The sequence below is a fragment of the Microvirga terrestris genome (assembly GCF_015694425.1).
Taxonomy (GTDB): Bacteria; Pseudomonadota; Alphaproteobacteria; order Rhizobiales; family Beijerinckiaceae; genus Microvirga; species Microvirga terrestris.
The window spans coordinates 1-56,471 of sequence record NZ_JADQDN010000014.1 but is presented as its reverse complement, the minus strand read 5'-3'; the positions used below and the strand labels follow the sequence as shown (position 1 = coordinate 56,471).

Annotated in this window: 53 protein-coding genes and 1 tRNA gene (1 of these 54 running past the window's edge); 25 read left to right on the top strand and 29 right to left on the bottom strand. The window is 61.7% G+C overall.

Features of this window, described 5'->3' with window-relative positions:
- A protein-coding gene (locus I2H36_RS18345; RefSeq protein ID WP_196265346.1) for an MFS transporter crosses the window boundary here: on the top strand, positions 1 to 708 show its 3' portion. Its footprint begins 555 nt before the window's first position; only the last 708 of its 1,263 coding nucleotides appear in the window; its start codon lies beyond the left edge, outside the window; its stop codon occupies positions 706 to 708.
- A gap of 5 nt (positions 709 to 713) precedes the next feature.
- The gene (fhuF, locus tag I2H36_RS18340) at positions 714 to 1,448 is read left to right on the top strand and encodes a siderophore-iron reductase FhuF (RefSeq protein WP_196265345.1); all 735 of its coding nucleotides are present in this window, start codon (positions 714 to 716) and stop codon (positions 1,446 to 1,448) included.
- 75 nt (positions 1,449 to 1,523) lie between these two features.
- Here fhuF and I2H36_RS18335 read toward each other — a convergent pair.
- A tRNA-Ser gene (locus I2H36_RS18335) sits at positions 1,524 to 1,613 on the bottom strand.
- Positions 1,614 to 2,099: 486 nt separating this feature from the next.
- Between I2H36_RS18335 and I2H36_RS18330 the strand changes: the two genes are divergently transcribed.
- The 9 genes from I2H36_RS18330 to I2H36_RS18290 all read left to right on the top strand — a co-directional run bounded on the left by I2H36_RS18330 (position 2,100) and on the right by I2H36_RS18290 (position 11,211).
- Complete coding sequence (locus I2H36_RS18330; protein ID WP_246718898.1) at positions 2,100 to 3,149, top strand: septal ring lytic transglycosylase RlpA family protein; 1,050 nt, start codon at positions 2,100 to 2,102, stop codon at positions 3,147 to 3,149.
- 127 nt (positions 3,150 to 3,276) lie between these two features.
- A complete protein-coding gene (locus I2H36_RS18325) occupies positions 3,277 to 4,485 on the top strand; it encodes a D-alanyl-D-alanine carboxypeptidase family protein (protein WP_196265344.1) in 1,209 nt (402 codons plus the stop codon).
- A complete protein-coding gene (gene tmk / locus I2H36_RS18320) occupies positions 4,485 to 5,174 on the top strand; it encodes a dTMP kinase (protein ID WP_196265343.1) in 690 nt (229 codons plus the stop codon). Before I2H36_RS18325 ends, tmk begins: the two co-directional genes overlap by 1 nt.
- A complete protein-coding gene (locus I2H36_RS18315; protein ID WP_196265342.1) occupies positions 5,164 to 6,228 on the top strand; it encodes a DNA polymerase III subunit delta' in 1,065 nt (354 codons plus the stop codon). The genes tmk and I2H36_RS18315 overlap by 11 nt, the downstream gene beginning before the upstream one ends.
- Positions 6,229 to 6,282: 54 nt before the next feature.
- Positions 6,283 to 7,833 carry a methionine--tRNA ligase gene (gene metG / locus I2H36_RS18310; RefSeq protein WP_196265341.1) on the top strand — a complete coding sequence of 517 codons (1,551 nt, stop codon included), beginning with the start codon at positions 6,283 to 6,285 and terminating at the stop codon, positions 7,831 to 7,833.
- A gap of 47 nt (positions 7,834 to 7,880) precedes the next feature.
- Positions 7,881 to 9,212 (top strand): family 1 glycosylhydrolase, encoded by a 1,332-nt coding sequence (locus tag I2H36_RS18305; protein WP_196265340.1) that lies wholly within the window; start codon positions 7,881 to 7,883, stop codon positions 9,210 to 9,212.
- Between the two features lie 63 nt (positions 9,213 to 9,275).
- The gene (locus I2H36_RS18300) at positions 9,276 to 10,085 is read left to right on the top strand and encodes a TatD family hydrolase (RefSeq protein WP_196265339.1); all 810 of its coding nucleotides are present in this window, start codon (positions 9,276 to 9,278) and stop codon (positions 10,083 to 10,085) included.
- Positions 10,082 to 10,882 (top strand): MBL fold metallo-hydrolase, encoded by an 801-nt coding sequence (locus I2H36_RS18295; RefSeq protein WP_196265338.1) that lies wholly within the window; start codon positions 10,082 to 10,084, stop codon positions 10,880 to 10,882. Before I2H36_RS18300 ends, I2H36_RS18295 begins: the two co-directional genes overlap by 4 nt.
- Positions 10,879 to 11,211 carry a hypothetical protein gene (locus I2H36_RS18290; RefSeq protein ID WP_196265337.1) on the top strand — a complete coding sequence of 111 codons (333 nt, stop codon included), beginning with the start codon at positions 10,879 to 10,881 and terminating at the stop codon, positions 11,209 to 11,211. Before I2H36_RS18295 ends, I2H36_RS18290 begins: the two co-directional genes overlap by 4 nt.
- Positions 11,212 to 11,430: 219 nt before the next feature.
- Here the strand turns inward: I2H36_RS18290 and I2H36_RS18285 are convergent, their stop codons facing one another.
- Positions 11,431 to 11,871: an OsmC family protein gene (locus I2H36_RS18285; RefSeq protein WP_196265336.1), complete on the bottom strand. Its 441-nt coding sequence runs from the start codon at positions 11,869 to 11,871 to the stop codon at positions 11,431 to 11,433.
- Positions 11,872 to 12,005: 134 nt separating this feature from the next.
- On the opposite strand from I2H36_RS18285, the gene mazG reads away from it, so the two are divergent.
- Positions 12,006 to 12,851, top strand: a complete 846-nt coding sequence (gene mazG / locus I2H36_RS18280; RefSeq protein WP_196265335.1) for a nucleoside triphosphate pyrophosphohydrolase — start codon at positions 12,006 to 12,008, stop codon at positions 12,849 to 12,851.
- On the opposite strand, the gene hflX is transcribed toward mazG, so the two are convergent.
- The 7 genes from hflX to dusB all read right to left on the bottom strand — a co-directional run bounded on the left by hflX (position 12,846) and on the right by dusB (position 22,047).
- Complete coding sequence (gene hflX / locus I2H36_RS18275) at positions 12,846 to 14,240, bottom strand: GTPase HflX (RefSeq protein WP_196265334.1); 1,395 nt, start codon at positions 14,238 to 14,240, stop codon at positions 12,846 to 12,848. The two genes, mazG and hflX, sit on opposite strands and share 6 nt — an antisense overlap.
- Before the next feature lies 1 nt (position 14,241).
- Positions 14,242 to 14,496, bottom strand: coding sequence for an RNA chaperone Hfq (hfq, locus tag I2H36_RS18270; protein WP_009491222.1), 255 nt, complete (start codon positions 14,494 to 14,496; stop codon positions 14,242 to 14,244).
- 235 nt (positions 14,497 to 14,731) lie between these two features.
- Positions 14,732 to 16,102, bottom strand: a complete 1,371-nt coding sequence (gene ntrX / locus I2H36_RS18265; RefSeq protein ID WP_196265333.1) for a nitrogen assimilation response regulator NtrX — start codon at positions 16,100 to 16,102, stop codon at positions 14,732 to 14,734.
- A complete protein-coding gene (locus I2H36_RS18260) occupies positions 16,099 to 18,351 on the bottom strand; it encodes a sensor histidine kinase NtrY-like (protein ID WP_196265332.1) in 2,253 nt (750 codons plus the stop codon). The genes ntrX and I2H36_RS18260 overlap by 4 nt, the downstream gene beginning before the upstream one ends.
- A 100-nt stretch (positions 18,352 to 18,451) precedes the next feature.
- Positions 18,452 to 19,918, bottom strand: coding sequence for a nitrogen regulation protein NR(I) (ntrC, locus tag I2H36_RS18255; RefSeq protein WP_196265331.1), 1,467 nt, complete (start codon positions 19,916 to 19,918; stop codon positions 18,452 to 18,454).
- A gap of 9 nt (positions 19,919 to 19,927) precedes the next feature.
- Positions 19,928 to 21,031: a two-component system sensor histidine kinase NtrB gene (locus tag I2H36_RS18250; RefSeq protein WP_196265330.1), complete on the bottom strand. Its 1,104-nt coding sequence runs from the start codon at positions 21,029 to 21,031 to the stop codon at positions 19,928 to 19,930.
- Complete coding sequence (gene dusB / locus I2H36_RS18245) at positions 21,028 to 22,047, bottom strand: tRNA dihydrouridine synthase DusB (RefSeq protein ID WP_196265329.1); 1,020 nt, start codon at positions 22,045 to 22,047, stop codon at positions 21,028 to 21,030. Before dusB ends, I2H36_RS18250 begins: the two co-directional genes overlap by 4 nt.
- A gap of 110 nt (positions 22,048 to 22,157) precedes the next feature.
- Here dusB and I2H36_RS18240 point away from each other — a divergent pair, with 110 nt between their 5' ends.
- Both I2H36_RS18240 and I2H36_RS18235 read left to right on the top strand, forming a co-directional pair.
- A complete protein-coding gene (locus I2H36_RS18240) occupies positions 22,158 to 23,351 on the top strand; it encodes a bifunctional 2-C-methyl-D-erythritol 4-phosphate cytidylyltransferase/2-C-methyl-D-erythritol 2,4-cyclodiphosphate synthase (protein WP_196265328.1) in 1,194 nt (397 codons plus the stop codon).
- On the top strand, positions 23,348 to 23,836 hold the full coding sequence (locus tag I2H36_RS18235) for a CinA family protein (RefSeq protein WP_196265327.1): 489 nt from the start codon (positions 23,348 to 23,350) through the stop codon (positions 23,834 to 23,836). The genes I2H36_RS18240 and I2H36_RS18235 overlap by 4 nt, the downstream gene beginning before the upstream one ends.
- Here I2H36_RS18235 and I2H36_RS18230 read toward each other — a convergent pair whose 3' ends face one another.
- Genes I2H36_RS18230 through lipA form a run of 3 tightly spaced genes read right to left on the bottom strand, consistent with a single transcriptional unit; the run spans position 23,837 to position 25,807 of the window.
- Positions 23,837 to 24,304 carry a type II toxin-antitoxin system RatA family toxin gene (locus I2H36_RS18230; protein ID WP_196265326.1) on the bottom strand — a complete coding sequence of 156 codons (468 nt, stop codon included), beginning with the start codon at positions 24,302 to 24,304 and terminating at the stop codon, positions 23,837 to 23,839.
- 3 nt (positions 24,305 to 24,307) lie between these two features.
- Positions 24,308 to 24,832, bottom strand: a complete 525-nt coding sequence (locus I2H36_RS18225; RefSeq protein ID WP_196265325.1) for a P-loop NTPase family protein — start codon at positions 24,830 to 24,832, stop codon at positions 24,308 to 24,310.
- Positions 24,833 to 24,847: 15 nt separating this feature from the next.
- Positions 24,848 to 25,807, bottom strand: a complete 960-nt coding sequence (lipA, locus tag I2H36_RS18220; RefSeq protein ID WP_196265324.1) for a lipoyl synthase — start codon at positions 25,805 to 25,807, stop codon at positions 24,848 to 24,850.
- Between the two features lie 250 nt (positions 25,808 to 26,057).
- Between lipA and I2H36_RS18215 the strand changes: the two genes are divergently transcribed.
- Positions 26,058 to 28,013: a PAS domain S-box protein gene (locus I2H36_RS18215; RefSeq protein WP_196265323.1), complete on the top strand. Its 1,956-nt coding sequence runs from the start codon at positions 26,058 to 26,060 to the stop codon at positions 28,011 to 28,013.
- A gap of 29 nt (positions 28,014 to 28,042) precedes the next feature.
- On the opposite strand, the gene I2H36_RS18210 is transcribed toward I2H36_RS18215, so the two are convergent.
- The 9 genes from I2H36_RS18210 to eno all read right to left on the bottom strand — a co-directional run bounded on the left by I2H36_RS18210 (position 28,043) and on the right by eno (position 36,866).
- On the bottom strand, positions 28,043 to 28,498 hold the full coding sequence (locus I2H36_RS18210; protein ID WP_196265322.1) for a GFA family protein: 456 nt from the start codon (positions 28,496 to 28,498) through the stop codon (positions 28,043 to 28,045).
- A 150-nt stretch (positions 28,499 to 28,648) separates the two neighbouring features.
- Entirely contained in the window at positions 28,649 to 30,085 is a 1,437-nt protein-coding gene (lpdA, locus tag I2H36_RS18205; protein ID WP_196265321.1) for a dihydrolipoyl dehydrogenase, read from the bottom strand.
- A gap of 4 nt (positions 30,086 to 30,089) precedes the next feature.
- Positions 30,090 to 30,479, bottom strand: a complete 390-nt coding sequence (locus tag I2H36_RS18200) for a tautomerase family protein (RefSeq protein ID WP_196265320.1) — start codon at positions 30,477 to 30,479, stop codon at positions 30,090 to 30,092.
- Between the two features lie 57 nt (positions 30,480 to 30,536).
- Positions 30,537 to 31,967 (bottom strand): pyruvate dehydrogenase complex dihydrolipoamide acetyltransferase, encoded by a 1,431-nt coding sequence (locus tag I2H36_RS18195; protein ID WP_196265319.1) that lies wholly within the window; start codon positions 31,965 to 31,967, stop codon positions 30,537 to 30,539.
- Between the two features lie 84 nt (positions 31,968 to 32,051).
- The gene (locus tag I2H36_RS18190) at positions 32,052 to 32,348 is read right to left on the bottom strand and encodes a DUF5076 domain-containing protein (RefSeq protein WP_036345636.1); all 297 of its coding nucleotides are present in this window, start codon (positions 32,346 to 32,348) and stop codon (positions 32,052 to 32,054) included.
- A 4-nt stretch (positions 32,349 to 32,352) separates the two neighbouring features.
- Positions 32,353 to 33,798 (bottom strand): pyruvate dehydrogenase complex E1 component subunit beta, encoded by a 1,446-nt coding sequence (locus I2H36_RS18185; RefSeq protein ID WP_196265318.1) that lies wholly within the window; start codon positions 33,796 to 33,798, stop codon positions 32,353 to 32,355.
- A gap of 63 nt (positions 33,799 to 33,861) precedes the next feature.
- The gene (pdhA, locus tag I2H36_RS18180) at positions 33,862 to 34,923 is read right to left on the bottom strand and encodes a pyruvate dehydrogenase (acetyl-transferring) E1 component subunit alpha (RefSeq protein WP_210331136.1); all 1,062 of its coding nucleotides are present in this window, start codon (positions 34,921 to 34,923) and stop codon (positions 33,862 to 33,864) included.
- A 172-nt stretch (positions 34,924 to 35,095) separates the two neighbouring features.
- Positions 35,096 to 35,410, bottom strand: coding sequence for an FtsB family cell division protein (locus I2H36_RS18175; RefSeq protein WP_036345630.1), 315 nt, complete (start codon positions 35,408 to 35,410; stop codon positions 35,096 to 35,098).
- A 172-nt stretch (positions 35,411 to 35,582) separates the two neighbouring features.
- Positions 35,583 to 36,866 carry a phosphopyruvate hydratase gene (gene eno / locus I2H36_RS18170; RefSeq protein ID WP_196265317.1) on the bottom strand — a complete coding sequence of 428 codons (1,284 nt, stop codon included), beginning with the start codon at positions 36,864 to 36,866 and terminating at the stop codon, positions 35,583 to 35,585.
- Between the two features lie 144 nt (positions 36,867 to 37,010).
- Here eno and queF point away from each other — a divergent pair, with 144 nt between their 5' ends.
- On the top strand, positions 37,011 to 37,460 hold the full coding sequence (gene queF, locus I2H36_RS18165) for a preQ(1) synthase (protein ID WP_196265316.1): 450 nt from the start codon (positions 37,011 to 37,013) through the stop codon (positions 37,458 to 37,460).
- On the opposite strand, the gene I2H36_RS18160 is transcribed toward queF, so the two are convergent.
- Positions 37,445 to 38,614 carry an MFS transporter gene (locus I2H36_RS18160; protein WP_196265315.1) on the bottom strand — a complete coding sequence of 390 codons (1,170 nt, stop codon included), beginning with the start codon at positions 38,612 to 38,614 and terminating at the stop codon, positions 37,445 to 37,447. The genes queF and I2H36_RS18160 overlap by 16 nt on opposite strands.
- A 116-nt stretch (positions 38,615 to 38,730) precedes the next feature.
- Positions 38,731 to 39,579: a 3-deoxy-8-phosphooctulonate synthase gene (gene kdsA, locus I2H36_RS18155; protein ID WP_196265314.1), complete on the bottom strand. Its 849-nt coding sequence runs from the start codon at positions 39,577 to 39,579 to the stop codon at positions 38,731 to 38,733.
- Positions 39,580 to 39,804: 225 nt separating this feature from the next.
- On the opposite strand from kdsA, the gene I2H36_RS18150 reads away from it, so the two are divergent.
- The gene (locus tag I2H36_RS18150; RefSeq protein WP_196265313.1) at positions 39,805 to 40,074 is read left to right on the top strand and encodes a helix-turn-helix domain-containing protein; all 270 of its coding nucleotides are present in this window, start codon (positions 39,805 to 39,807) and stop codon (positions 40,072 to 40,074) included.
- Between the two features lie 22 nt (positions 40,075 to 40,096).
- Here I2H36_RS18150 and I2H36_RS18145 read toward each other — a convergent pair whose 3' ends face one another.
- The 5 genes from I2H36_RS18145 to tpiA form a co-directional block, all read right to left on the bottom strand.
- Positions 40,097 to 40,498: a DUF350 domain-containing protein gene (locus I2H36_RS18145; RefSeq protein WP_190848289.1), complete on the bottom strand. Its 402-nt coding sequence runs from the start codon at positions 40,496 to 40,498 to the stop codon at positions 40,097 to 40,099.
- A 57-nt stretch (positions 40,499 to 40,555) separates the two neighbouring features.
- Entirely contained in the window at positions 40,556 to 41,419 is an 864-nt protein-coding gene (locus I2H36_RS18140) for a VOC family protein (RefSeq protein WP_196265312.1), read from the bottom strand.
- A 58-nt stretch (positions 41,420 to 41,477) separates the two neighbouring features.
- A complete protein-coding gene (pyrG, locus tag I2H36_RS18135) occupies positions 41,478 to 43,106 on the bottom strand; it encodes a CTP synthase (protein ID WP_196265311.1) in 1,629 nt (542 codons plus the stop codon).
- A 106-nt stretch (positions 43,107 to 43,212) separates the two neighbouring features.
- The gene (secG, locus tag I2H36_RS18130) at positions 43,213 to 43,623 is read right to left on the bottom strand and encodes a preprotein translocase subunit SecG (RefSeq protein ID WP_196265310.1); all 411 of its coding nucleotides are present in this window, start codon (positions 43,621 to 43,623) and stop codon (positions 43,213 to 43,215) included.
- Between the two features lie 120 nt (positions 43,624 to 43,743).
- On the bottom strand, positions 43,744 to 44,511 hold the full coding sequence (gene tpiA / locus I2H36_RS18125; RefSeq protein ID WP_196265309.1) for a triose-phosphate isomerase: 768 nt from the start codon (positions 44,509 to 44,511) through the stop codon (positions 43,744 to 43,746).
- A gap of 148 nt (positions 44,512 to 44,659) precedes the next feature.
- On the opposite strand from tpiA, the gene I2H36_RS18120 reads away from it, so the two are divergent.
- From I2H36_RS18120 to I2H36_RS18085, 8 genes are all read left to right on the top strand, one after another.
- Complete coding sequence (locus tag I2H36_RS18120) at positions 44,660 to 46,543, top strand: SurA N-terminal domain-containing protein (protein WP_246718897.1); 1,884 nt, start codon at positions 44,660 to 44,662, stop codon at positions 46,541 to 46,543.
- Between the two features lie 3 nt (positions 46,544 to 46,546).
- Positions 46,547 to 48,067: an anthranilate synthase component I gene (gene trpE, locus I2H36_RS18115; protein ID WP_196265307.1), complete on the top strand. Its 1,521-nt coding sequence runs from the start codon at positions 46,547 to 46,549 to the stop codon at positions 48,065 to 48,067.
- A gap of 58 nt (positions 48,068 to 48,125) precedes the next feature.
- Positions 48,126 to 48,743 (top strand): anthranilate synthase component II, encoded by a 618-nt coding sequence (locus I2H36_RS18110; RefSeq protein WP_196265358.1) that lies wholly within the window; start codon positions 48,126 to 48,128, stop codon positions 48,741 to 48,743.
- A gap of 5 nt (positions 48,744 to 48,748) precedes the next feature.
- Entirely contained in the window at positions 48,749 to 49,762 is a 1,014-nt protein-coding gene (trpD, locus tag I2H36_RS18105) for an anthranilate phosphoribosyltransferase (RefSeq protein ID WP_196265306.1), read from the top strand.
- Positions 49,763 to 49,773: 11 nt separating this feature from the next.
- A complete protein-coding gene (trpC, locus tag I2H36_RS18100) occupies positions 49,774 to 50,574 on the top strand; it encodes an indole-3-glycerol phosphate synthase TrpC (protein ID WP_196265305.1) in 801 nt (266 codons plus the stop codon).
- Entirely contained in the window at positions 50,571 to 51,047 is a 477-nt protein-coding gene (moaC, locus tag I2H36_RS18095; protein ID WP_196265304.1) for a cyclic pyranopterin monophosphate synthase MoaC, read from the top strand. Before trpC ends, moaC begins: the two co-directional genes overlap by 4 nt.
- Positions 51,044 to 52,300 (top strand): molybdopterin molybdotransferase MoeA, encoded by a 1,257-nt coding sequence (locus tag I2H36_RS18090; protein WP_196265303.1) that lies wholly within the window; start codon positions 51,044 to 51,046, stop codon positions 52,298 to 52,300. The genes moaC and I2H36_RS18090 overlap by 4 nt, the downstream gene beginning before the upstream one ends.
- A 178-nt stretch (positions 52,301 to 52,478) precedes the next feature.
- A complete protein-coding gene (locus tag I2H36_RS18085) occupies positions 52,479 to 54,146 on the top strand; it encodes a calcium-binding protein (RefSeq protein WP_196265302.1) in 1,668 nt (555 codons plus the stop codon).
- A 416-nt stretch (positions 54,147 to 54,562) separates the two neighbouring features.
- Here the strand turns inward: I2H36_RS18085 and I2H36_RS18080 are convergent.
- On the bottom strand, positions 54,563 to 56,471 hold a 1,909-nt coding region (locus tag I2H36_RS18080; protein ID WP_196265301.1), incomplete at its 5' end, for a cadherin domain-containing protein.

Sequence of the window (56,471 nt, the reverse complement as noted above, 5' to 3'; positions counted from 1 at the left end):
CTTCTCAGCATGCTCGGTCTGCCGTTCATGCTGGCGCCGGCACGGAAGCCGGAAGTGGTGCGTATGCACCGGCCTTCGATAGGGCAGGCCCTCAGGCGCATTGAAATGCGCAAAGGCCTCGTCCTTGCCGCTTTCTATGCCGCCTCCCAGAAATGGGGTCTCTTCATGCTGGGCCCCTTCCTCATTGATGCCGGTCTCGATCTGACATCGCTTGGAACGATCAATGGGGCAGGCGGGATGATCGTCGGCTTTGCTTGCGCGCTCCTGGGAGGTGCCTGTGTCAGAGCCTGGGGATCCCGGCCGATCATGATCCTGGCGTCGATCCTGCAAACCGCCGCGTTATCAGGCCTTGGCTTCGCCGCGTGGTCAGGCAATATGCCACAATTGCTGCTGATCACATTGGGACTGGCCAGCTCATCCGGGATTCTCGCGTTCGGTTTCGTGGCGTTATACGCCAAGTTCATGGAACTCTCCGACCTCCGCCAGGCCGGCATCGACTTTACGCTGCTTCAATGCATGGACTCCCTCGTCAGCATGATCGGTGGTATCGGATCGGGATGGATCACGCAGCATTTCGGCTATGGTGCCTGCTTCGGAACTGCTGCAGCTTTTACGATACTGACTCTTCCAGTTGTCGCTCTACTAGGCCGACGAACTCCTTCTGATGTGGAAACAGAGAACAGCCTCTCTCCAAGGGTAGCAGAGTAACAGCTATGATCCCTTCACTTGCCCCATGCTTCACGGGAATCTTCGTCCACTACAAGGATACCCTGGCACTCCCGGGAGAGCACGACTCCGTCATCTCCGGCCGTGATCTTCTCAACCGAGATGCTTCGGAAAACCTTATGGCCCGGTTTTCGGAGGTTCATGCCGGGGGCGACCGCCGGGCGATCGTATCCATGTGGACGCAATGGCATTTTGGCGCTCTCATCATTCCTACGACCGCCGCGATGCTGTTGCTTGGTCGCGATCTGCAAGTTGATCTGGAACGGATCAGCGTTGCGGTAGATGACCAGGGAAAGACGATGGCCATCGTGCTTCACAATGAAGAAATCCCTGGAGTTCCTGTTTCCGAACACAGCTTCTCACGCGTCTTTCAGAATCATGTGGAGCCCCTGATCCGGCACTTTGCCGCGCAGTTCAGGATTTCGACGCGCCTCCTGTGGAACAATGCCAGTGAGATCTTCGAGTGGGCTCTCGACCAGGCTGAAGCGATAGGAACGGCTCAATCCGACGCGCTGCACGCGGGCCGTTCGCTTCTTGGCACTCGCCTCGGCGGCAGCGGTCAGCCCAACCCGATGTACGGTTTGGCCCGGCACGTGATGCAGGGTGAAACGACAGTCAGGCAGCGAAAGCTCTGCTGCCTCCGCTACCTTTTGCCAGGCATTGAATGCTGTGGGAGCATATGTCCTTCGCCGCCGGCAAGTTCCGCGAACGCTGGGAGCTAGGGGGAACATCACTACGATCCCGAGATCTTAAAAGATCTGCAGGTCCAGTTCATCCAGCCCATGGATGGTAGAAAGTGGCGGAGAGGGTGGGATTCGAACCCACGGTGGGCTTGCACCCACGGCGGTTTTCAAGACCGCTGCCTTAAACCACTCGGCCACCTCTCCTAATCGCCCGAGGCCGGTTCGGAACTGTGCCCATCTCTAAGGCTGCGAACCCGAAGTCGTCAACTCGTATAGCTCCCTTTGTAGAATTGCTCGATTCGACAAAGCGACCGACAGAGCAACTGAATTCATTAACTACATCTGGTTATGCCGGCCGCAGGACACATGATTGGCGCGGCTAATCCGCTCTATAGGCAAAGGACAGCCGTCAGAAGCCCAGTCGCAGGCCAAACAATTGAAAGTGCTGATTTTTCCTAATGGGAACCTGTCCATTTCTTCGAAGGGAGGGGAAGTTCTCCAAAACGATGACATTCGCACAACCGAGCTTTGTGCGGATTGCAACCGAATGAAATAATTGTGCTTTCGCGTCTAAATGATACTTAGTACCAACTTCATGAGCTTTGCCATTGACAAGCGCGGCCGTTTAACTTTCCTTTAAGGGCTGAAAAGCACGTTGGCTTGATGTCCGGGGCACATATGGACTGAGCCATGCTCCGTACTGACAACAGGATGCGAGACGACATGCGTTGCAACTGCGCCGAAGCGAATACCGGGCTGAGGGAAAAGATTCCGTCCTTCACTCAACGGGCTGTGCTCCGCGTCGCAAGCGTCACGGCCATCGCCCTCCTGGCGGCAAACTGCTCCTCGAATGTCAGGGGCGGGATCGATCCCAAGTATGGCGTTGCTCCAAGCCCGAAGGTCGTCGCGGATGGGCAGCCTGTTCCCAAGGGCGGCGGGCGGGAGATGGTGGGCAAGCCTTATACGGTTGCCGGCCGCACCTACGTTCCCGATGCGACCCCGCGTCCGGCCGAAGGCTTGGCGTCTTGGTATGGGTCGAACTTCCACGGGCGGATGACCGCGAACGGTGAGGTGTTCGACCGCGCCTCGATCGCCGCTGCCCATACGACAATGCCGTTGCCGAGCTACGCCCGCGTCACGAATCTCCAGAACGGCCATTCCATGATCGTTCGCGTCAACGATCGCGGGCCCTTCCATGGCAACCGGGTGATCGACGTCTCCGAACGCGCCGCCATGGCTCTCGGCTTCAGGCAGCAGGGCACCGCCCGGGTGAGGGTGGAGTATGTGGGTCGAGCTTCTACCAACGGAAGCGACGACCGAATCCTGATGGCAAGCCTTAGGACGGATGGCCAGCCGGCCAACCTCACCAACACGCCTGCGACCATGATTGCCCAGGCCGCTCCGCAGCCGAACGCACCACGCCAAGCCATTGCTTTGCGCAGCTTCGAACCTGAAAATGAGGCTTACCAGGCTCCTGTCCGAGCCTCCCAGCCTTCAGTTATGCCTAGCGTGCTCGCCAGCAATGTCCCGTTGCCGCCTGAGCGTCCCTTCGACCTTGGGACGATTCCAGGCGCGGCGAGCCCGGTCGCCAGGATCAGCTCGGCCGCCCCCGGTCAGATACCCGCCTCCCGCCCGGTGATCGCCAGCCTGCATGAGACGCCGGCCAGTGCGACGCCATCCGGATTCCGGATAGATGGCTCATCAACGGGTCCCGCGGCTCAAAGATTCGTGCTCCGCTAGACCAAAGACACAGCTTTTCCTGGGCTGCGTGCCTCCGCACACAGCCCAGCATGGCTGAATGTTGATTTGTTATTGACGCGCCACAGATTCGGGATCTCCTAGGGGAAGAGCCTGGAGATTACTTATTATGCGTCAGCCTAAAGCCGCCCAAACCCTTGCGGCCTTTGCTTTTCTGGTCAGTGGTTTGTTTCTCGCGTTCGGAGCGCAGGAGGCACAGGCGCAGGATTTCCAGACGTCGGCTCCGACGGCTGTCCTGATGGATGCCGGAAGCCACGCGGTTCTCTTTGAGAAGAACGCAGACGAGCCGACGGCACCGGCCAGCATGACGAAGGTCATGACGGCGGAAGTGGTCTTCAATGAAATCAAGAACGGTCGCCTGAACTTCGACAGCGAGTTCGTGGTGTCGGAGAATGCATGGCGGAAGGGCGGCTCCGGATCCGGCGGCTCGTCCATGTTCGCCAAGGTGAATACCCCCGTCCGCCTTGAGGATCTGCTTCGTGGCCTGATCGTGCAGTCGGGCAACGATGCCGCAATCGCCCTTGCTGAAGGTATTGCCGGAACCGAGGACAACTTCGCCCGCATGATGAACGAGCGGGCTAAGCAGATCGGCCTGACGAAGTCCACCTTCCGCAACGCCACAGGCTACGGGCACCCGGAGCAGAAAGTCACGGTTCGGGATTTGGCCAAGCTGGCCCTCCACGTCATCGAGACTTATCCGGATCTCTACAAGATGTTCGGTGAGCGTGAATTCACCTGGAACAAGATCCGTCAGCAGAACCGTAACCCTCTGCTGTTCGCCGATATCGGGGCGGACGGGCTGAAAACCGGGAATATCGACGAGTCCGGCTTTGGCCTCATCGGCTCCGCGGTTCAAAACAACCAGCGCCTGATCGTGGTTGTGAACGGCCTGAAGACAGCCAAGGACCGGGCGGCGGAGTCCAGAAAGCTCCTGGACTGGGGCTTCCGGGCCTTCGAAACTCAACAGCTTTTCGCGGAAGGGCAGGTTGTTGGCGAGGCTCAGGTGTTCGGTGGGAACATGCGCTCGCTTCCCCTTGTGGCAAAGAAGCCTGTTCGTGTACTTGTGCCGCGGGGCGATGGTGAGCGGGTAACCGCACGCATCGTCTACACCGGCCCTCTGAAAGCCCCCATCCAGAAGGGAGCCGAGGTGGCCCGGATTCAGGTCAGCCGTGGGGACATGCAGGCTCTCGATATGCCGCTTTATGCCAATGAGGACGTCCAGCAGGGCACGCTGAGCCAGCGGGCTCTCGACGGCTTGCTGGAATTCAGCACTGGCTGGGTCCGCCGCGCTTTCTCGAGCCTCGTCGAAAGCATTTGATGGCAGGTTGCTTCATCACTTTTGAGGGCGGGGAGGGCGCAGGCAAGTCGACCCAGATCGAGCGGCTCAAGCAACGGTTGGGGGAGCTCGCCCAACCGACTGTCGTGACGCGCGAGCCCGGTGGGTCTCCTCACGCAGAGGAGATCCGCGCCTTCATTTTGGGAGGCCATGCCAAGCATCTCGGGCCCTTTGCGGAGGCCCTTCTGTTCGCCGCGGCCCGAATCGACCACCTGGACAAAACAATCGTGCCGGCCCTCAAACGGGGCACTCACGTCCTCTGCGATCGTTTCGCCGACTCGACCAGGGCTTATCAGGGCTCGGCCGGCAACATCGACAAGGCGCTTATCAATCAGCTCGAGCGGGTGACGCTTCGGGGCGTCAAGCCAAACCTGACCTTCATCCTCGACCTGCCGGCTGAGGCCGGGCTTGCCAGAGCCCGACAGCGCCAGGCGGGTAGGGGGGAGGGTGCGGACCGATTCGAGGGGGAGGACGTCTCCTTCCATCACTCCCTGCGCCAGTCGTTCCTGTCGATCGCGCGCAGTGAGCCGAAGCGGTGCGTGGTGATCAATGCCGACCAGGAGCCCGACGAGGTCGAGGCGGCCATATGGGCCGCCTTGCGCGAGAGGCTGCCTCAGCTCGCCCAGAACCGATTATCAGACAATGCCTTAAGGCCGCTCGATGTCGCGTGACGCTCAAGACGTGGTTGAGCCGGACGGGTTCGAGGGAGCCCTGCATCCGCGGGAGCAGTTTGCCTTCTTCGGCCACCGAGAAGGCGAGGACGCTTTTCTGGAGGGTCTCCGGTGCGGCCGCCTGCATCATGCCTGGCTGATCGGCGGAACGCAGGGTATCGGCAAGGCAACCCTCGCCTATCGAGTCGCCCGCGCCGTCCTCGATCCTCAGAAGGCGGGTGATAGATTCATGGCCAGCCTGGACGTACCGGCGGAATCCCATGTGGCCCGTCAGGTCGCTGCTCTTTCCCATCCCAATCTGGCCGTCCTGAGACGCTCTCCGCCCACGGACAAGAAGGCGGCTTCGACGACCATCCCGGTCGATGCGGTGCGCCGGGCGCTCAACATGTTCGGCTCCACGGCCGCCAACGGCGGCTATCGGGTCTGCATCGTGGACAGCGCCGAGGATCTCACCATCTCGAGCGCCAATGCTCTGCTCAAGGTGATCGAGGAGCCGCCGCCACGCTCGCTGTTCCTGATTGTGAGCCATGCGCCGCAGCGGGTCCTCCCGACCATCCGCTCTCGGTGCCGGCGCCTGCTGTTGCGCCCCCTGGAAGGTCAGGAGATCAGAGCAGCGATCCGCTCGCTTGGGTCCACCTGGTCCGATATTCCGCGGGATGTGGTCGATCAGGCGCTTCGCTACGGGGAAGGGTCTGTCCGCCGCACTCTTGAGCTGCTCGATGCTGAGAAGGTCGCTTTCATCAATCAGGTCACGAAGCTCCTCGACGGTCTGCCACGGACGGACACGAAGCAGATCCTCGCCTTGGCGGAGGCTCTTGCACGGCGCGACGCGGACGACAGCTACGAGCTGACCCTGGAAACGGTCCAGCGGTGGGTGTCCGAGCGGCTGCGCGACAGGGCAGGGCTCGGCGCCTCCCGCCTTGCGCCTTTGGTGGAGGTATGTGAGAAGATCGGCCGTTCGGCGCGCGAGATTGACGTATTCAACCTCGACCGCCGACCCTTCATCCTGACGATGTTCGACGATCTTGCCGACGCTGTTCGGCGAGTGGCCTGAAGCCTCCGCCGTCCGCAGGATTAAGAGGTTTCAAGTTTCAGGTTAGGATTCGACATGGCCGACAAGCAGAAGTTCTACATCACCACGGCTATCTCGTACCCGAATGGGGCTCCCCATATCGGTCATGCCTACGAGGTCGTAGCCTCGGATGCCATCGCACGCTTCAAGCGCATCGACGGCTACGATGTTTTCTTCATGACCGGCACGGACGAGCACGGCCTCAAGATCCAGCAGACGGCAGACAAGAACAACACCACCCCGAAGGCGTTCGTCGATGAGATGGCCGCCAAGTTCCGCGCCATGGCGGACCGGCTTAACTGCTCCTACGACCGATTCATCCGCACCACCGATGCGGATCATGTGCCCTCGACCCAGGAACTCTGGCGCCGGATGCAGGAGAAGGGGGATATCTACCTCTCCAAGTATTCCGGCTGGTACTCGGTTCGGGACGAGGCCTATTACGACGAGGCCGAGCTGACCAAACAGCCTGACGGCAGCTGGCGTGCACCCACGGGAACGCCGGTCGAGTGGATCGAGGAGGAAAGCTACTTCTTCCGCCTTTCCGCCTATCAGGATCGCCTGCTCGCCCATTACGAGACCCATCCGGACTTCATCAGCCCGGAAACCCGCCGGAACGAGATCACCAGCTTCGTGCGGTCGGGCTTGCAGGACCTCTCGATCAGCCGCACCACCTTCAACTGGGGCCTGCCGGTGCCCGGCGATCCGAAGCATGTCATGTATGTGTGGATCGATGCGCTTAACAATTACGTGACCGGCTGCGGCTTTCCGAACGAGGACGATCCGCGCTGGCACTACTGGCCGGCCGACGTGCACATCATCGGCAAGGACATCGTCCGTTTCCATACGGTCTACTGGCCGGCCTTCCTCATGTCGGCCGAATTGCCGCTGCCCAAGCGCGTCTTCGGACACGGCTTCCTGCTCAACAAGGGCGAGAAGATGTCGAAGTCGGTCGGCAATGTGGTTGATCCCTTCGACCTGGCTGACACCTATGGCGTCGACCAGATCCGCTACTTCTTCATGCGCGAGGTGCCTTTCGGACAAGATGGCAACTATTCCCACGGGGCTATCGTCAACCGCATCAATGCAGATCTGGCGAACGATCTCGGCAATCTGGCGCAGCGCTCCCTGTCCATGATCGCCAAGAACTGCGACGCTTCGGTGCCGCGGCCGGGCGAGTTCAGCCAAGCCGATCAGGATATGCTCTGGCTGGCTGACGCCATGCCGGCGAAAACCAGGGCGGCCATGAGGGATTTCGCCCTTCATACGACCTTGGCTGAAATCTGGGCCGTGGTGGCCGAGGCCAACCGCTACTTCGCCTCCCAGGAGCCGTGGGTGCTGCGCAAGACCAACCCCGAGCGCATGAACACCGTGCTTTATGTCACGGCCGAGGTTCTGCGCGCAGTCGGTATCCTGGCTCAGCCGTTCGTTCCGATTGCCGCGGCCAAGCTGCTCGATCTGCTGGCGGTTGCGCCGGAGGGCAGGGGTCTTGCCGCGGTCGGGCCGGAGCATCGTCTGGCAGCCGGGACGGCCCTTCCGCAACCGGCCCCGATTTTCCCGCGTTATCTGGAGGCGGAGGCGTCCTGACGCGTCCGCTTTGTCCGGCCTGATAGGGCCCCAAGCGGAAGCGTGCCATGTACACTGCCTTTATGTTTGCCACCGGGATCGAGAACAGCATCCCGACGATCAACAATGGCCGCACTCGCATCGATCAGATGGAAAAGTGCGGCCATTACAAGCACTGGCAGACCGACTTCGACCTCCTTGATGAGCTCGACATTCAGGTCCTGCGCTACGGACCGCCGCTTCATACGAGCTTTCTGGGGCCTGGCCGCTACGACTGGTCTTTCGCGGACATGACCTTCGGCGAGATCCATCGCCGCAACCTCATTCCGATCGTCGACCTGTGCCATTTTGGGGTTCCCGATTGGATCGGCAACTTCCAGAACCCGGATTTTCCAGATCTCTTCGCAACTTACGCGGAAGACTTCGCACGCCGCTTTCCCTGGGTTCAGCTCTACACACCCATCAACGAGATGTTCATCTGCGCCCAATTCTCCGCCGCCTATGGCTGGTGGAACGAGCAGCTGCGCGGCGACCAGCCTTTCGTGACGGCGCTGAAGCACATCGTGAAAGCCAATGTGCTGGCCATGGAAAGGATCTTGAAGATCCGGCCGGATGCCTTGTTTATTCAGAGTGAATCCTCCGAGTATTTCCACGCGGACAACCCGGCTGCCATCAAGCCAGCCGAGATCATGAATGCCCGGCGGTTCCTGTCTCTTGACCTGAACTACGGCCGGCGGGTCGACTCGGAGATGTACGAATTCCTGATGGATAATGGGATGACACGGGATGAGTATCGCTTCTTCCTGAGCCGTTCCTCGCTTCGTCACCACTGCATCATGGGAAACGACTATTATGTCACCAACGAGCACAGGGTCTCAGCGGATGGGCTGACGAGGGCAGCCGGGGACGTATTCGGCTATGACGAGATCACCCGGCAATACTACGATCGCTACAAGCTGCCTGTCATGCACACTGAGACGAACCTCATGGAAGGCCCTACAGGCGAGGAGGCCGTGGATTGGCTCTGGAAGCAATGGGCCAACGTGCTCCACGTCCGCAATACCGGTGTGCCGATCGTCGGCTTCACGTGGTACTCGCTCACCGACCAGGTGGACTGGGACGTGGCTCTCCGGGAGGAGAACAACCGCGTAACACCCGTGGGTCTCTACGATCTCGACCGCAATATCCGTCCCGTCGGGCGCTGCTACAAGCAACTGATCCATGCCTGGTGCGATGTTCTGCCGGCTCAGAGCGTGTGCCTCACCGTGCCCGTCGTTCGGCCGCACGAGTATGATGAGGTTGCCGTTCGCAGGCATCAGGAGCGGTTGCGTCAGATGCGACGCAAGGAAACGAAAGAGGACGACGAGCCCGTAGCGACCGCCCAGGGTGGGCATCGGTAGACGAGGGCGCTGTTCCGATCTATGCAGCCGTGCCGCTAGCCGCAGAGGAGGGCGCTTTCACTCATGTTGGTTGACAGCCATTGCCACCTGGACTTTTCGGACTTTCAGAGCCGCCTTCCCGAGGTCCTGTCTGCTGCTCTTGAGGTAGGCGTTGGCCGGATGGTGACCATCTCGACCCATGTGGCGCGCTTCGAGACGTATCGAGCTCTGGCCGAGGCGCATGAGAGCGTTTTTTGCACGGTGGGCACACACCCGCATAATGCCGCTTTGGAGCCAGACGTGCCCGCACAGCGGCTGATTGATCTTTCCCACCATCCGCGCTGCGTCGCTATCGGAGAGGCCGGCCTCGATTACCACTACGACAAGAGCCCGCGCGATGTGCAGCAGCGGGTCTTTCGCACCCATATCGAGGCGGCCCGCGAAACCGGTCTGCCCTTGGTCATTCATGCCCGGAACGCCGATGAGAACATGATCCGGATCCTGTCGGAAGAGATGAGGCGAGGGCGCTTCGATGCGGTTCTCCATTGCTTCTCGTCCGGCGAGAAGCTCGCTCAGGTCGGAGTAGAACTGGGGCTCTACGTCTCGTTTTCCGGAATCCTGACCTTTCGTAACTCGGAGGAGATCCGCCGAATCGCAGCCGCCGTGCCGCATGATCGGCTTTTGGTCGAGACGGACGCGCCTTACCTGGCCCCCGTTCCGCACCGAGGTAAGACCAACGAACCGGCCTTCGTGGCCAACACGGCGCGCGTTCTCGCCGAGGTCGTCGGCGTCACGGATGAGAAGATCACCGAGCTGACGACAGCCAACTTCTACCGACTGTTTGCCAAAGCGGCAGCAGCCGACGCCGAGTTCAGGCAGGCACTTGCTTCATGACGTTGCGCCTGACGATCCTCGGCTGCGGGTCTTCTGCCGGCGTGCCACGCGTGGGCGTTGGCTGGGGCGCCTGTGACCCTACCAATCCCAAGAACCGGCGCAGGCGTTGTTCCGTGCTCGTGGAGCAAATCGGTCCGGATGGCGCGGTCACGACCGTGCTTGTCGATACCGGTCCAGACGTGCGCGACCAGTTGCTCGGAGCCAACATCCGCCGTCTGGACGCGGTTCTCTATACCCACGAACATGCCGACCACATCCATGGAATCGACGATCTGCGCCCGCTCGCCATCGTCCAGCGCCACCGCATCCCGGTCTATGCCGACCGGATGACCAGCGAACTGCTGATGATGCGCTTCGGCTACTGTTTCGAGACGCCGGCAGGGAGCAGCTATCCACCCATCTTGAAGATGAACCATGTAAAGCCAGGTCTTCAGACATCCGTTCCTGGGCCGGGTGGCCCCGTCGAGACGGTGCCGTTCAGAATGATCCATGGGGACATCGACACCTTGGGATTTCGGTTCGGAGGCATCGCCTATGCTCCGGACGTGAGCGAGATGCCTGAGGAGAGTCTCCGGCATCTTGAAGGCTTGGACTTCCTGATCCTCGATGCCTTGCGCTACACGCCGCATCCAACGCATTTCTCCGTGTCGGAGGCTCTGGACTTCATTGAGAAGGTCAGGCCGAAGCGCGCAGTGCTCACGAACCTTCACACGGATCTCGATTACGAGACATTGCGGGGCGAACTGCCGCCGCATATCGAGCCGGCGTACGACGGGCTCCAAATCGAAGCGCCATGACGAGGCGGACCGAACAGCACCCGCACACTCCAGATGGTCGCTATTTCGTGGTTCGCGGTCGATTGTGGCGCCTGAGCAATCCGTATCTCGAGCCTCAGGAGCGTGAGCGCCTCATTCACGAGCTGATGGCGGCACGGCGGGCAGTCCGCAGCGTCAAGGACGACCCGAAGGCTTTGGCCGGAGTTCGTGCTCAGGTCGATGCTGCAAAGCGAGCTCTCGGTGAACGTGGTCCGGTATGGTGGACTGATGGCGCGCCGGATTACAATCGGAAGCTGGTCAAAGATACGCCGTATGCCGAATGGTTTTCCTCAATCGGCGCGCGATCCTGAACCCGGTTATGAGAGGCGGCTGAGTAACTCATCAATCTAAGTTCCATAATATATCTTATGCGAATAAAATGTCGAAAGTTGCCAGCCTCTCCCCTCAGACCTGAGGCAATCCATTCAGAGCTTCTGTCGAGGAACTTGGGATTGACTATGACTAGCTCATCAATGCCGATCATCACGTCGAGTTAGCCTGAGCATATTCGATCAACGGAGCCAAGTGCCCTAGGATGTTGCCTCCGGCTCTGCAGCTTCATCCAGGGCTGTCCAGTTATGGGTGATCTCGGCTACGGCGCCGAGCATGATTGAGGCCGAGCAGTACTTCTCCTTGGACAACTGGATCGCCCGCTCCACCTTGGCTGGCGCCAGATCCTTGCCCACGACGCGGTATTCCAGGTGAATTTTCGTGAACACCTTGGGATCGGTCTCGGCGCGCTCGGCCGTAACATCAACTCGGCAGTCCGAGACGTGCTCCCGGCCCTTTCTGAGGATCTGCACCACATCAAAGGCCGTGCAGCCGCCAAGGCCGATCAGCAGCATCTCCATGGGACGGATGCCGAGATTCCGCCCACCATATTCAGGCGCGCCATCCATCACGATGGCATGCCCACTGCCGGACTCGCCCACGAACATCATTTCATCGACCAGTTTGATCCGTGCCTTCATCGGGTTCTTCCCCAATCATCTCAAAGAATTCCTCTCAATGCATACACCGCTTCTCGAGGGATATGGCGCAAATCCAGCTAGCCGCGGGTTTTGTCCTTAGGGTATGAGACTATCTGAGCGAGTAGGAATTAACTGTGAAGCCTTCGGCCGACATCACCCGCCTCCTAGAGATCATGGCGGCCCTGCGCACTCCTGGAACGGGCTGTCCCTGGGACCTTGAGCAAGATTTCGCGTCGATTACACCCTACACCCTTGAGGAGGCCTACGAAGTCGTGGACGCCATCGAGCGCGGCGATCTCACGGATCTACGGGACGAGCTGGGCGACCTGCTGCTTCAGGTGGTTTTCCACGCCCGCATGGCCGAGGAGCAGGGTGCCTTCGCGTTCGGCGATGTGGTGGAGGCAATCACGAAGAAGCTTATCCGCCGCCATCCCCACGTCTTCGGGAGCACGAAGGACCTGTCGCCCGGCGAAGTGAAGCGCCTTTGGGACTCGATCAAAGTCGAGGAGAAGGCGGAGCGAAAAGCAGAGCGTATCAGAAAGGGCTTGGCGCCGGAGGCACACGAGGCAGGATTTCTCGGTGGCATTCCGACGGCCCTGCCCGCCTTGACGCGAGCCCAGAAGCTGACGACCAAAGCCGCCAAAGTCGGCTTCGACTGGCCCGACGCTGCCCAAGTCATCGACAAGATTCACGAGGAGCTGGATGAGGTTAAGGAGGCTTCTTCATCGGGCGATAGAGACAAGATCGAGGATGAAATCGGCGATCTGCTCTTTTCGGTGACGAACCTCGCCCGTCATTTTGGCATCGATCCGGAGCAGGCCCTGCGACGCACGAACGCCAAGTTCGCACGCCGCTTCAGCGCGGTCGAACAGGCCCTAAGAGAGCAGAGCCGCACCCTCGACGAAGCGTCGCTCGAAGAAATGGAACGGCACTGGGTTGCGGCGAAGATGGCCGAGCGAGAGCCCGGCGCGTCCTCATAGGACGCGGGCTTCGGGAAAGCGATTCAGGAAGCGCGGCTCCTTGCCGGCGACAAGGCGGACTTGGAGCACGGTGTGCCCGTTCTCCTTCGTCTGGCGGTCGAGGATCTCCGTATTCTCATGGAGCCAGGCGAGACCCTGCCCGTCCTCAGCCGCGACATCGACCTCGTAGGTCAGACGGCCCAATGCCAGGTGCTGCTCGATGGTGACGAGCAATTCGGGAATTCCGTCGCCAGTCAAGGCTGAGATGAGAATTGGCCGCCTCTCCTCGCCGGTCCGTTGCGAGGTTGCGGCGAGCCGCTCCCGATCATCCGCTGAGAGCAGATCGGCCTTGTTCCAGACCTCGATAATGCGTCGGGTGTCATCCGGATCGATACCGAGTTCCCGCAGCACCACGGCCACGTCGCCAGCCTGGGCCTCCGTCTCCCCATGCGAGACGTCACGGACGTGCAGCAACACGTCAGCCTCGACGACATCCTCAAGGGTCGCCCGGAAGGCTGCGACCAGCATGGTCGGCAAATCCGATATGAAGCCGACGGTGTCGGACAGGATGGCCTTTTCCCCGTGGGGAAGGTCGATAGCTCGGGATGTGGGGTCGAGGGTCGCAAACAGCATGTTCTCGGCCAGAACGTCGGCCTGGGTCATGCGGTTGAAGAGCGTAGATTTGCCGGCATTGGTGTATCCAACGAGCGCGATGATCGGATAGGGCACCCGGCGCCGGCTCGTCCGATGCAGGGAGCGGGTCTTCACGACGCCTTCGAGGTCCCGCTCGATCCGGTTCATCCGTTCCTGGATCATGCGCCGATCGGCCTCGATCTGCGTTTCGCCTGGGCCGCCAAGGAAGCCGAAGCCGCCGCGCTGGCGCTCGAGGTGGGTCCAGGAGCGGACCAGCCGGCCCTTCTGATAGGACAGATGCGCCAGCTCGACCTGCAGAGTGCCTTCCCTTGTCCGAGCACGTCGGCCAAAGATTTCGAGGATCAGGCCGGTCCGGTCGATAACCTTGGCGCCCCAGGCCTTTTCGAGATTGCGCTGCTGCACAGGACTCAGCGCGCAGTCCATTACGACGAGCCCGATCTCCTCCGCTCGTACCACTCCCGTCAGTTCGTCAACCTTTCCGCTCCCGATGTAGGTGGCAGGCCTGGGCGAGGACAGGGGAGCGATGAGCGAACGGACGATGGTCAAGTCGATAGCGAGGGACAGGCCCGTGATCTCGTCGAGGCGCGCTTCCGGAGGGCGAGGGTTGCCCCCTTCGCCTTCAATAACCGTGGAAACCCGCCGCTTGCGTGTCAAGTATGGCCCGACGACGAGCGTCCTGGTGCCGGCCGCAACCTCTTTCTCAGGTTCGGCAAGCTGCGCGAGACGTTCCTCCCCCGGCGTACGTGGTTCCGTCACCTCAAGCCTTCTCGCCAGCCTCGTCGATCTGGTCGAACAACTGAACGGGCTGTCCTGGCATGATGGTTGAAATGGCGTGTTTGTAAACCAGCTGTGAGTGACCATCCCTGCGCAGAAGAACGCAGAAATTGTCGAACCAAGTGACGACTCCCTGGAGCTTCACTCCGTTCACGAGAAAGATCGTCAGGGGTATTTTCTGCTTCCGGACATAGTTGAGGAAGGTGTCCTGAAGGTTCTGCGCGCGATCGCCCGCCATTGAAGTTGCCTCGCCAGCCCATCGCCGCCGGTCTTGGCTATGGGGCCGCCTGAATATGATTGTCCGCTTTCGTGCGGTCGGTGACCGGCCTGCTTATTACAGGGCGAACAGCCGCGTTCGGCAAGGGGGACGCAACGGTTCTACCCCCTCGGAGCGCATTTTCCCGTGGATTTGTAGGTTTTAGTTCCAAGTCGGGCGGAAGTACTTAGCCTTACGGAACATCGGCGGCGGGTTGTCAGCCGCCGATGCCGAGGGATTTGAGCTTCCGGTGCAGGGCCGAACGCTCCATGCCGATGAACTCCGCCGTCCTGGAAATGTTGCCGCTGAAGCGGGCGATCTGTGCCAGGAGGTATTCACGCTCGAAGATTTCACGGGCATCGCGGAGCGGCAGGCTCATGAGCTTTTCACCCCCTGCCCCGCCTGGTGTGCTCGGAACGAGCGCACCGATTTCGGAAGGCAGCATGTCGGCCGTGACCTCTGCGTCGGGCTCACCGGAGGTGAGGATCATCAGCCGCTCGACGTTGTTCCTCAGCTGGCGCACGTTGCCAGGCCAGTCATGCGACTGCAGAACCGCCATGGCGTCCTCGGCGATGCGTCGCTTGGGCAGCCCCGTGGTCGACGAGATCTGCTCCATGAAGAACTCGATGAGTTCCGGCACATCCTCCCGGCGCTCGGCCAGGGACGGCACCCGAATCGGAATGACACCCAGGCGGTGGAACAGATCCTCGCGGAAACGGCCGGCGGCAATTTCAGCCGGCAGATCGCGGCTCGACGATGAGACGATGCGGACATCCACATGGACCCGGGTCGTTCCGCCGATGCGCTGGAAGTTCTGATCCACGAGGACGCGCAGAATCCGGTTCTGCGTCTCCCGCGGCATATCGGCGATTTCATCGATGTAGAGGGTGCCACCATGGGCCTCCTCGAGCGCACCGACGCGACGTCCTCCTCCCACCCCGCCCTCCGTACCAAAGAGTTCGGCCTCCATGGTGTCCGGCGTGATGGTCGCTGCCGACAGGACCACGAAGGGCCCGTTGGCTCGGGTGGACAGGCCATGGAGAGTGCGCGCTGTCAGCTCCTTTCCGGAACCAGGCGCGCCGGTGATTAGGATGCGGGCATTCGTCGGGGCCGCTCGCTCGACGGCTTGTCGGAGCTGGTTGACCACGATGGACTTGCCGGCAATGCGGCTCGCCTGAACGGAACGGGAGCGCAGGTCGCGCACCTCGCGCTTCAACCGTGACGCCTCGAGGGCTCGCTCAGCGACGAGCACGAGCCGATCAGCCTTGAACGGCTTTTCGATGAAGTCGTAAGCGCCGGCCTTGATGGCCGAAACGGCGGTCTCGATGTTGCCGTGGCCCGAGATCATCACCACGGGCAGGTCGGGATGCTGGCTCTTGATGATCTCAAGCACCTGGAGACCGTCGAGCCGGCTTCCCTGCAGCCAGATATCCAGGAAGACGAGGTGGGGACGTCGCGTCTCGATAGCCGCCAAAGCGTCGTCGGACGTCCCTGCCGTTCGTGTCCGATGGCCCTCATCCTCAAGGATGCCGGCCACGAGTTCGCGGATGTCGACTTCGTCGTCGACGACGAGAATGTCAGCGCTCATGAGCTTGCCCTCCGAGAGTCGTTTCGGCTGGAAGCGGCCGGTGCCTCTTCCGATGGAATTTGCTTCGTTTTCGGGATCCACATGCGAACCTGACCACCCCGTCCAGCAGGATTGTCGGCCAGTTCCATGCCACCGCCATGGTCTTCGAGAATCTTTGCGACTATCGGTAGCCCTAGGCCGGTTCCGCCCTCGCGGGTGGTCATGTAAGGCTCCAGAAGGCGCTGCCGCCCTTCGACCGGGAAGCCCTTGCCGTTGTCGGTCACGGCCAGGATCAAATAATCCGGATGCGTATCGTCCAGCAGGACGTTAATCTGCCCCTGCCCTCTCTCGGAATCCGGCACCGCCGCGATGGCTTCCGTCGCGTTCTTGACGATGTTGGTCAAGGCCTGGGACACAAGCCGACGATCAAACGGCGCCACCAGGGATCCTTCAGGGATCCGATCGACAAACTCAATCTCAGGATGGGCGACCTTCATCATGAAGACCACCTGCCGGATCGTCTCAGCCAGATCCTCGTTGCCGATGGTCGGCTTGGGCATCCGCGCGAAGGATGCGAACTCATCGACCATGCGCTTAATGTCGTCGACCTGCCGCACGATCGTGTCCGTGCATTGGTCGAACACCTCCCGGTCAGTGGTGATCACCTTGCCGTACTTCCGGCGGATGCGCTCGGCCGAGAGCTGGATCGGCGTCAAAGGGTTCTTGATCTCGTGGGCGATGCGGCGCGCCACATCCGCCCAGGCGGAGGTCCGCTGCGCCAGGACGAGATCCGTGATGTCGTCGAGGGTGATTACGAGATCCCGCTTTTCACTACGGGTCTGCTCGCTGGTGACGCGGACGTTGATCGTGCGCTCCTTACCCTTGCGTGCAATATGGATCTGCTGCTGCATCAGCCGCTGGCGCCCATGGCTCATCTCCTCGACCAGGGCCGTGACCTCCGGCAGGATCAGAGTGACCGGCTTGCCGAGCAGTTCCTCTCGCGTGGCTCCGAGCAGGGATTCCGTCGATGGATTGACGATGGTGATGACGCCACGAGCATTCACGCCAATCACACCGGCCGACACACCGGCAAGCACTGCTTCGGTGAACCGGCGCCGACGGTCCATGAGCTCGCTGGCTGTGGTGAGGCCGTCATGCTGGCGGCGCAGCTCCGAGGTCATCTTGTTGAAGGTCTCTCCCAGATGACCGAGATCCCCCTCGCCGCGCTTGACGGGAACCTGGACGTAGAAGTTTCCGGTGGCCACCTGGTCCGTCGCATGGATGAGGCGCCTGATAGGCGCCACGAGGCGATTTGCAAAGTTCAGACCGAACCAGACTGCTGAAAGTAGAACGATCAAGGCGATGAGCGTGAACATGGACGCGAAGGCGATTTGTATGCCCGCCTTCTTCTGGTCGAGTGCCTCATAGAAGGCGAATCCTGTCTCAGCGACCTGGGGAAATTCGATGGCGCGCGGATCTATTTCACGCGCTACGTAGAGGATACGCCCGCCATGGGCATCAAGCTTCAAGGCGGAGCGGAAAATGTTGCCGGTCCCTCGTGTGAAAAGGCACAGGGCCTCCTGGGAGCTCGCCTCCTGAAGATCCGCATTGGAGGGCTGAGGGATGTTCTCGATCTTCTTTACTTCGATCCGCTCGACCACCGTACCGTCCGGATCAACGATCATGGCAAGCGGGAAGCCGAGGAAGACCGCGCGGGAGTTCATGAACTCCCGAAACAGGTTACGGTCCGCGTCAAAGAGAACCTTTGCGCGGTTGAGGTCAGCCGCCATCAGCTGAGTTTCGCGCGCCAATGTCCGGCACTGCAACTCGCGATAGGAGCGTGCGATGGACACCGTGTTGTTCATGAGGTCCTTCAACGCCCCGGTAAACCAGGGATCCAGACCGCGTTCCAGCGTCACTGTTGCAACACCGGCAACGAGAATGGCAGGCAGGACGGCGACTAGACTGAAGAGCCCGACGATCCGCACGTGCAGGCCTGCGGCCGCGGCCCCTGCCCTGCGCTCCCGCACCAGCTTCCGCGTCTGCCAAGCCACAATCCCTAGGAGGACGGCAATGAGGATACCGTTTAGTGTGAACACCCACACGACGACATTGTGGGTCGGCACGATGGGCGTGGCGCCGGCAAGGATCAGGAATGTGGCAAGAGCCGAAGCCAGAGCCGACAGAACGGCTCCATAGCCCAGCCAGCCGAGACCGGTCTGGGACGGCTCAACCGCTTGGCGCTGTGCAATGGTGTCCTGGTTGATCAAGACTGAAGCCCCGCGAGATCGGGTGCCCTGGAAATGGCACCCTGTCGTGGGGTGATGCACCAACACAACACTGTGGTCAAATTATTACAGCCCAGGCCAATCAGACTCTATTCGAGCGAACAACCATGAGGTCCAGATCCCGCACCTTCTTCCGCAAGGTGTTGCGGTTGACGCCGAGAAGCTCCGCCGCCCTGATCTGATTGCCCCGGGTCGCCGCCAGGGCTGCTCCAATCAAAGGCCCTTCGATCTCACGCAGGATCCGGTGGTAAAGACCGGGAGGCGGCAGCGAATCCCTGAATCCGGAAAAGTATTCGTTCAGGTGCCGCTCCACGGCATCCGACAGGCCTTCCGAGGCTTGCAGGTTAGGCTGGTTGGACCTTCCAGCAGGCTGTGGCGGCAGGAGGGGCTGTGAATCGAGCTCTGCATCGACGATGGCACCCGTAATCGTGTCTTGTGGATAGAGGGCAGCCAAGCGGCGCACTAGGTTCTCCAGCTCGCGGACATTACCCGGCCAGCGGTAGCGCTTCAAGCGATCCATCGCCTCCACGTCGAGCTGCTTGCGACCGAGCCCCTCCTTCTCCACGAGCACGAAGAAGTGGCGGACAAGATCCGGGATATCCTCCACGCGTTCGCGCAGGGGCGGAAGCCGCAGCGGAACCACGTTCAGCCGGAAATACAGGTCCTCACGGAACAGGCCCTGCTGGATGAGTACACGCAGATCCTTGTTCGTGGCAGCTACAATGCGGACATTGGTCTTGATCGGAACCCGGCCGCCGACGGTCGTATACTCGCCCTGCTGGAGAACCCGCAGAAGGCGGGTTTGCGCCTCCATCGGCATATCGCCGATCTCGTCGAGGAAGAGCGTTCCTCCTTCAGCTTGCTCGAAGCGACCCGTGCTGCGGGCTGTTGCACCTGTAAAGGCTCCCTTTTCATGGCCGAACAACTCGGATTCGATGAGCTCCCGCGGTATTGCGGCCATGTTCACGGCTACGAATGGACCCTGCCGGCGCTTGCCGTAATCGTGCAGCGCCTTGGCGACCAGCTCCTTACCCGTGCCGGACTCGCCCGTGATCATCACCGTGAGATCGGTGGGCATGAGACGGGCCAGAGCCCGGTAGATCTCCTGCATCGCCTGAGAGCGTCCGACGAGCGGGATATCCTCGTTTTCCGGCGCCGGATGAGCACCGGTGGGCACGCTGCGCGGACGGGAGAGCGCCCGGCCGACGACAGCCACTAGCTCTTTCAGATCGAAGGGCTTCGGCAGATACTCGTAAGCGCCGCGCTCCGACGCTTTGATCGCCGTCATAAACGTGTTCTGCGCGCTCATGACAATGATCGGAAGCTCCGGCCGTATCTTCTTGATGCGGGGCAGGAGATCGAAGGCGTTCTCGTCGGGCATCATCACGTCGGTGATCACGAGATCGCCCTCCCCTTGAGACACCCAGCGCCAGAGGGTAGCTGCATTGCTCGACGAACGGACCTCGTAGCCTGCCCGCGAGAGTGCCTGGTTCAGGACGGTCCGGATGGCCGCATCATCATCAGCGAGAAGAATCTGTCCGCTCGGCATAGGTCAGCCTTATAAATCGGCCCCGCGGCCGTCGCCGGCGCGGTGCATGGGAAGGAGAATCCGGAAAGTGGTTCGCCGGGGCGCCGGCTCGCATTCGACGATGCCGCCATGGTCGCCCACGATCTTGGCCACGAGTGCGAGTCCAAGGCCGCTGCCCTGGACCTTGGTGGTGACAAATGGATCGAACAGGTCACTCATCAGTTCGGGCGGTATGCCGGGGCCATTGTCCATGACGCTCAGCTCGATCGGCAGGCTCACCCGCTCCTGCGAACCGGGCACCTGGAGTCTGACCCCGGTGCGGAACGCCGTCGACAGAGTGATCTCTCCGTCCGATGCGTCGATGCCAATGGCCTCGGCGGCGTTCTTGACGAGGTTCAGGATGACCTGAATCAGCTGGTCCCGGTTGCCGAGGACGGGCGGAAGCGACGGGTCGTAATTCTCGGCAAAGCGGATATGGCGAGCGAAGCCCGACTGGGCCAGGCGCTTCACATGGTCGAGGACGCCGTGAATGTTAACGGGCCCACGCTCTACGGGCCGCTCTTCACCGAACACCTCCATACGCTCCACGAGTTTCACGATGCGGTCAGTCTCATCGCAGATGAGCCGAGTCAGCAACCGGTCGTCCTCGTTAGCCGCTTGTTCGAGAAGCTGTGCGGCGCCGCGGATACCGGAGAGCGGATTCTTGATCTCGTGCGCCAGCAGGGCCCCTAGCGCCGTAATGGACCGGGCGGCCCCGCGATGGGTCAGCTGACGGTTCATCTTATCGGCAATCGTCCGCTCCTGGAGCATGACGATCACGTTGTCGCTGTCATCGCCAAGGGGGCATGCCGAGACGTCCACGATCCGCTCGGCGCCGAGGCGCGGGCTGCCGATATCGACCCGATGCTCACTGACGCTGGAGCCCCTCTGGCGAACATCCTCGACCAGCGCCAGGACCGGCGAGCCGAAGGGCATCAGGTCGCTCAGCTTCTGCCGCTGCATCATGCGCAGGCTCATCTCGAAGAACGACTCGGCCGCCGCATTGGCATGCGCGATCCGATGCTCCGGCCCCACCGTGAGGACAGGAATCGGCAGGGCATTCATGATCAGGTCGTTGATGGGAAGAGCCGTCATGCCGCCTCTCGCTCCAGGCAGCGGTAGAGCGAGCGCAACAAGGCGATCACAGTTTTCGGCTCCTCCGAAGTGACTAGCCCCATGCGAACCTCTGGAGCCACCTGGAAGCCTGAGGCGAGCGCCACATCCGCATAGGCCGCGAGGTGCTTACGGGCATGGCGGATACCGGTCTTTTCTCCGTAGAGAGAAAGCAGCCCCTCGTAATGCTCAACGGCGATGGCCGTCATCTCCTTCGGCGTCGGATCGGGAATGGTACGGCCCTGCAGGGCAGCGCCAATCTGGCCGACGAGCCAGGGGCGTCCCACGGCCGAACGACCGATCATCACGGAAGTCGCTCCGGAAGCAGCCAGACAGCGTCGCGCCTCCTCAAAAGAGCCGATATCGCCGTTGGCGATCACCGGAATGCGAACCGCCTCCATGACCGGCGCGATGGCGCTCCAGTCGGCCCGTCCCTTATAGAACTGTTGGCGGGTGCGGCCATGGACCGTCACAGCCTTGACGCCAAGGCTCTCGGCTCTGCGGGCGAGGTCCGGCGCATTGACTGACTGGTGGTCCCAGCCGAGTCGCATCTTCACCGTCACCGGGACGCTGGCGGCCTGTACCGTCGCCTCGATCAGACGAGCCGCGTGGTCCAGATCACGCATGAGGGCCGATCCGGCATAGCCGCCGATGACCCTCTTGGCCGGGCATCCCATGTTGATATCGATGATGCGAGCCCCGGCCCCTTCAGCTACCCGAGCGGCCTCCGCCATCCAACGGGGTTCGCAGCCGGCGAGCTGAACGACATGCGGTTCGATCCCGGCCCCCTCGGCGCGCAGCTGAGCTTCTTCAGAGCCTCGAACCAGCTCGTCAGATGCCACCATCTCGGACACGACAAGCCCGGCTCCCAAACGCTTGGCGATGCGCCGAAATGCAACATCGGTCACGCCCGAAAGTGGTGCAAGGATGGCATTGCTTTCCACCTTCACCGATCCGATGGCAAAACCGTTGGAGCCTATTTTTTGATCAAGTTCCATTGTGCTCATTTAGTAGCCATATTGAGCCAGTGTGCAAGCTTTTCTCAGCGGGAGTTTGCCTTCTCCCTCCGTCGCGGTAAGGAGAGCGCCTGTTGCGGAGAGCCTTCCCGATGTCAGTTGCAGCCCTCATCGTTGCCGCAGGGCGCGGATCACGAGCGGGAGACGGATTCCCGAAGCAATATAGGGACCTTGAAGGACAATCGGTTCTGGCTCGGACACTCTTCCGCTTCCTCTCACATCCTGAGGTTGATCGGGTCCTCGTCGTGATCCACCCGGACGACCGGGATCTCTATGAGGCAAGCATCGGGGCCTTAGCACCCCTGCCGCCGACACTTCAGCCATGCGTCTATGGCGGCGAAACGCGCCAGGATTCGGTACGAAATGGCCTGGAGGCTCTGGCTGCATCAACCCCAGACATCGTGCTCGTTCACGATGCCGCTCGCCCCTTTGCAAGCCCGGAACTCATCGATAGAGCGATTCAGGCCGCGCAACGCTGGGACGCAGCGGTTCCCGGGACAGCCGTGACCGATACAATCAAGGTGATCAGCCGCCAGTCGGAGGTGGTCTCGACCCCCGACAGAGCGAGCCTCAGGGCCGTGCAGACACCGCAAGCGTTTCAATTTGTCTTGCTGCTCAACGCTCACCGCAAAGCAGCAGCAGCGGGCCTCCAGGCCTTCACCGACGATGGTGCCCTCGCCGAATGGGCCGGGATGCCGGTTCATGTCTTCGAGGGGGAGAGCGCGAATATCAAGCTTACGCACCCGGCAGACTTTGCTGAGGCCGAGCGGCGATTGGGAGGTTCATTGGTGACTCATATCACTAAGCTTGGCACAGGCTTCGATGTCCATGCTTTCGGGGACGGAGATCATATCTGGCTCGGCGGCATCAGGGTGCCCCACGACCAGGGCGTGATCGCTCATTCGGATGGCGACGTGATCCTGCACGCCCTCACCGACGCCATTCTAGGCGCCCTCGCCGATGGCGACATCGGCACGCATTTCCCTCCGAGCGATCCGCAATGGCGTGGCGCCTCCTCGGACCGGTTTCTGGCCCATGCGGTTGGCTTGGTGCGGGAGCGCGGCGGCATCGTCGACCACCTCGACACCACGCTCCTCTGCGAGAAGCCACGCCTTGGCCCGCACAGGGAGGCCATGAGGCAGCGCATCGCCGAGATCGCCGGGCTCCACGTCGATCAGGTTTCGCTCAAGGCGACCACCACCGAGAAGCTCGGCTTCACGGGTCGCAGCGAAGGCATCGCCGCTCAGGCCGCCGCAACCATCCGCCTGCCGGAGGCGAACCCATGACCCTGGACCTCAGAGGCCGCGCCGCTACCCTTCTCGATGCTTATCGCCAGAAGGGACTGAAGATCGCCACGGCCGAATCTTGCACCGGGGGGCTGGTCGCCGCTCTTCTGACCGAAATCTCCGGTTCCTCGGCGGTGGTGGAGCGCGGCTTCGTCACCTATTCGAACGAGGCGAAGGCTGAGATGATCGGCGTTGCTGCCGATTTGATCGCCGCCTATGGGGCGGTGAGCGAGCCTGTCGCCCGAGCCATGGCCGAGGGAGCGCTCGCTCATTCCCGAGCGGACGTAGCAGTAGGGATTACCGGTGTTGCAGGCCCGACCGGCGGAACGGCGACGAAGCCTGTGGGCCTCGTCCATTTCGGCTTGGCACGCAAAGGGTCCCCGACCCTCCATCTGGAGCGCCGCTATGGCGATCTGGGACGGGAGAATGTGAGACGCCGTGCAGTGGAGGATGCTTTGTCGCTGCTGGAACAGGCCATCGGCTGATCAGGCGCGGGCCTGGGACGGCACCCCATAGATTTCGTCAGCCCGCACCTCGAAGGCCTCGGTGAACTTGCGGAAGGCTTTATCGAAGACGCTGCCCATAAGGAGCCCGAGGGCGAAGCTCTTGAACTCGTAATTGATGTAGAACTCAACCTCGCAGCCTCTGGGTACCTCGCGGAAGGTCCAGCGGTTCTCGAGATACTTGAACGGCCCGTCAACGTACTCGACCGTGATCTTCCGGCGGGGATCGTCCAGGGTCACCCGGGTGGTAAAGCTCTCGCTGATGGCTTTGTAACCCACCGACATGGTGGCCACGAGCGTCTCGATGCCCTCCCCGCTCTGGACGCGGCGCATGACGCGAAGATCCTCGCACAGGGGCAGGAACTCCGGATAGCGTTCCACATCGGCCACAAGGGCGAACATCTGAGCGGGTGTATGCTTCACGGTCCGGGTGGTGCGGAAAGTCGGCATGGCTCAGGCGGCCTCTCTGAAGGTTGCAAGCTCGGCCTCCAGGGCCGGAATGTCGGATCGGGAGCGAAGGATGTAAACGCGCTGGTCGGGGCGCAGGCGCTCCAGCATGCGGGCGGTCTTCGGTCGCATCTTGTCAGGATAGGACCAGATCCAGCGCAGGAAGGACCAATCGAAGCGCTCCGGTCCGGCGGAACCCAAGTCGGGGCGCGTTCTCCCGTAATGTCTGGCCACCCGCCAAAGCACGCGCAGCATGCATTGCCAGCGCGGCAGGTCGAGCCAGACAATAGCGGTGGCGCGGGGCACGCGGATGTCGAAGGTGCTGGCGTAGTTCCCGTCCATGACCCAGGCCGGGCGCGCGGCGAGCAGTTTGACGCGCTCGCGCCAATCCGGCTTGGTCGGTGTAGTCCAACCCGGCCCGAAATACTCCCGATCAAGATGGATCAGCGGCAGGTGGAGGCGCTCGGCAAGCCCGCTCGCCAGGGTGCTCTTGCCCGCGCCCGGGCTGCCGATGACCAGAATGCGCTGCATGCCTCGTCCGGTTCGTTAGCCGAGCTTCGCGAGACGGGCCGCCTTCAGCTTGGCAAAATCCTCACCTGCGTGATGCGAGGAACGCGTCAGCGGGGTCGAGGAGACTAGGAGGAAACCCTTGGCATAGGCCGTGGTTTCATAAGCCTTGAACTCGTCCGGCGTGACGAAGCGGATCACCTGATGGTGCTTCTTGGTCGGCTGAAGATACTGGCCGATGGTCATGAAATCCACGTCTGCCGAGCGCAGGTCGTCCATGAGTTGGAGAACCTCGTTCCGCTCCTCGCCAAGCCCAACCATGATGCCGGACTTGGTGAAGATGGTCGGGTCCAGCTCCTTCACCTGCTGCAGCAGGCGGATGGAGTGGAAGTAGCGGGCGCCGGGGCGGACCTTCAGGTATTTCGACGGGACCGTCTCGAGATTGTGGTTGAACACGTCGGGCTTGGCCGCGACCACAATCTCCAGCGCACCGGGCTTCCTGAGGAAGTCCGGGGTGAGGATCTCGATGGTGGTCTTCGGCGAGCGGGCCCGGATGGCATGGATCACATCGGCGAAGTGCTGCGCGCCCCCGTCAGCAAGATCGTCCCGGTCCACGGAGGTGATGACCACGTGCTGAAGGCCGAGTTTCTCCACGGCCTTGGCCACACTCTCCGGCTCGTTGGGGTCGAGTGCTTGCGGCAGGCCCGTCTTCACGTTGCAGAAGGCACAGGCCCGGGTGCAGGTATCCCCCATGATCATGAAGGTGGCGTGCTTCTTCTCCCAGCACTCGCCGATATTGGGGCAGCCGGCCTCCTCGCAGACCGTCACGAGCTTGTTCTCGCGCACGATCCGGTTGGTCTCGGCCCATTTGGGCGAGCCCGGCGCCTTCACGCGGATCCACTCGGGCTTGCGCTGTTGAACCGGCTGGTCCGGCCGGTGCGCCTTCTCCGGGTGGCGAGGGCGCTGATCCTTGTTCAGAAGGTCGAGAACGACAGCCATGAAGCGAAACCTTTGGGGCGAAGGGATCCCGCCCCTTCCTGACATGCGCCTGATTTAAGGCTTTCGAGGCTCAATCGCAAATGCTCAGATCGCGGGGCAGGCTTTCCTTTCAAGCCTTCTGCCGGCTTCTTTGATCTGCCAGGGCATTAAGGAGAGGATTGCGAGCGGCAACTTCTGAGCTTCTGCCTGAACCGAAGACCCCGATACCCGTTACTAGCCTATTCATTCCAAGGTGTTGGGACATAGACTTATGAATCGGACGTCGGAGCGGAACGGGTTCGTGGCGGTTCCACCCGCTGAACAGATCCTGGATGCTCTGGCCGGTCCGGTAGCCGTCCTCGACCAGTCCGGCACAATCATTGCTGTGAACCAGGCGTGGCGTGATTTCGGCCGGACCAACAGCGGCAAGGACGTTCGGCATGTGGGAACGAGCTATTTCGACATCTGCGATCGCACCATCGGGGTAGAAGCGGCCTGTGCGAAGGCCGCCGCGACAGGCATCCGATCCGTTCTGGCGGGTCAGCCAGCCTTCTCACTCGAATATCCATGCCATTCTCCTGCTCAAAAGCGGTGGTTCCAACTTCGCGCTTCCCGGCTGGACCATGACGGCCACGCCTATGCCATCGTGGCCCACCATGACATCACCGACCGCGTTCTGGTCGAGCAGGAGCGGCAGGCCCTCCTGGCCAAGGCTCATCAGCACCATGAGCAACTCAGGGCGCTGGCGGCAGTATCGACAAGGGTAGCGGCGGTGGATTCCCCGGAAGCCATCTTCGATGAGATCACGGAACAGGCGCGGCTCATCATCGGGGCCCATTGGGCCGCGACTCACACCCTTCCTTATGCCTTATGGCCGAGCGAACCCGTCATTGTCTCTGTTTCGGACAAGTACCGCGACTATCCTCTAGCGACCTTGGCCCAGAACGGTGCCGGCATCTACTCCCATGTCATCCAGCTGGGTTGCCCGCTTCGATTGAGCAAAGAGGAACTCAGCTCCCATCCGGATCTGCAGGACACCCATTTCGTCGAGGCCCACTCTTTGGCGCAGCTAGGCATGCTGGCCGTTCCGGTGACCGGGCCGCAGGGCGGCATGCTCGGCGTGCTCATGCTGCTGGACAAGCAGAATGGTGAATTCACGGCCGCCGATGAAGCGATCCTTATCCAGCTCGCCCAGATCGCATCGGTCTCAATCGAGAATGCCGTTCAGGCGAGAGCCGAGCGGGAAAGCCGTGAGCGGCTTTGGGCGACCCATGAGCATGCCGGCGTCGGCATCGCTGAAACCAATGCAGCCGGTCAATTTCTGACCACCAACAGGGGGCTTTCAGCCATCATCGGCTATTCCCGCAGCGAGCTTCTGAACCTGAGCATCTTCGATATCATTCACCCCGATGATGCGGAGGCCGAGGGGGCACTCTACAAACGGCAGGTTGCAGGCGAGCTGATGACGTATTCACGAGAGAAGCGCTCCATTCGAAAAGATGGTTCGAATGTCTGGCTGAATGTGTCGTCGACGGCTGTCTTCAACGAGCAAGGACGCTTTCAGTACAGCGTGCGGGTCATCCAGGATATCGATGAGAGAAAACGGTTCGAGCAACGCCAGGCCTTGCTGGTCCGGGAACTTCATCACCGGGTGCGCAACACCCTGGCTGTCGTTCAGGCTCTGGCGACCGCGACATCGCGTACGACAACCAGCATCCGGGACTTCAACCGCTCCTTCTCGTCACGGATTGCCGCCCTTGCAAAGACGCAGACCCTCCTGACGGAGGATTACTGGCAGACGGCTCCTTTGCGGGAGATGCTGCAATGTGAGCTTCAACCTTTCTGGGCAAAGAAGAATGAGCGCTTCAGGCTGGAGGGGCCCGACGTGAATCTCTCGGCGGATCTCGCCATCCCCCTGAGCATGGCCATTCACGAGCTGACGGCGAATGCGACGAGATATGGAGCCTTGTCCGTGCGCAAAGGGTGCGTCGCCGTCAATTGGGAGCTTATTGTGGCAGAGGGCCAGAGGGAACTCCACCTCAAGTGGGTGGAACAGAATGGCCCTCCGGTCGAGCCGCCGGAGCACAGCGGGTTCGGGTCACTCCTCCTTGAGCGCATTCTGCCGGCGCAGTGTCATGCAAGAGCAAGTTTGGCTTTCGATCCGTCCGGGCTCCAGTACGAGATTCACATGCCCCTGATCACGCAGCGGACCGTGCCCGAGTATTGACCCTGAAAGGTCGGTTCTCTTTCGCCCGTTCAGCCCGTACTCCGCGCATATTCCTCGACGAGCTGGGCATAGCGCTCCATCGGCGGCAGTTTCTCGAAGCTGTGAGCCGCCGGCGTCCTGGCCCAAGGCAGCGCCTCGCTGGTGTAGGTTTCGATAAAGGGCGCGTAGCCCTTTGCATCATCGAACATCGTCGCGCGAACATTGACGAACTCGTCAAGGCCCTCCGGTCGCGTGAACAGCCAGCTCATGCAATGCGGGCAGAAGAAGTGCCGGGTCGCGCCGTGAAGGCCGCCGATCACCGGCTCGCCCTGAATCACCTCAAAACTGTCGCTGGAGTAGAGAGCGCTCAAGGAAAAGGCGCTGGCCGTCATGCGTTGGCAGCCGGTGCAGTGGCAGGCCATAGTGATGATGGGGCGACCATGGGCGCGGAACCTCACTTGCCCACACCGGCACCCGCCTTCCCGCACACTGTCCTTATCCGCCATGGCTCCCCTCCCTGTGCTAGAGAGCGAAGCCTGCCGCTTAGCCGGCAGCCCTGTCAATGGAATGCGATGAGGTTCGCTCAAACGATCATGGCCGGGACAAGCCCGGCCATGATGGTACCTCTAACCAGCGTGATCTGAGCCGCGACCAGATCAGATGTGGATCACGCGTCCGTACGCATCCAGGACGCTCTCGTGCATGGTTTCCGAGAGGGTCGGGTGCGGGAAGACAGCGTGGATCAGCTCCTCTTCCGTGGTCTCCAGGTTCATGGCGATCACATAGCCCTGGATCAGCTCAGTCACCTCGGCGCCGACCATGTGGGCGCCGAGCAGCTGGCCGGTCTTCTTGTCGAAGATCGTCTTGACGAGGCCGTCAGGCTCGCCAAGCGCAATCGCCTTGCCGTTGCCGATGAAGGGGAAGCGCCCGACCCTGATGTCGAAGCCTTGCTCCTTGGCCTTGGCCTCGGTGAGACCGACTGAGGCCACCTGCGGGTTGCAGTAGGTACATCCCGGGATCTTCGCCTTGTCCATGGCATGGGTGTGCATGCCCTTGATGGTCTCGACGCAGATCACGCCCTCGTGCTCGGCCTTGTGCGCCAGCATGGGGGGACCGGCCACGTCGCCGATGGCGTAGATGCCGGGCACGTTGGTGCGGCCCAATCCGTCCGTCACCACGACGCCGCGTTCGATCTTCACGCCGACCTTCTCGAGGCCGAGATTCTCGATATTGCCGACGACGCCGACGGCGGAAATCATCCGCTCGGCGGTGATCGTCTGCGTGGTCTTTCCGTCGTCGATGGTGGCCGTGATGGAGTTTGCGCTCTTTTCCACCTTCGTGACCTTCGCGCCGGTGAGGATCTTCATCCCCTGCTTCTCGAAGCGCTTGCGGGCGAGGCCTGCAATCTCCGCATCCTCGACGGGCAGGATCTGCGGCATCACCTCGATCACCGTCACTTCCACGCCCATGGTGCGGTAGAAGGAGGCGAACTCGATGCCGATGGCGCCCGAGCCCATGACGATCAGCGACTTCGGCATGGCGGGCGGCACCATAGCCTCGAAATAGGTCCAGATCAGCTTGCCGTCCGGCTCGATGCCGGGCAATGCGCGGGGGCGCGCACCGGTGGCGACGATGATGTGCTTGGCCGCATAGGTGCCGGGCTCCAGCACGCCCTTCGGCACCGGGTTCTGCGGCTGCATGGCGGGCTTCTTCGGCGCCGTCACCACGACCTCGCCGGGCTTCGAGATCGACGCCTCACCCCAGATCACATCGACCTTGTTCTTCTTGAGCAGCATGCCCACGCCGCCGTTGAGCCGGCCCGACACGCCGCGCGAACGCTGCACGATGGCCGCTGCGTCAAAGCCGATGCCCTGCGCGGACAGGCCGTAATCCTTGGCATGTTCCATGTAGTGATAGATTTCGGCCGAGCGCAGCAACGCCTTGGTCGGGATGCAGCCCCAGTTGAGGCAGATGCCGCCCAGATGCTCGCGCTCCACGACCGCGGTCTTGAACCCGAGTTGCGCCGCGCGGATCGCCGCCACATAGCCCCCAGGGCCGCCGCCGATGACGATGATGTCGTATTGGTTTGCCATGGTGTCAGTTCCCTTGCGCGTACTGCGCGATGCCGTGACCGAAGGACCAGTTTTCCTTTTCGACTTCGATCAGGTTGATAAACACATCCTCGGGACGAAGGCCGGGCTCCGTCTCCAGCTTCTCGACGATCCTCTTGAAGAGAGTCTTCTTCTGCTCGACGGTCCGTGTATTGCTGACCGTGATCTGGATGATGACGAGATCGTCGCTTCGCTGAATGTCGAGATAATTTGCACCATAGAAGAAGTTGCCTTCTTCGTGCTCGCTGATGGTGACGAAAAGGTCGCCCTCAGGAACGTTGAAGGCCTCACGCAACGCGAGATAGACCCCGTTGGCTAGCGCCTTGCGATAGGCGGCGGGCTTGCCCTTCTGAAGCGAGATGCGGATGAGCGGCATGAAGCCTCCCTATCGGCCAAAAGTGAATGGCCGGGACTAGCCCGGCCATGACGTCGATTAAACCAGCATCCCCATCGGGCTCTCGATGAGCTGCTTGAAGGCGGCCAGCAGTTCCGCACCGAGTGCGCCGTCGACCACGCGGTGGTCGCAGGAGAGCGTCACGGTCATGGCCTGCACGACGGCGGGAGCGCCGTTTTTCACCACGACCCGGTTTTCGCCGGCGCCGACCGCCAGGATCGTACCCTGCGGCGGGTTTATCACGGCTTGGAAGTTTTTGATGCCGAACATGCCAAGATTTGAGACCGCCGTGGAACCGCCCTGGTATTCTTCCGGCTTCAGGCGGCGGTTGCGGGCGCGGCCCGCCATGTCTTTCACCTCGGCCGAGATAGCGGTGAGCGTCTTGGTCTCAGCCTTGCGGACCACCGGCGTGAACAGGCCGCCCTCAATGGCAACCGCCACGCCCACATCCGAATGCTTCATCTTCAGGATGCGGTCCTCGGCCCAGACCGCATTGGCGGCGGGCACGCGCTGGAGTGCGATGGCCAGCGCCTTGATGACGAAGTCGTTGACCGAGAGCTTGTAGGTGGGCTTGCCGTCCTTGTCCTTAGCCGCAGCCGCGTTGATCTGCTCGCGCAGGGCCATGAGGGCATCGAGTTCGCAATCCAGCGACAGGTAGAAATGCGGCACCGTCTGCTTCGACTCGACAAGCCGCTTGGCGATGGTCTTGCGCATGCCGTCGAGCGGCACTTCCTCGTAGGTGCCGGCCTCGAACATGGCCTTGACCTGTTCGGCGCCCATGCTCTGAGCCAGTTGTGGTGCTGCCGGTTTGGCCGCCGTCGCCGGGGCCGCCGCAGCGGCAGGAGTCGGAGCAGGCTTCGCGCCGCCACCCTGGAGCGCTGCGCGCACATCCTTCTCGACCACGCGGCCATGAGGGCCCGAGCCTTGAATCGACGCGATGTCGACACCAGCCTCGCGGGCAATACGCTTGGCGAGCGGCGAGGCGAAGACGCGGCCGCCGGATGCCTGCGGCTGCCCTGCCCCATCGGGCTTGGCGGCTGTCGCAGGCCCCTGAGGCGCTTGATCGACGCGGGCGTAAGACATGTGGGCGTTGGGGTCGCCCTGAACGGTGTTGGCCTGCGGCGGGGGCGCGGCTGCCGGCGCAGCGGGAGCCGGAGCGGCTTCCGCCTTCGGTGCTGGCGCCGGAGCGCCACCGGATGCCGGAGCTGTGACGCTCTTCGGATCCTCACCCTCGGCGGCAATCAGCGCGATGAGCTGGTTGACGGGGACGTCGGCCGTACCTTCAGGCACCACGATCTTGGCGAGGATGCCTTCGTCCACCGCCTCCACTTCCATGGTGGCCTTGTCGGTTTCGATCTCGGCGATCACATCGCCGGACTTCACCGTGTCGCCTTCCTTCTTCAACCACTTGGCAAGGTTGCCCTTTTCCATGGTGGGAGACAGGGCGGGCATCAGGATATTGATGGGCATGGCGTTGATAGATCCTGACTTGAAGTTAAATCTTAGGTCGCATTCTCTGATCGGAAAACCGGCATCCACTTTTCCGGAGAGTGGTCAGTTAATCGCCTGCGTCGAGCCGGGATCGCTCGGATCATCCAGCTCGGCCTGAATGCCGGCGGCGATCTCGGCCAGAGCCTCCTCTTCGGAGAACTCCGTTTCCATGGCGTAGACGCGCGCGGCGTGACGGGCGAGATCCACCAGGAGCACGCCCCAGGTGAACGGATCGTCGAAGGCGCGGCGGAGCGCGATGCTCACCTCGCCATCGACCACCGAAGCCCTCAGGATCTCGACGCCGCCCTTTTCGAGGACGTCAGGCGGAACGTTGAGAGCTTCGAACTTCCGTTCTGTCATGAGGTCACCTGTAGCAAACGGCCTTCGCCGCCTGCACGACTTCGGCCACGTTCGGCAGCGCGAGCTTCTCGAGGTTGGCCGCATACGGCATCGGAACGTCCTTGCCGGTGACGCGGATCACGGGTGCGTCGAGATAATCGAACGCGTTCTCCATGATGCGCGCGACGATCTCGGCGCCCACGCCCGATTGCGGGAAACCTTCTTCCACCGTGATGCAGCGGCCGGTCTTCATGACCGAAGCGACGATGGTGTCGGTATCCATCGGGCGGATGGTGCGAAGATCGATGACCTCGGCGTCGATGCCTTCCTTCTCCAGCTCCTGGGCGGCCTTGAGGGCGTATGTCATGCCGATGGAGAAGGACACGATGGTCACGTCCTTGCCCTCGCGATGGATGCGCGCCTTGCCGATCGGCACCGTGAAATCGTCGAGCTTCGGCACCGGGAAGGACTGCCCGTAGAGGATCTCGTTCTCCAGGAAGACGATCGGGTTCGGATCGCGGATGGCGCTCTTGAGGAGCCCCTTCGCGTCAGAAGCCGTATAGGGAGCGACAACCTTGAGACCGGGAACGTTCGAGTACCAGGCAGCATAGTCGTGGCTGTGCTGCGCACCGACACGGGCTGCCGCGCCGTTGGGGCCGCGGAACACGATCGGCGCACCGAGCTGGCCGCCGGACATGTAGAGGGTCTTGGCCGCTGAGTTAATGATCTGGTCAATCGCCTGCATGGCGAAGTTGAAGGTCATGAACTCGACGACGGGGCGCAGCCCCGTGAAGGCCGCGCCGACGCCGACGCCCGCAAAACCGTGCTCGGTGATGGGCGTGTCGATGACGCGCTTGGCGCCAAATTCCTGCAGCAGGCCCTGAGTAACCTTGTAGGCGCCCTGGTATTCGGCCACCTCTTCGCCCATGACGAAGACGGATCCGTCCTTGCGCATTTCCTCGGCCATGGCGTCGCGAAGGGCTTCGCGGACGGTCATGTTGACGAGTTCAGTGCCTTCGGGGATCTCCGCCATGGCGTTATAGCTGGTGCGGTTCGTGATCACCGAGGGAGCCGCCGGGGTCGAGACATCAGCCTGTTGCGGGCGCTCTGCCGGAGCCGGACGATCAGCCAATCCCTCAGCCTGGATGTCAGGCGTCGGTGCGGGCTGAGCTTCAGGCGCGGAGGCGGCCGGGGCCTTCGCGGAAGAGGCGGCAGCCGACACGTCCTCACCCTCGCCCGCGAGGATCGCGATGGGGGTGTTCACGGCCACATTGTCGGTGCCGTCGGACACGAGGATCTTGGCCAGGACGCCCTCATCGATCGCCTCGACCTCCATGGTCGCCTTGTCGGTCTCGATCTCGGCCAGCACGTCGCCGGGCTTGACCTGATCGCCCTCTTTTTTCAGCCACTTGGCCAGTTTGCCCTGCTCCATGGTCGGCGAGAGGGCAGGCATGAGAATATCGATCGCCATTAAAAGACCTGTTTTGATTGTCGCAGCGGCGAGATTCAGGGAGAAGCGGCGCGGGTGCGCCGCTTAGAGGAGGATGTCGGTGTAAAGCTCGGACGGATCGGGCTCCGGATCGTGCGTGGCGAACTCCGCCGCCTCGTTGACGATCTCGCGCACCCGGCTGTCGATGGCCTTCAACTCGTCCTCGGACAGCTTCCAGCCTTCCAGAAGGCGGCGGCGCACCTGCTCGATCGGGTCGTGCTCCTCGCGCATGCGGGTCACTTCGTCCTTCGTGCGGTATTTCGCCGGGTCGGACATGGAGTGGCCGCGATAGCGATAGGTCTGCATCTCGAGGATGTACGGCCCCTTACCCGAGCGAGCATGCTCGATGGCGCGCTGGCCGGCGGCGTAGACCGCGCGGATGTCCATACCGTCCACCTGCTCACCGGGAATGCCGAAGGACACGCCGCGCTTCGAGAAATCGGTCTGAGCCGAGGCACGAGACACCGCCGTGCCCATGGCGTAGCGGTTGTTCTCGATCACATAAACCACAGGCAGCTTCCAGAGCTGCGCCATGTTGAAGCTCTCGTAGACCTGGCCCTGGTTGGCGGCACCGTCACCGAAATAGGTGAGGCAGACATTGCCGTTCTCACGGTAGTGATTGGCAAATGCGATGCCGGTGCCCAGCGACACCTGTGCGCCGACGATGCCATGGCCGCCATAGAAATGTTTCTCCTTGGAGAACATATGCATGGAGCCGCCCTTGCCTTTCGACAGGCCGCCGCGACGTCCGGTCAACTCGGCCATGACGCCCTTCGCGTCCATGCCGCAGGCGAGCATGTGACCGTGATCACGATAGCCGGTGATCACTTGGTCGCCCTCTTTCGTCGCCATCTGCATGCCGACCACGACGGCTTCCTGGCCGATATAGAGATGGCAGAAACCGCCGATAAGGCCCATGCCGTACATCTGGCCGGACTTCTCCTCGAAGCGCCGGATCAGAAGCATCTCGTTGTAGGCAGACAGGTCCTGATTCTTATCGAATTGTGGGGAATTAGGAGCAGCTCCGCGAATGGAGCCTTTAGTGGAAGTGGTCTTGTTAGCCGCGCCAGTACCAGCACGACCCGCCTTGCGGGCAGCAACAGCCATCGGGTCCTCCGAAGGGTTTCCTCGACGAAAGTTGTAGCGCAGACGAGCCGGGAAATCGAGTGGGCTAAAAGCCGTTTTGCGCTGCACAATGAAATGCGCAAGCTCTTATAAATACAGAGTAAATTGAAGTTAACTTGAATTGAGTTAAGCAGAACTTTTGGGCTATGCTTAATCAGGGGCCTGTGATGATGACAAGGTCGTTCTTATGCACACGTCCTAACATTACGCGCGCTCTTTCCTCGAGCAGATCCCTGTCGATCTGATCGCTTCGCAACAAGGCGATGCGGCGCTCCCAGTCGGAGCGCTGAGTCTTCAAACCCGTAAGCTCACTAGAAAGTTCGGCCACCTGAGCTTCATATTTTTGCCGAGCCTCGATACCGCGTGCACCGCTATGGGCATGGTGCACGAAGTAGCCAGCCACTGCCGCCGAAATGCTATAAAGCACCAGCGGGATCAGAAATCGTCGTGCGCGTCTGCGGATTACCATGGGGATGAGTCTTACATTCACATGGTTAAGGAGGTGTTAGGGACGCACCTTGCCTGTCATCACCAGCCTTGTGCCGGTGATCTCGATTGCACAGCGCCTTTCTGAATCGAGATGGCCGGGACGAGCCCGGCCATGACGAGAAATGATGAACGTAAAAACTCGGCCTATATGATCAGGCCAGCGCCTTCAACGCGGCACGTCCTGCGTAGTGCGCCTGCGAGCCTAGCTCCTCCTCGATGCGAATGAGCTGGTTGTACTTCGCCAGTCTGTCTGAGCGGGCAAGCGAGCCGGTCTTGATCTGCCCGCAATTCGTCGCCACCGCGAGATCCGCGATGGTGGAATCCTCCGTCTCGCCCGAGCGGTGAGACATGACGGCGGTGTAGCCAGCCCGATGGGCCATGTCGACAGCGGCCAGGGTCTCGGTAAGAGAGCCGATCTGGTTGACCTTCACGAGCAGCGAGTTGGCGACGCCCTGCTTGATGCCCTGCGACAGGCGGTTCACGTTGGTGACGAAAAGATCGTCTCCCACGAGCTGGCACTTGGAGCCAACCAAGTCGGTCACGGCCTTCCAGCCCTCCCAATCGTCCTCGGACATGCCGTCCTCGATGGTGGCGATGGGATAGGCGGAGACGAGCTTCGCGAGGTACTCGGCCTGCTGCTGCGGGCTGAGTGTCTGGCCGGTGCCCTCATAATGGTAAGCGCCGTTCTTGAAGAACTCGGTGGCCGCGCAATCGAGGCCGATCACCATGTCCTTGCCCGGCTCGTAGCCGGCCTGCTCGATGGACTTCATGATGAAGTCGAGGGCCGCTTCGGCGGAAGGCAGGTTCGGAGCGAAACCACCCTCGTCGCCCACATTTGTGTTGTGGCCGGCATCCTTCAGGGCCTTCTTGAGGGTGTGGAACACCTCGGCGCCCATACGGACGGCCTCGGCGAGCGTCGGCGCGCCAACCGGAAGGATCATGAATTCCTGGAAGTCGATGGGATTGTCCGCATGCGCGCCGCCATTGATGATGTTCATCATCGGCACCGGCAGAACGCGGGCCTGCGTGCCGCCGACGTAGCGGTAGAGAGGCAAAGTGGAAGCTTCCGCCGCGGCCTTGGCGACCGCCAGCGAGACGCCCAGGATGGCGTTGGCGCCGAGGCGTGCCTTGTTCAGGGTGCCGTCGAGCTCGATCATCGTCTCGTCGATGGCGACCTGCTCTTCCGCATCCATGCCGCCGATGGCATCCAGGATTTCGTTGTTCACCGCGTCGACGGCCTTGAGCACGCCCTTGCCGAGATAGACCTTCTTGTCGCCGTCTCGCAGCTCGACCGCCTCATGGGCGCCGGTGGAGGCACCGGAGGGCACGGCGGCGCGGCCCATGGAGCCGTCTTCGAGGGTGACATCCACCTCGACGGTGGGGTTGCCTCGGCTGTCGAGAATCTGGCGGGCGAAGACGTCGATGATCGCTGTCATAAGGCAGGCTCCTGCTGGCTGAAGTGCGGCCGGGGCAGCCCGGAAGCGGGTGCGGCCTCAAGTCATGGATTGGCTTATTGACCGAAATACCCAGGTGAGCAAGGACGGCAAGAGCTTCCTTTTCTCGATCCAAGGCGAAATCATATGACGGAACCCACTCTCCAGCTCGGTCAGGCAAGCGCCCTCCCCGATTCTCCGGAAGCCGCGCAGCTCGACCGGGTGCCGAACCCGCATCCCGATACCGACTACCTGGCCCGTTTCACCGTGCCGGAATTCACCTCGCTCTGCCCGGTAACGGGACAGCCGGACTTCGCGATCCTGGTGATCGACTACGCGCCCGGGCCCTGGCTCGTCGAATCGAAGTCGCTGAAGCTCTACATGCACAGCTTCCGCAACCATGGCGCCTTCCATGAGGATTGCACGGTGGCCATCGGAAAGCGCCTCGCCGACCTTTTGGAGCCCCGTTATCTGCGCATCGGCGGTTATTGGTATCCCCGTGGCGGCATCCCGATCGACGTTTTCTGGCAGACAGGCGATCTGCCGAAGAACCTCTGGCTGCCCGACCAGGGCGTCGCCCCCTACCGGGCGCGTTGAACGGCTGGTCGAGTCAGGACATAAGAGGCGGTAAGGCCGACACCCAGGATGATCAGGGCGGCAACGGATGTTGCCCCGGTCAGTCCGATATTGCGCAACCCAAAGCCCATCAGCACGACGCCCAGGGCCTGCCCGCAGAAGAACGAGAAGGCGTGGAGTGCGACAGCAGAAGCACGGGCGCCCGGCGCCACCTCGGTCACCTGGGCCTGGAAGGTATTGTGGAGCATGTAGAAGCCTAGCCCCAGGAAGAGCATGGCGGCGGCATCGAGTTTCCAATCGCCGCCCAGCCCGAGCATGACGAGCGCAGCGCCAGCGGAGAAGCCGCCGCCTACGAGAATGCGGCTGATGCCGAGCCGCTTCAGCATCCAGCCGATGAGTGTAGAGAAGACAAGCCCGCCGATGGCGAAACCGCCAAGGGCGAAGCCGGCCTCAGTGGCGCCACCGCCGCCCCTCTCCTCGAGCAAGGGCGCCACATAGGGGAAGATGCCGAAAATGGCGATGGCCTCAACGAAGACGAGGCTGAAGAGAGTCAGCGCGCGGGAGTTGGACAGGATTTCCCGGTAGCGCAGGAGCGCGCTTCGCAAATCGAACTGACCTCCTGCCACGGCTCCCCTGAATCCGATGACGGTCGCGGCGAGAGCCAGGGCGATCATGAAGGTCGAGAGAGTGAAAACACCCCGCCATCCAACCCATTCCGCCAGCAGCCCGGCAAAGGAGGACCCAGCGAGCTGGCCCATAATGACCGCGACCATATACCGGCTCAAAGCGACCTGACGTTGAGCGATTTCAACCCTGTCGCCGATCAGGGCGATGGAGAGTGGAATGGATCCGCCGGCAGCGGCACCGGCAATGATGCGAAGCGTGAAGAGTGTCGAAGGATCAGGCGCGAAGATGGAGCAGGCCAGGGCCAGGAAGAGCACCGCCAGAGCCACCTTCATCACACGCTCTTTGCCGAGTGCGTCGCCCACCGGCCCCAGGATGGGTTGAATAAAGGCATAGGGCAGCGCGAAAGCGGCTGAGAGGAGGGCAATAGTCTGCGGCGTGGAGCTCAGATCCCGGGCAATGATGCCCACCATCGGCTCGATGGCACGGCCGGAGAAAGTGCTGGCGAAGCCGCTGGCGGCAAGAATCAGGATCAGATTGCGGGACGACATGGACACCTGACGGATGAACCGTGGAGAGAGCTTTTGCTTCCTATCACGATCATACCGTTACGCGAGCGGCGGGAATGCACACCTGCCCTCACGATGGCACATGGAAGGGTCAGGCGCTAAACGGGCCGGTTCTTAGCCAGGGCATCGAAGGCTTTGAGTTTAGCGAGCAGCGCCTCAAGCTCTTTCAGCGGCACCATGTTTGGCCCGTCCGAGGGGGCCTTATCCGGATCCTGGTGCGTCTCGATGAAGACGCCGGCAACGCCCACCGCGACGGCCGCACGGGCGAGAACCGGGACGTATTCCCGTTGGCCGCCTGAGGTCGCGCCTTTGCCGCCGGGCTGCTGCACGGAGTGAGTGGCGTCGAAGATCACCGGGGCGCCGGTCTCGGCCATGATCGGCAGGGAGCGCATGTCGGACACTAGGGTATTGTAGCCGAAGGAGGCGCCGCGCTCGGTGAGCATGACGTTGGGATTGCCGGCCGCCTTCACCTTCTCGGCGACATTCGCCATATCCCACGGTGCCAGGAACTGGCCCTTCTTCACATTGACCACCCGGCCGGTCTTAGCCGCCGCGATCAGGAGATCGGTCTGGCGGCAAAGGAAAGCGGGGATCTGGAGGACGTCGACGACCTCCGCAACGGCAGCACACTGGTCATTCTCGTGCACGTCGGTGAGCACCGGCAGCCCGTATCGCTCCTTGACCTCGGCGAAGATGGCGAGCGCCTTATCGATCCCGATGCCGCGGGCGCTGGAGATCGAAGTCCGGTTCGCCTTGTCGAAGGATGATTTGTAGACGAGACCCAAGCCCAACCGTCTGGTCATCTCACTGAGAGCTGCCGCCATCTCAAGAGCATGGTCGCGGCTCTCCATGGCGCAGGGTCCGGCGATGATGCTGAGCGGAAGGTGGTTTCCAAAGCGGACAGAGCCGATCTGGACGACATTCTGGGTCTGTTTCGTATCAGTCATGGGCTGTCACTAGCCTTTTTGATCTGAAAGGCAAAGTGGCGATATGCCATGGAAGCTTCTACCTCGGAGGACGTGCCAGGCAGAAATGGAGATTCCACGAGGAAACATCAGTTTTCTCCTCTAATGGGCACAGTCGGTAATCTTCCCTTAGGTAATTAGGTAAAGAGTATTGAAGTCACTGCAAACACTAAGAAAATTTACCGATAGCGCTTGGGGGGCGCTCTCATGTCAGATCAGGACAAGATGCAGGAACTCATTGCGATCCGAACTGCCCTCGGCTTTACCCAGAGCAGGATGGCGCACGAGATCGACATGAACCTGAGGGATTACCAGGCCTTCGAGTGGGGCGAAGCCGAAATTCCGGACCTTTACCTTAGAGCGATCGAGCGGATCGCGATGCTCTATGCGGTTCGCCACGGCAACCCGATGCTGGTGCCGGCCTCCATGCGGACCGAAGCCCTGCAATTTGCCCGGATGGTCGAAGCGGAAGACTGAGCGACAGGTCGTCTGCTGACCGTCAGAACGTCATCGCGGCGGCATTGATGATGCCGGCCGATAGCGACGACGCGCCGAGGAACAGGGCAGCCGCCATCTCGCCAGCGGCAATGCGCTGCGAGAGATTGGGCATGACGATCCGCACGAGCCAGTAGACGACGATTTGCACGGCCAGAGCGACGAGGCCCCAAACGAGGCAATCGACGATGGTCTGGGCATGAACGATGGCGCTGGCGAGCGGCAACGCAAAGCCGACGAGGCTGAAGCCCAGTGCCGTTGCGGCCGAGATCACGTTCTCCCGGATCAGGGCAAACTCGTTGTGCATTGTGGCAAGCGTGTAGATGGCCAGATACAGCCCCACCAGCGCGACAGCGAGCACGAAGAAGATCAGGAAATCGGGCAAGCCCGCGAGAGAATTAGCCACGGGTAGAGTCCCCCACCGGTTGTTGTTATTCAACCACTTAAGGGAACATGGTTAACATTACGTTGGCTCGAACGCGATCGCGACGCCGAAGGCGGCACTGGCCGGCACAATGAGCCTGCTGCCAATATGCTGATAGGGAATCTCCGCCGCATCGAGCCACCGTGCCTGTCGCTGGATATCCTCGACACGGATGGCAAAGGCCACGAAGGACGGTTGGTCGAGTTCTGCCTCGATGGAACCATAGATCTCCGCGGCATCGTCGGGCGTCAAGACATCGATGTGGCCACCGTCCAATCGGAAGGACAGATCGTCCCCGTCGGAGCTTCCGGGCTGCACGCCGGTAAAGGCGTTGAGAAAATCGCGAAGCCGTTCTGGCTCCGGGGCAGCCAGGGTGACGGATGAGATCCGGGTTGCCTGATTGTCGTGGCGCTGGAACTCCGGGTTCCAGAAATTCTCTGGGTAATGCTGCTGGCACACGAAGAAACCAGCCCTGGGTGAGCGCTCGGCTGATGTGAAGGCCAACGTGAAAGCGACCTTGACCTCGCTGCCGTCGGGCCGACGTCCGCTTCGCTCGAAGTGGAAGGGCTCGAAGGACCCGATGCCCTTCTCGGCAAAGAGAGCAGCGTCAGCCTTGGCGTCCTCGCTGTCGAGGACCAGCATGGCCATACCTTCGCGGGATCGCAGATAGTCCTGAACGAAAGCACCGAAGCTGAAGGCGCTGTTCGAGTGGGGGGCTATAGCGGCGCCCTCGCCTACAGTGATCAGCTCGATGAAGGATCCGGAAAATTGAATGATCCGGTTCTCGGTGCCCCAAGGGTGCCGGTTGCGGGAACCGACCTGGAAGCCGAGACGCTGGTAAAAGTGCCCGGCCTGATCCAAGTCTTGGACAGCAACAACGTGGTGGTCGATCCGGCGGGTCATGGGGTTCGTTCCTGCTGGTCATGCCCGCAAAATGCGGGCATGACGGTCCAGGTTAACATCAAACCAGCCGGCTTTGCTCCACGGCCGCATGGATGAAGCTCTTGAAGAGCGGGTGCGGCTCGAACGGACGCGACTTCAGTTCGGGATGGTACTGCACGCCGATGAACCAGGGATGGTCTTCGTACTCGACGATCTCGGGCAGGATGCCATCGGGAGACACGCCTGAGAAGCGCAGGCCCTTCGTCTCGAGCTGGTCGCGATAAGACATGTTCACTTCATAGCGATGCCGATGGCGCTCGGAGATTTCCGTGCCGCCATAGATCTCCGCCACCTTGCTGCCGGGCTTCAGGGAGGCCTTATAGGCGCCGAGCCGCATGGTGCCGCCAAGATCGCCGGCGGCCGTGCGCTTCTCGAGTTCGTTGCCACGCAGCCACTCGGTCATGAGGCCGACAACAGGCTGTGAGGTCGGACCGAACTCGGTGGAGCTCGCCTCCTGAATGCCCGCGAGGGAGCGGGCTGCCTCGATGACAGCCATCTGCATGCCGAAGCAGATGCCGAAATACGGCACCTTGCGCTCGCGCGCGAAGCGGGCTGCCCGGATCTTGCCTTCGGCGCCGCGCTGGCCAAAGCCGCCGGGCACCATGATGCCGTGAATGCCCTCGAGGAACGGAGCCGGATCCTCGCTCTCGAAGACCTCGCTCTCGATCCACTCGAGATTCACCTTCACCTGATTGGCGATGCCGCCATGGTGAAGTGCCTCGATGAGTGACTTATAGGCGTCCTTAAGGCCGGTATATTTGCCCACCACGGCGATGGTGACTTCGCCCTCAGGGTTATGGACGCGCTCGGAAATGGTGGTCCAGCGGGACAGGTTCGGGGTCTTGGCCGTATCGAGGCCGAAGGCAGCCAGAACCTCGCTGTCGAGACCTGCTTGATGATAGGCCAGCGGCACGTCGTAGATCGAGCGGGCGTCCCGCGCCTCGATCACGGCGGTCTCGCGCACGTTGCAGAACAGGGCGAGCTTGCGGCGCTCGTCCTTCGGGATCTCGCGGTCGGTCCGGCAGAGCAGGATGTCGGGCTGGATGCCGATGGAGCGCAGTTCCGCCACCGAGTGCTGGGTCGGCTTGGTCTTCAACTCGCCGGCGGACGGGATGAACGGCAGGAGGGTCAAGTGGACATAGATCGCCTGCCCTCTCGGGAGATCGTTGCCGAGTTGTCGGATAGCCTCGAAGAACGGCAGGCCCTCGATGTCGCCCACCGTACCGCCGATCTCGACCAGGACGAAGTCGAAGCCTTCGTTGCCGGTGAGAACGAAGTCCTTGATGGCGTTCGTGACATGCGGGATCACCTGGATGGTTGCGCCGAGATAATCGCCACGGCGCTCCTTGGTGATGATGTCGAGATAAATGCGCCCGGTCGTGATGTTGTCGGCCTTGGTGGCCGGCACGCCGGTGAAGCGCTCGTAATGGCCAAGGTCCAGGTCGGTCTCAGCGCCGTCGTCGGTCACGAAGACCTCGCCGTGCTGATAGGGACTCATCGTCCCTGGATCGACGTTGAGATATGGGTCGAGCTTGCGAAGCCGAACCTTGTAACCGCGTGCTTGGAGAAGCGCTCCGAGAGCCGCCGAAGCCAGACCCTTGCCGAGCGAAGACACCACGCCGCCGGTGATGAATACGTACCGCGTCATGGACCCCTATCCATAAACATCAGGCGCCGATTCGCAATCGCGAACCGGACCACCTGAAAGCCATCCACAAAAAGAGAGGGCCGGATGCACCGGCCCTGGTTTCATTTTACTGCTGAGGCGCTGCGGGCGCCGGTACCGGAGCGCCGGGAGCCGGAGCCGACGGCTGATCGCCCTGTAGACGCTGCAATTGCTCGAGCACGTTGCCGCCCTGCCCGCCAGCCGGAGCCTGCTGGCCCGGAGCCGCCGGTGCAGCGCCGTCGAGGATCGAGCGCGGTGCCCGGGTCGAGGTCGCCATGACGGTGAGCGCGATGCTCGTCACGAAGAACAGGCCTGCCAGAATCGCCGTCGCGCGGGTGAGCGCATTGGCCTGTCCGCGCCCGGTCATGAAGCCGGACACACCGCCGCCGCCTCCACCGCCGCCGAGGCCCATGCCGCCGCCTTCGGAGCGCTGCAGGAGAACCACACCGATCAGGGCGAGCACGATGATCAGGTGGATGATGATGAGAACTGTTTGCATCGTTTTCAAAAACCTCAAGCGGCTGCGCACAGGGCGACAGCCGCTCGCAATCCGTTCGTTGCGGCGGCCTGTAGCATAGGTGGGCTCAGGATCAAAGACCCGCAACCCGCCTTTTCGAACTTACCCCAGATAAGCTCCTGCGATGCCCAGGAAATCGGCCGCCACGAGGCTGGCGCCGCCCACGAGGGCACCGTTGACGTTCTCCACCGCCATCAGCTCAGCGGCGTTGGAGGGCTTCACGGAGCCGCCATAAAGGATCCTGACCTTGGGAGCATCCGCTTTGCCGACGAGGCGGCGCAGCTCATCACGAATGACCGCATGAACCTCCGCCACATCCGCCGTGGTCGGGGTTAATCCTGTCCCGATTGCCCAGACAGGCTCATAGGCGACGACGAGATTGTGGCTGTTCGATTCGACAGGGATCGAACCGCGCAACTGCTTCTTGACCACCGCGAGGGTCTTGCCGGCCTCACGCTCCTCTCGGGTCTCGCCGACGCAGACGATGGCTGTGAGGCCGGCCCGGTGGGCCGCCACCGCCTTGGCGCAGACATCTTGGTCCTTTTCCTTGTGATATTGGCGCCGCTCGGAATGACCGACGATCACGTAGGTCGCGCCGGCATCGGCCAGCATCTCGGCAGACAGGTCGCCCGTGAAGGCCCCCGATTCTTTGGCATGGCAGTCCTGCCCGCCGATGGCGACCCGGGAGCCGATGGAGAGCTGCGCGCAGTGACCGATCAGGGTCGCAGGCGGACAGACCGCCAGCTCGACTTTCGCCTTGAGGCCTGGGGTATAGCCCGCGTGGATCTCCTCCAGCACCCTGGCCGAGGCCCTCAACCCGTTCATCTTCCAGTTGCCCGCAACCAGCGGGCGCGGCCGATCGACGCTCATATAAGGCACTCCTGTCACGCTTGATAACTTGGCACTAGCAGAGGCTTGAGCCTTCTTTCAACCAGACTTGCCCTTTTCGTAGAGCCCCTGATCGGTTATCGGCAGGTTTAACGAGTTTTTTGGAAACGGGTTCACGATGCTTCGGAACATGCGCAAGGCTGGGCAGACAGTGGTCGGCAAAGCCATCGCCACCATCTTTTTCGGCGCCCTCATCGTCAGCTTCGCCATCTGGGGCATCGGCGACATCTTCCGCGCAACGCCCGCCTCCACGGTGGCTGAGGTCGGCGACACGACGATCACGGTCAACCAGACCCGCAATGCGTATACCAATGAACTCCAGCGGCTCGGGCGCCAGTTCCGTACGGTCATCAGCCCTGAACAGGCCCGTGCCTTCGGCCTCGACCAGCAAGTGGTCAACAACCTTGTGACCGATGCCGTTCTGGCTGAAAAGGCCCGGGAGATGGGTCTGTCGGTGTCCGATCAGCTTGTCGCTGCCTCGATCGTCAACAATCCTGCCTTCAAAGGTGCGGACGGCCAGTTCAACCGCGCACTCTTCGAACAGGCGCTCCGCAACGTCAATCTCTCCGAAGCCGGTTTCGTGCAGGAGCAGCGCTCCGCCATGGCGCGCCTCCACCTCGCCGAAGCGGTTGCTGGCAATATCAATGTACCCCTGGCTGCCAGGGAAGCCTTGAACCGATATTCCACTGAGCGTAGGGCCGCCGCCTACCTTCTCCTGACCGCAGCCATGGCGGCCGACGTTCCCGCTCCCACGGCCGAACAGCTCCAGACCTTTTTCAACGAGCGCAAGAGCGCTTTCCGCGCTCCTGAGTACCGCGCCGTGACGGCAATGAGCCTCGATGCGGCCGCCCTGGCAAAACCCGATACAGTATCGGAGGCGGATGCACGGGCACGCTACGAGCAGCAGAAGGCGAAATACGGCAGCCCCGAGCGCCGCACCATCCAGCAGATCACCTTCCCGTCCCAGGCCGAAGCCGAGGCTGCCGCCAACAAGCTCAAGGAAGGGGCAACATTCGAGTCCATCGCGGCGGAACGCAACGTGTCCCCGCAGGATCTGGAACTCGGCACCTTCACCAGGGCCGAGATGCTCGACCAAGCTGTGGCGGAGGCTGCGTTCAGCCTGGAGCAGGGTGCGGCGAGCGCTCCGATCGCCGGCCGCTTCGGTCCTGTGCTCTTGCGGGTAACGCAGATCCAGCCCGAAGCCGTTCGTCCGTTTGAAGAAGTCGCGGCGGCGCTCCGGCAGGAGGTCGCAAGCGAGCGGGCTCAGGGCCAGATCGAACGGATCCATGACGAGATCGAGGATCTGCGCGCCGGCGCCAAGCCTCTGGCGGACATCGCCAAGGAAAAAGGCCTGACCCTGGTTCAGGTCCCGGCGGTGGATGCCAACGGTCTCGACAAGGCCGGTAAGCCGGTCAACCTTCCCGAGACAAACGCCGTTGTGAAGGCCGCCTTCGCCTCCGACATCGGTGTCGACAATGAGGCCCTGCGCACCGGTACCGGCTATGTCTGGTATGACGTGACCGGCATCGAGGCCTCCCGCGAGAAGAACCTCGATGAGGTCCGCGATCAGGTCGCCACCCAGTGGCGCGAGGATCAGGTCGCCCAGCGTCTTGCCGAGAAAGCACGCGGGCTGACGGAGCGTCTTGAGAAGGGCGAAGCCATCGAGGCCGTGGCTCAGGAGGCCGGCGCGACAGTGAAAACCGCCACCGATCTTGCCCGAAACGCCGCCAAAGACGATCTCACCGCCGAGGCCGTGAACCGCATCTTCGCCGTTCCGGTCGGCAAGGCTGGTCATGCGTCCAACGGCCCGGATGCACGCGCCGTGTTCAAGGTCACCTCCGCCACGGTCCCGCCCCTGGTTACGTCCACCCAGCAGGCACAGAACGCAGAGAACCAGCTCCGCACCGGCATTGGCGATGACCTGATCAACCAGTACATCGCCCAGGTCCGTCAGGATCTCGGGGTGACCATCAACCAGCAGGCTTTGCGTCAGGCCACCGGCGGCGAACTGTAAGCCATGACACTCGCGCCCGACTTCGACACGTTCGCCGCGGCCTATAAGGCTGGCGAGGCTGGCGTCCTGCGTGCCACCCTGGTAGGCGATCTGCTCACCCCGGTTGCGGCCTTCATGAAGCTGCGGCACGGACGCAAGGGCTCGGCCTTCCTGCTGGAATCGGTCGAAGGTGGTGCGACCCGGGGTCGCTTCTCAATGATCGGGCTCGATCCGGACCTCGTCTGGCGTTGCCAGGACGGTGTTGCGTCCATCGACCGTCAGGCGCTGAACCGGATTCAGGAGTTCCGGGTGGAGGAGCAGCCTCCCCTGGAGAGCCTGCGGGGCCTGATCAAGGAAAGCGCCCTGCCCCTCTATGATGATCTACCGCCCATGGCGGCCGGGCTCTTCGGTTATCTCGGCTACGACATGGTTCGGCTCATGGAGCGCCTGCCCGAGCCTAACCCGGATGTGCTGAAGGTGCCGGACGCCATCCTTGTCCGCCCCACCGTTATGGTGGTGTTCGATGGGGTGAAGGACGAGATCTCACTCATCACGCCCGTACGCCCTCAGGCGGGCACCCCCGCCAAAGCGGCCTATGAAACCGCTCTGGCGCGCCTCGACGAGGTGACAGTCGCACTGGAACGTCCGCTGCCCATGGACGACGGGACCGACCCGACACGCATTCACTTCGAACCGCCGGTATCCAATACCAGTCCGGGCGAGTTCGAGGCGATGGTGGCGAAGGCGAAGGACTATATCCGCGCCGGCGACATCTTCCAGGTGGTGCTGTCCCAGCGCTTCGAATCCGCCTTCCCCCTGCCCGCCTTCGCCCTTTACCGCTCCCTGCGTCGGGTCAATCCGGCCCCGTTCCTCTGCTATCTCGATTTCGAGGATTTCCAGATCGTCTGCTCCTCGCCTGAGATTCTGGTGCGGGTCCGCGACGGCAAGGTTACGATCCGCCCCATCGCCGGCACCCGCCCGCGCGGCGCCACGGCGGCCGAGGACCGGACCCACGCGGAAAGCCTGCTGGCCGATCAGAAGGAGCGCGCCGAACACCTGATGTTGCTCGATCTCGGGCGCAACGATGTGGGCCGCGTGGCAGAGATGGGCTCCGTGCAGGTGACGGATTCCTTCTTCCTCGAATATTACAGCCAGGTGATGCACATCGTCTCGAACGTGGAAGGCCGCCTCGACCCAAGCTTCGACGCCCTCGATGCGCTGATCGCCGGCTTCCCGGCCGGCACGGTTTCCGGCGCGCCGAAGGTGCGCGCCATGCAGATCATCGACGAGTTGGAGAAGGACAAGCGCGGTCCCTATGCCGGTTGCATCGGCTATTTCGGCGCCAATGGCGAAATGGATACCTGTATCGTGCTGCGCACGGCCGTGGTGAAGGACGGTCGCATGGCCGTCCAGGCAGGGGCCGGGATCGTCTACGATTCCGATCCGGCGTCCGAGCAGCAGGAATGCATCAACAAGTCGAAGGCGCTGTTCCGGGCCGCCGAGGAGGCTGTGCGCTTCGCCAGCCAGGCGAGGGTTGGGCAATGAGCTCGGCGTTAATGCTTCCCTTGACCGGGGCCGCACCTTGCGCGAACGTCGGCGCGCCATGACCCGCGTTCTCGTCATCGACAATTACGACAGTTTCACCTGGAATCTGGTGCATCTGCTCGGCCCTCTCGCCACGTCCGTCGACGTGGTGCGCAACGACGCCATTACCACCGACGAGGTCCTGGCCTCACGTCCCGATGCGATCGTGCTCTCCCCCGGGCCTTGCACTCCGAATGAGGCGGGCGTCTGCCTCGATCTCGTTAAACGGGCCTCGCCCGAAATTCCGACCTTCGGCGTATGCCTCGGCCTGCAGACGATCGGTCAGGTCTTCGGCGGCACCGTATCCCACGCGCCCCTGCCGATGCATGGCAAGGTCTCGGAGGTGGAGCATGGTGGGCAGGCGGTGTTCAGAGGCATCAACGGCCCCTTCAAGGCTACCCGCTATCATTCCCTCATCGTGGATCGGGAGACCTGCCCGGCTGACCTCCTTGTCACGGCGGAGACGGCTGACGGCCTGGTGATGGGCCTGTCCCACCGCTCGCTGCCGGTCCACGGCGTGCAATTTCACCCGGAGAGCATCCTGTCGGAACATGGGGTCACGATCATGCGCAATTTCTTCGACCTCGCCGCGGATTGGAATGCCAAGCACCGCGCGACCGCACCAGCAGAGCACTGAAACCGATGGAATCCTTCAAATCCTACCTCGCCAAGGTCGCCACAGGCGCGTCGCTGACGCGGGACGAGGCGCGGGATGCCTTCGACGACCTGCTCTCCGGCGAGGTAACGCCAGCCCAGGGCGGCGCCTTCCTGATGGCGCTCAGGGTTCGTGGTGAAGCGCTCGACGAGATTGTCGGCGCCGTCACCGCCATGCGGGGGCGCATGCTGCGGGTCAATGCTCCCGAGAACGCCATCGACATCGTCGGCACCGGCGGCGACCATAAGGGCAGCTACAACATCTCGACCCTGGCTTCGATCATCGTGGCGTCCTGCGGCATTTCCGTTGCCAAGCATGGCAACCGGGCGGCCTCTTCCAAATCGGGCACCGCAGACGTGCTCTCGGCGCTCGGGGTGAAGCTCGGCCTCGCCCCCGAAGGCCTTGAGCGCTGCCTGTCCGAGACCAAGCTCTGTTTCATGTTCGCCCAGACCCACCACGCCGCCATGCGCCACGTGGCGCCAGTGCGGGTGGAACTTGGCACGCGAACGATCTTCAATCTGCTTGGCCCGCTCGCCAACCCGGCCGGCGCCAAGCGACAGTTGCTCGGTGTCTTCTCAGAGGCCTGGCTCGAGCCTCTCACCCAGGTTCTCAAAGAACTTGGCTCCCAGAAGGTTTGGACCGTACACGGCTCGGACGGTCTCGACGAAATGACCACGACAGGCCCGACCTTCGTGGTGGCGCTGGAGAATGGCGCGATCCGCCGCTTCACCGTTACGCCTGAAGAGGTCGGCCTGCCGACCGCATCCCTGGACGATCTGCGCGGCGGCGACCCCGAGCACAATGCAGCGCAATTGCGTGCCGTCCTCGATGGTGCCTGCACACCTTATCGCGATGTCGCCCTGCTCAATGCTGCCGCCTCCCTCGTGGTGGCGGACGAGGCTGCGAACTTGCGCGATGGTCTCGAGCGCGCCTCCCGTGCCCTCGACAGCGGCGCTTCCAAGGCCACCTTGGACCGCCTCGTCCAAGTCTCGAACAGTTGAGCGGACAGCGCATGAGCGACGTTCTCAGCCGGATCGAAGCCTACAAGCGCCAGGAGATCGCAGCCGCGAAGGCTGCCGTGCCGCAGGCCGAGATCGAGCGCCGCGCCCGCGAGGCCTCATCACCACGCGGCTTTGCTAAGGCCATCGAGCGCCACCTTGCCGAAGGGCGGCCTGCGCTGATTGCCGAGGTGAAGAAGGCGAGCCCTTCCAAGGGTCTGATCCGCGCCGATTTCGACCCACCGATCCTCGCCCGCGCCTACGCTGAGGGCGGGGCCACCTGCCTGTCCGTTCTCACGGACGAGCCCTCTTTCCAGGGCAAGCCCGAGTACCTCGCCCAAGCCCGCGATGCCTCCGGCCTCCCGGCCCTGCGCAAGGATTTCCTGTTCGAGCCCTACCAGGTCTACGAGGCCCGGGCCTGGGGTGCGGACTGCATCCTCGTCATAATGGCGAGCGTCACGGACGACGAGGCTCGCGTCCTGATCGATACCGCTCACAGCCTCGGCATGGACGTTCTTGTCGAGGTGCACGACCGGCCCGAGTTGGAGCGCGCCCTGCAGCTGGGCACAAAGCTGATCGGCATCAACAACCGCAATCTCCGCACCTTCGAGGTATCGCTCGAGGTCAGCGAGGAGCTGGCGCCGCTGATCCCGTCCGACCGCATCATCGTCGGCGAGAGCGGCATCTTCACAATCCAGGACATCGATCGATTGACGAAGGTGAATATCCGCACCTTCTTGGTCGGCGAGAGCCTGATGCGGCAGGCAGACGTGGCAGCGGCCACCCGCAGGCTCCTGTTCGGCGAGGCCCTATGACGAGGCTCACGCATCTCGATGCGGCGGGCGAGGCCAATATGGTCGACGTCTCGGACAAGGACATCACCAGCCGCACCGCAATCGCCGAAGGTTGCGTGGTCATGCTGCCGGAAACGGTGGCCCTGATCCGCCAGGGGGATGCCAAGAAGGGCGATGTGCTGGGGACAGCGCGGCTTGCCGGCATCATGGCCTCCAAGCGCACGCACGAGCTCATTCCCCTTTGTCACCCTCTTCTGATTTCAAAAGTGAAGGTGGACTGCACCCTCGACGAGAGCCTTCCCGGGGTGCGCGTGAGCGCCGAGGTGAAGGTGTCGGGTCAGACCGGTGTCGAAATGGAAGCGCTCACCGCCGTTTCCGTCGCGTGCCTGACGATCTACGACATGGTGAAAGCCGCCGATAAGGGCATGCGGATCGAGAGCATCCGCCTACGCCGGAAGAGCGGCGGACGATCGGGAGATTACGAGGCGCCATGAGCCTGATTTCGGTAGAGGATGCCCTGTCGCGCGTCCTGGCGAGCGTGGAGAAGCCGCTCGAAACTGAGCATGTAGCCCTTACCTCCTGCGCCGGACGCACCCTTGCTGAGGATCTCAGCGCCCTTCGAGACCAGCCTCCCTTCCCAGCCGCCGCCATGGATGGCTATGCCGTGCGCAGCGGGGATTGCGCCCAGGTTCCGGCGACCCTCCAGGTGATCGGAACAAGCGCCGCAGGGTCTCGCTTCACCGGAACTCTCAGCCCGATGGAAGCGGTGCGGATCTTCACCGGTGCACCGGTTCCCGACGGTGCCGACGCCGTGGTGCTGCAGGAAGACACGGACCGCGTCGGGGACCACGTGGTGGTGAAGGAGGCAACACGCCCGAACCGCCATATTCGCCCCGCAGGGCTCGATTTCCGTGCCGGCGACGTGCTGCTGCAGGCGGGGCTGCGCCTCGACTCCCGCCACATCGCGTTGGCGGCCGCCATGGGTCATGGAACGCTGCCGGTGCATCGTAAGCCAAAGGTCGCCATTCTCGCCACGGGCGACGAACTGGTGCGGGCGGGTGAACCAATTGGGCCCGACCAAATTGCTGCCTCGAGCTCGCCTGCCACGATCCTGATGGTCGAGAAAGCAGGAGCCGAAGCCATCGATCTTGGCATTGCCCGCGACACGCTTGAGTCACTCGATGAGCACATCCAAGCAGCACGCGATGCGAGCGCAGATATCCTTGTGACTCTAGGCGGCGCGTCAGTTGGCGAGCACGACCTTGTGCAGAAAGCCCTGAGCCGCCAAGGCATGGAGCTCGGCTTCTGGCGCGTAGCTTTGCGGCCAGGCAAGCCTCTGATGCACGGCCGCCTTGGCTCGACCCTGCTGCTCGGCCTTCCCGGCAATCCAGTCTCCTCCCTTGTTTGCGCAGTGCTATTCCTGATCCCAGCTATCCGCGCTCTCGTGGGGGACCAACGGGCCGCAGACGACCCAGCAGAGGACGCCATCCTCGGCGCGGACCTCCCGCCCAACAAGGAGCGGCAGGATTACATGCGAGCTTCGCTTGCCATGCAGGACATGCCCTTGAGCCTCGCCCAAGGCTCTGAGCGCCTCATGCTCCCGGTCGCAACACCGCATCTGCTCCAAGACTCATCCATGCTGAGCATCCTGGAACGCTCCGACGCCCTGCTCGTGCGCCCCCCTCATGCTCCTGCGGCGGCGGCCGGAGAAGCGTGCCGAGTCATTCGGCTGGAGCGGCTCTGCTGAAAGCCCGCTATCCTAAGCGAACATAGCACAGCACCGGTTGTTGATCGCTGTGGATGTTGGAACACAAGACACGAGCTTGACCTGATACTCATGAAATCGGCATTTGCTCGATCCTCAGAAACGATACTATATTGCCCAAACTGAATGCCTAAATAGCTAGGCTTACAAGGGGGCCATTATGGCAGATTTCATTTACAGCGACGTTGCCAATCTATCTCTTGACGAAGTCCTCGTCGGTGCCGTTGCTCAAGCCACATCTGATGCAGATCATTTTACACTGATCAACCCAATTAACGGGTACACGATCACCTTCTTCGGAACCGACTTCACATATAGCGCTCCGCCGCCTGCGGGAGGGCCAACGGGGGGCTCCGTCTCTGGTATAACTCTCACTAACGCAAGCGGTGTCGATGTCCTTGACGTCGATCTTTTGCCAGCCACACCCTCGCTTGCGACATTCTGGAGCACATTTTCAGCCGCTGGCTTCACCTACGCTGGGAGCGCTGCCGCCTTCACAGCACTCTTGGCCGTGAAGGAAGAGGACGCCATCAATGGGGGGAGCAGCGACGATCGCATTGGCGTTTATGGCGCCGGTGGGATCATCCTGGGTGATGCCGGCAATGACACTTTCCTCGTGAATGAAGGCGTCAACGGAGCAAAGATCTTTGGAACGGTTACGGTCAGCACCACCGAAGAGCTTCAGACCGACGTTGTCGAAATTCGTGGCAATGCATCCATTGCGGAACTCCATGATATCGATCTGATCCGCTTTGCCGACACCCCTGGAACCTTGCCTGCCAAGGCGCTTAGTTTCAGCGGAAATCCTCAATTGGGGAACCTGAAAACCATTCAGGGTTCTGCCACAGGGATCGACACCATCAAGTTCACCAGTGCCTCTGAGGCATCAGATATCGATATTCACGACATTCAATTCGTGAACTGGAATCGTCCCAACCAGACCATTTTGGTCGACCTGAACACAAACAACGACCTAGCTTTGGATGACCGCTTCGTGGGTAGCGCAGCTGGCGAAAGAGTGACTGCAGGTAACGGTCGCGACCTGCTCTATGGCAATGCAGGTGACGACTATCTTGATGGCGGCGATGACATCGACGTACTCGATGGTGGCGAGGGCAATGACACCTTGATCGGCGGCAACGGCGGTAAGACCGACGGACCGAATATCCTGAAGGGCGGGAACGGCAACGACGTCTACAAGTTCAACGAGAAGGCCGATGTCATTATCGACACTGGTGGCCTCGACAGCCGGATGGTGTCCAAGAACACCACCATGTCGACCAAGGACAAACTCGAAGGCCTGGCTGCCGACGAGGCTGCTGGAGGCAAGTCGATCAATCTGACCGGCAACACCAAAGCCAATCTGCTCATCGGCCACAACGGCAAAAATTCCATTAAGGGCATGAACGGCAACGACATCCTTGAAGGACGCCTCGGCGCCGATAAACTGGATGGCGGCGCCGGCAACGACAAGCTCTATGGCGGCCTCGGCAATGACAATCTCACGGGCGGCGCAGGAAAGGACACTTTCTATTTCGACACTTTCCTGGGCGGGAATGTAGACAAAATCGTCAGCTTCTCGACAAAGGATGACCGCATCGCTCTGGATCGGGACATCTTCACCGCGCTTACTGGAAGCAAGCTGGCCTCTTCATCCTTCTACATCGGCACAAAGGCCAAGGATGCCGGCGACCGGATCATCTACAACAAATCGTCCGGCGCTCTCTCCTATGATGCTGATGGCTCAGGTACAGCGGTCGGAGCGATCAAGTTCGCGACGCTCGATAAAAACCTAAAGTTGTCAGCCTCAGACTTTATCCTCGTCTGAACCTGAACTTTTCTCGCTGTTTACGGCCCGCTTTGGGACAAACCCAAGCGGGCTTTTCATTGTCTATTTCTGGAGCGAGCAAAGTCTGCAGCCTGGGCTTCCTCAGCCTCATCCGTTTTGCCTGGCGAACGATCACCTCGGCCGGCGTCGGTTCCACTGGCGAGGCATCATCCCTCTTCTTCGCTGTATCACTTTATAGAGAACGAGAGCTCTTCGCAGAGGATGCTTCATGACGGCTTGCAGCGTCACGCGTAGCTCAGCGACCCTCAAAATCTTCCGTACGCCATCAGGATTGGTGGCCTTAAAGATGCGTTCTTCTATCCCAGCCGCTATCCCGTTGATGATGAAGTCCATAAGAAAACCGGCCTCCCTTGCGAGAGGCCGGCTTCATATCGTCTGATATAACGTGTCGTCTATTAGATAAAGAAGAGTTCCTTATAGGTGAAGTTCTTCAAGGCCTTGTTGTTCGTGAAGCTTGCAAGCTCGATTGCAGCCTTCGAGCCGGAACCGTCGGCATCGTAGTAAAGCACGCGCTTCTTTGCATCATAGACGAAGTAGTCGTTTGCATCCTTTGCCTTGTCTCCAACCGTGAAGAACTTGCTCGCCAACTTGGCGACCTTCGTCTCAGTGCCTTTCTTGATTGTATTGTAGAGCGTCTTGTTGCTCTTGAACAAGGTGTTCTCCAACCAGATCGAGTCATCCTTCACACTGTAGTCTTTAATCGTATCGAAGTTCACCTTACGATCGGTCCTGGACGTGCCAAGGGCCGCATCGAAGACGAAATAATCTTTGCCTTTTCCACCCCAAAGAGTGTCGTTGCCATATCCACCATAGATCTTATCAACGCCGTCACCGCCATTGATCTTATCTTTGTCATTCTCGCCTTTCAGGGTGTCATTGTCGGCATCGCCATTCAACGTATCTGCGCCGAAACCACCATAGATCGTGTCATTTCCGAAGCTACCGCTCAGAGTGTCAGCTGCAGCCCCCCCATAGAAGACATCATTGGCACCTGATCCAAGTGTTGTCTCAGGATTGATGTCCTTAACAGAAATCGTGAAATCTTGAGTATGAGACAGACCGGCACCGTTTTTATCGGTAACTTTTACCGTCACGCTGTGTGACTTTAATTGCTCATAATCAAGCCTGTAGCCGTCCTTGACCTTGAGTTGATTACCAACAAATTCGAAGCGGCCATCAGAATTGACGAGGGAGTAGATGAAGCCTCCATTGTCATCCGGATCTGTTGCCGCAAACGTCGCTACAGTAGTTCCAGCTGCCTCAAGTTCGTTTACAGAACCACCAGACAACAGCTCAATCGACTTCGGAGCCTGGTTTTGAGGGCCAGTTACCGGATTGATTGTGACGGTAACGACTTCGATATGGGAGAAGCCTGTGCCGGCCTTGTCCTGCACTCGCACCCGCACCTGAACATTCGTCGGCTGCGTCACGTCCGGCAGACCAAGAGCCCCCACCGTGATCTCGCCCGTGGTGGCGTTCACGGCAAAGTTGCTGTTGCCGGTGATCGGGGTGCCGTTGACATCCACCAGCGTGAAGCGGAAGTCCCGGTTGACCAGAGACGTGTCCGGATCGACCACATTAGTGACCGTGCCCACCGTCGTGCCCTGCTGAGCGCTCTCGCTCATGGTGTTGACCGCATAGGTGGCGTCCGAGACCGCCTCGTTCACGTCATCGAGGTAGACCTTGACCGTCGTGGTGCCGGAGGACTGGCCGTTGGTGCCGCTTTCCTTGGCCCGCACCTGCACGTTGAAGTACTTGCGCTCGTTGACCGTGCCGGCGTTCTCCACCTGCAGGTTGGTGTTGGTCTCGTAGTTCTGCGCCGCACCATTGAAGCTGATCACGCCCTGGCCATTGCTGGTGGTGATCGAGAACAGGCCGTTGACGTTGTCGACCAGTTCGTACCCTAAGGTCGTGCCGCCGAGACCATCATCCGTCGATCGCACCGTCGCAACATTGATGACTCCGGTCACGTTCTCCGTCACAGACAGCACCGTACTGCCGACAACCACAGGCGCCGTCGGAGGGGAGTTTACATCGTTGGGATTGATGGTGACGGTGACGACTTCGATATGGGAGAAGCCTGTGCCGGCCTTGTCCTGCACCCGCACCCGCACCTGAACATTCGTCGGCTGGGTCACGTCCGGTAGACCAAGAGCCCCCACCGTGATCTCGCCCGTGGTGGCGTTCACGGCAAAGTTGCTGTTGCCGGTGATCGGGGTGCCGTTGGCATCCACCAGCGTGAAGCGGAAGTCCCGGTTGACCAGAGACGTGTCCGGATCGACCACATTAGTGACCGTGCCCACC

Excerpts from the sequence above, each read along its gene's own strand:
- fhuF (WP_196265345.1), top strand. The coding sequence starts at position 714 with ATGATCCCTTCACTTGCCCCATGCTTCACGGGAATCTTCGTCCACTAC.
- I2H36_RS18330 (WP_246718898.1), top strand. The coding sequence starts at position 2,100 with ATGCTCCGTACTGACAACAGGATGCGAGACGACATGCGTTGCAACTGC.
- I2H36_RS18325 (WP_196265344.1), top strand. The coding sequence starts at position 3,277 with ATGCGTCAGCCTAAAGCCGCCCAAACCCTTGCGGCCTTTGCTTTTCTG.
- tmk (WP_196265343.1), top strand. The coding sequence starts at position 4,485 with ATGGCAGGTTGCTTCATCACTTTTGAGGGCGGGGAGGGCGCAGGCAAG.
- I2H36_RS18315 (WP_196265342.1), top strand. The coding sequence starts at position 5,164 with ATGTCGCGTGACGCTCAAGACGTGGTTGAGCCGGACGGGTTCGAGGGA.
- metG (WP_196265341.1), top strand. The coding sequence starts at position 6,283 with ATGGCCGACAAGCAGAAGTTCTACATCACCACGGCTATCTCGTACCCG.
- I2H36_RS18305 (WP_196265340.1), top strand. The coding sequence starts at position 7,881 with ATGTACACTGCCTTTATGTTTGCCACCGGGATCGAGAACAGCATCCCG.
- I2H36_RS18300 (WP_196265339.1), top strand. The coding sequence starts at position 9,276 with ATGTTGGTTGACAGCCATTGCCACCTGGACTTTTCGGACTTTCAGAGC.
- I2H36_RS18295 (WP_196265338.1), top strand. The coding sequence starts at position 10,082 with ATGACGTTGCGCCTGACGATCCTCGGCTGCGGGTCTTCTGCCGGCGTG.
- I2H36_RS18290 (WP_196265337.1), top strand. The coding sequence starts at position 10,879 with ATGACGAGGCGGACCGAACAGCACCCGCACACTCCAGATGGTCGCTAT.
- I2H36_RS18285 (WP_196265336.1), bottom strand. The coding sequence starts at position 11,871 with ATGAAGGCACGGATCAAACTGGTCGATGAAATGATGTTCGTGGGCGAG.
- hfq (WP_009491222.1), bottom strand. The coding sequence starts at position 14,496 with ATGGCGGGCGATCGCGCGCAGAACCTTCAGGACACCTTCCTCAACTAT.
- ntrX (WP_196265333.1), bottom strand. The coding sequence starts at position 16,102 with ATGAGCGCTGACATTCTCGTCGTCGACGACGAAGTCGACATCCGCGAA.
- ntrC (WP_196265331.1), bottom strand. The coding sequence starts at position 19,918 with ATGCCGAGCGGACAGATTCTTCTCGCTGATGATGATGCGGCCATCCGG.
- I2H36_RS18250 (WP_196265330.1), bottom strand. The coding sequence starts at position 21,031 with ATGACGGCTCTTCCCATCAACGACCTGATCATGAATGCCCTGCCGATT.
- dusB (WP_196265329.1), bottom strand. The coding sequence starts at position 22,047 with ATGGAACTTGATCAAAAAATAGGCTCCAACGGTTTTGCCATCGGATCG.
- I2H36_RS18240 (WP_196265328.1), top strand. The coding sequence starts at position 22,158 with ATGTCAGTTGCAGCCCTCATCGTTGCCGCAGGGCGCGGATCACGAGCG.
- I2H36_RS18235 (WP_196265327.1), top strand. The coding sequence starts at position 23,348 with ATGACCCTGGACCTCAGAGGCCGCGCCGCTACCCTTCTCGATGCTTAT.
- I2H36_RS18230 (WP_196265326.1), bottom strand. The coding sequence starts at position 24,304 with ATGCCGACTTTCCGCACCACCCGGACCGTGAAGCATACACCCGCTCAG.
- I2H36_RS18225 (WP_196265325.1), bottom strand. The coding sequence starts at position 24,832 with ATGCAGCGCATTCTGGTCATCGGCAGCCCGGGCGCGGGCAAGAGCACC.
- lipA (WP_196265324.1), bottom strand. The coding sequence starts at position 25,807 with ATGGCTGTCGTTCTCGACCTTCTGAACAAGGATCAGCGCCCTCGCCAC.
- I2H36_RS18215 (WP_196265323.1), top strand. The coding sequence starts at position 26,058 with ATGAATCGGACGTCGGAGCGGAACGGGTTCGTGGCGGTTCCACCCGCT.
- I2H36_RS18210 (WP_196265322.1), bottom strand. The coding sequence starts at position 28,498 with ATGGCGGATAAGGACAGTGTGCGGGAAGGCGGGTGCCGGTGTGGGCAA.
- lpdA (WP_196265321.1), bottom strand. The coding sequence starts at position 30,085 with ATGGCAAACCAATACGACATCATCGTCATCGGCGGCGGCCCTGGGGGC.
- I2H36_RS18200 (WP_196265320.1), bottom strand. The coding sequence starts at position 30,479 with ATGCCGCTCATCCGCATCTCGCTTCAGAAGGGCAAGCCCGCCGCCTAT.
- I2H36_RS18195 (WP_196265319.1), bottom strand. The coding sequence starts at position 31,967 with ATGCCCATCAATATCCTGATGCCCGCCCTGTCTCCCACCATGGAAAAG.
- I2H36_RS18190 (WP_036345636.1), bottom strand. The coding sequence starts at position 32,348 with ATGACAGAACGGAAGTTCGAAGCTCTCAACGTTCCGCCTGACGTCCTC.
- I2H36_RS18185 (WP_196265318.1), bottom strand. The coding sequence starts at position 33,798 with ATGGCGATCGATATTCTCATGCCTGCCCTCTCGCCGACCATGGAGCAG.
- pdhA (WP_210331136.1), bottom strand. The coding sequence starts at position 34,923 with ATGGCTGTTGCTGCCCGCAAGGCGGGTCGTGCTGGTACTGGCGCGGCT.
- I2H36_RS18175 (WP_036345630.1), bottom strand. The coding sequence starts at position 35,410 with ATGGTAATCCGCAGACGCGCACGACGATTTCTGATCCCGCTGGTGCTT.
- eno (WP_196265317.1), bottom strand. The coding sequence starts at position 36,866 with ATGACAGCGATCATCGACGTCTTCGCCCGCCAGATTCTCGACAGCCGA.
- queF (WP_196265316.1), top strand. The coding sequence starts at position 37,011 with ATGACGGAACCCACTCTCCAGCTCGGTCAGGCAAGCGCCCTCCCCGAT.
- I2H36_RS18160 (WP_196265315.1), bottom strand. The coding sequence starts at position 38,614 with ATGTCGTCCCGCAATCTGATCCTGATTCTTGCCGCCAGCGGCTTCGCC.
- kdsA (WP_196265314.1), bottom strand. The coding sequence starts at position 39,579 with ATGACTGATACGAAACAGACCCAGAATGTCGTCCAGATCGGCTCTGTC.
- I2H36_RS18150 (WP_196265313.1), top strand. The coding sequence starts at position 39,805 with ATGTCAGATCAGGACAAGATGCAGGAACTCATTGCGATCCGAACTGCC.
- I2H36_RS18140 (WP_196265312.1), bottom strand. The coding sequence starts at position 41,419 with ATGACCCGCCGGATCGACCACCACGTTGTTGCTGTCCAAGACTTGGAT.
- pyrG (WP_196265311.1), bottom strand. The coding sequence starts at position 43,106 with ATGACGCGGTACGTATTCATCACCGGCGGCGTGGTGTCTTCGCTCGGC.
- secG (WP_196265310.1), bottom strand. The coding sequence starts at position 43,623 with ATGCAAACAGTTCTCATCATCATCCACCTGATCATCGTGCTCGCCCTG.
- tpiA (WP_196265309.1), bottom strand. The coding sequence starts at position 44,511 with ATGAGCGTCGATCGGCCGCGCCCGCTGGTTGCGGGCAACTGGAAGATG.
- I2H36_RS18120 (WP_246718897.1), top strand. The coding sequence starts at position 44,660 with ATGCGCAAGGCTGGGCAGACAGTGGTCGGCAAAGCCATCGCCACCATC.
- trpE (WP_196265307.1), top strand. The coding sequence starts at position 46,547 with ATGACACTCGCGCCCGACTTCGACACGTTCGCCGCGGCCTATAAGGCT.
- I2H36_RS18110 (WP_196265358.1), top strand. The coding sequence starts at position 48,126 with ATGACCCGCGTTCTCGTCATCGACAATTACGACAGTTTCACCTGGAAT.
- trpD (WP_196265306.1), top strand. The coding sequence starts at position 48,749 with ATGGAATCCTTCAAATCCTACCTCGCCAAGGTCGCCACAGGCGCGTCG.
- trpC (WP_196265305.1), top strand. The coding sequence starts at position 49,774 with ATGAGCGACGTTCTCAGCCGGATCGAAGCCTACAAGCGCCAGGAGATC.
- moaC (WP_196265304.1), top strand. The coding sequence starts at position 50,571 with ATGACGAGGCTCACGCATCTCGATGCGGCGGGCGAGGCCAATATGGTC.
- I2H36_RS18090 (WP_196265303.1), top strand. The coding sequence starts at position 51,044 with ATGAGCCTGATTTCGGTAGAGGATGCCCTGTCGCGCGTCCTGGCGAGC.
- I2H36_RS18085 (WP_196265302.1), top strand. The coding sequence starts at position 52,479 with ATGGCAGATTTCATTTACAGCGACGTTGCCAATCTATCTCTTGACGAA.